At 71.3% G+C, this 54,388-nt stretch carries 61 protein-coding genes (2 of these 61 cut by a window edge); 35 read left to right on the top strand and 26 right to left on the bottom strand.

Annotation, left to right across the window (positions count from 1 at the left end; translation table 11 throughout):
* The 3 genes in view from EDF27_RS01405 to EDF27_RS01395 are tightly spaced (each overlapping or abutting the next) and all read left to right on the top strand, a layout consistent with a single transcriptional unit that may run on beyond the window.
* Window positions 1-317, top strand: partial view of an RNA polymerase sigma factor gene (locus EDF27_RS01405; protein ID WP_243698169.1) — the 3' end only. The gene continues 334 nt to the left of window position 1, outside the view; only the last 317 of its 651 coding nucleotides appear in the window; the start codon falls outside the window, past its left edge; it ends in the stop codon at window positions 315-317.
* Window positions 314-895 (top strand): hypothetical protein, encoded by a 582-nt coding sequence (locus EDF27_RS01400; RefSeq protein WP_132046866.1) that lies wholly within the window; start codon window positions 314-316, stop codon window positions 893-895. Before EDF27_RS01405 ends, EDF27_RS01400 begins: the two co-directional genes overlap by 4 nt.
* The gene (locus EDF27_RS01395; protein WP_123655405.1) at window positions 892-1,221 is read left to right on the top strand and encodes a hypothetical protein; all 330 of its coding nucleotides are present in this window, start codon (window positions 892-894) and stop codon (window positions 1,219-1,221) included. The genes EDF27_RS01400 and EDF27_RS01395 overlap by 4 nt, the downstream gene beginning before the upstream one ends.
* Here the strand turns inward: EDF27_RS01395 and EDF27_RS01390 are convergent, their stop codons facing one another.
* The 6 genes from EDF27_RS01390 to EDF27_RS01365 form a co-directional block, all read right to left on the bottom strand.
* Window positions 1,222-1,401, bottom strand: a complete 180-nt coding sequence (locus EDF27_RS01390; RefSeq protein WP_123655406.1) for a hypothetical protein — start codon at window positions 1,399-1,401, stop codon at window positions 1,222-1,224.
* 10 nt (window positions 1,402-1,411) lie between these two features.
* Complete coding sequence (locus tag EDF27_RS01385) at window positions 1,412-2,353, bottom strand: TIM barrel protein (protein ID WP_165931304.1); 942 nt, start codon at window positions 2,351-2,353, stop codon at window positions 1,412-1,414.
* 173 nt (window positions 2,354-2,526) lie between these two features.
* Window positions 2,527-3,210, bottom strand: coding sequence for a fumarylacetoacetate hydrolase family protein (locus EDF27_RS01380; RefSeq protein ID WP_207909546.1), 684 nt, complete (start codon window positions 3,208-3,210; stop codon window positions 2,527-2,529).
* A gap of 26 nt (window positions 3,211-3,236) precedes the next feature.
* Window positions 3,237-3,452, bottom strand: coding sequence for a hypothetical protein (locus EDF27_RS01375; protein WP_132046862.1), 216 nt, complete (start codon window positions 3,450-3,452; stop codon window positions 3,237-3,239).
* Window positions 3,439-3,789 (bottom strand): hypothetical protein, encoded by a 351-nt coding sequence (locus EDF27_RS01370; protein ID WP_132046860.1) that lies wholly within the window; start codon window positions 3,787-3,789, stop codon window positions 3,439-3,441. Before EDF27_RS01370 ends, EDF27_RS01375 begins: the two co-directional genes overlap by 14 nt.
* Window positions 3,790-3,891: 102 nt before the next feature.
* The gene (locus EDF27_RS01365; RefSeq protein WP_132046857.1) at window positions 3,892-6,354 is read right to left on the bottom strand and encodes a phosphoketolase family protein; all 2,463 of its coding nucleotides are present in this window, start codon (window positions 6,352-6,354) and stop codon (window positions 3,892-3,894) included.
* Window positions 6,355-6,540: 186 nt separating this feature from the next.
* On the opposite strand from EDF27_RS01365, the gene EDF27_RS01360 reads away from it, so the two are divergent.
* Window positions 6,541-7,221 (top strand): hypothetical protein, encoded by a 681-nt coding sequence (locus EDF27_RS01360; RefSeq protein WP_132046855.1) that lies wholly within the window; start codon window positions 6,541-6,543, stop codon window positions 7,219-7,221.
* 110 nt (window positions 7,222-7,331) lie between these two features.
* On the opposite strand, the gene EDF27_RS01355 is transcribed toward EDF27_RS01360, so the two are convergent.
* On the bottom strand, window positions 7,332-7,928 hold the full coding sequence (locus EDF27_RS01355; RefSeq protein WP_123701243.1) for a DUF1992 domain-containing protein: 597 nt from the start codon (window positions 7,926-7,928) through the stop codon (window positions 7,332-7,334).
* A gap of 53 nt (window positions 7,929-7,981) precedes the next feature.
* Window positions 7,982-9,799, bottom strand: coding sequence for a glycoside hydrolase family 15 protein (locus EDF27_RS01350; RefSeq protein WP_185021553.1), 1,818 nt, complete (start codon window positions 9,797-9,799; stop codon window positions 7,982-7,984).
* A gap of 100 nt (window positions 9,800-9,899) precedes the next feature.
* On the opposite strand from EDF27_RS01350, the gene EDF27_RS01345 reads away from it, so the two are divergent.
* The 3 genes from EDF27_RS01345 (at window position 9,900) to EDF27_RS01335 (ending at window position 12,848) form a co-directional block, all read left to right on the top strand.
* Complete coding sequence (locus EDF27_RS01345; protein ID WP_165931303.1) at window positions 9,900-10,757, top strand: DUF1206 domain-containing protein; 858 nt, start codon at window positions 9,900-9,902, stop codon at window positions 10,755-10,757.
* Between the two features lie 45 nt (window positions 10,758-10,802).
* A complete protein-coding gene (locus EDF27_RS01340; protein WP_132046851.1) occupies window positions 10,803-11,678 on the top strand; it encodes an SMP-30/gluconolactonase/LRE family protein in 876 nt (291 codons plus the stop codon).
* A gap of 72 nt (window positions 11,679-11,750) precedes the next feature.
* Complete coding sequence (locus EDF27_RS01335) at window positions 11,751-12,848, top strand: alpha/beta fold hydrolase (RefSeq protein ID WP_132046849.1); 1,098 nt, start codon at window positions 11,751-11,753, stop codon at window positions 12,846-12,848.
* Window positions 12,849-12,958: 110 nt separating this feature from the next.
* Here EDF27_RS01335 and EDF27_RS01330 read toward each other — a convergent pair whose 3' ends face one another.
* From EDF27_RS01330 to EDF27_RS01310, 5 genes are all read right to left on the bottom strand, one after another.
* A complete protein-coding gene (locus EDF27_RS01330) occupies window positions 12,959-14,152 on the bottom strand; it encodes an FAD-dependent oxidoreductase (RefSeq protein ID WP_123701247.1) in 1,194 nt (397 codons plus the stop codon).
* A gap of 11 nt (window positions 14,153-14,163) precedes the next feature.
* Window positions 14,164-14,964 carry an SDR family oxidoreductase gene (locus EDF27_RS01325; protein ID WP_123654669.1) on the bottom strand — a complete coding sequence of 267 codons (801 nt, stop codon included), beginning with the start codon at window positions 14,962-14,964 and terminating at the stop codon, window positions 14,164-14,166.
* Between the two features lie 12 nt (window positions 14,965-14,976).
* Window positions 14,977-15,483: a DNA starvation/stationary phase protection protein gene (locus EDF27_RS01320; RefSeq protein ID WP_123654668.1), complete on the bottom strand. Its 507-nt coding sequence runs from the start codon at window positions 15,481-15,483 to the stop codon at window positions 14,977-14,979.
* A 105-nt stretch (window positions 15,484-15,588) separates the two neighbouring features.
* Window positions 15,589-16,092: a MarR family transcriptional regulator gene (locus EDF27_RS01315; RefSeq protein WP_123654667.1), complete on the bottom strand. Its 504-nt coding sequence runs from the start codon at window positions 16,090-16,092 to the stop codon at window positions 15,589-15,591.
* A gap of 153 nt (window positions 16,093-16,245) precedes the next feature.
* Window positions 16,246-16,803, bottom strand: coding sequence for an NAD(P)H-dependent oxidoreductase (locus EDF27_RS01310; protein ID WP_123654666.1), 558 nt, complete (start codon window positions 16,801-16,803; stop codon window positions 16,246-16,248).
* A 128-nt stretch (window positions 16,804-16,931) separates the two neighbouring features.
* Here EDF27_RS01310 and EDF27_RS01305 point away from each other — a divergent pair, with 128 nt between their 5' ends.
* From EDF27_RS01305 to EDF27_RS01285, 5 genes are all read left to right on the top strand, one after another.
* Window positions 16,932-18,566 (top strand): alpha-amylase family glycosyl hydrolase, encoded by a 1,635-nt coding sequence (locus tag EDF27_RS01305; protein ID WP_243698168.1) that lies wholly within the window; start codon window positions 16,932-16,934, stop codon window positions 18,564-18,566.
* Window positions 18,567-18,780: 214 nt separating this feature from the next.
* Window positions 18,781-20,637, top strand: coding sequence for a DUF11 domain-containing protein (locus EDF27_RS01300; RefSeq protein WP_132046845.1), 1,857 nt, complete (start codon window positions 18,781-18,783; stop codon window positions 20,635-20,637).
* 193 nt (window positions 20,638-20,830) lie between these two features.
* Window positions 20,831-21,472: a DUF308 domain-containing protein gene (locus tag EDF27_RS01295; protein ID WP_165931302.1), complete on the top strand. Its 642-nt coding sequence runs from the start codon at window positions 20,831-20,833 to the stop codon at window positions 21,470-21,472.
* A complete protein-coding gene (locus EDF27_RS01290) occupies window positions 21,469-21,732 on the top strand; it encodes a hypothetical protein (protein ID WP_123701252.1) in 264 nt (87 codons plus the stop codon). Before EDF27_RS01295 ends, EDF27_RS01290 begins: the two co-directional genes overlap by 4 nt.
* Before the next feature lie 58 nt (window positions 21,733-21,790).
* Entirely contained in the window at window positions 21,791-23,176 is a 1,386-nt protein-coding gene (locus tag EDF27_RS01285; protein ID WP_347812794.1) for a DHA2 family efflux MFS transporter permease subunit, read from the top strand.
* Window positions 23,177-23,197: 21 nt separating this feature from the next.
* Here the strand turns inward: EDF27_RS01285 and EDF27_RS01280 are convergent, their stop codons facing one another.
* A complete protein-coding gene (locus EDF27_RS01280; RefSeq protein ID WP_123701254.1) occupies window positions 23,198-24,106 on the bottom strand; it encodes a LysR family transcriptional regulator in 909 nt (302 codons plus the stop codon).
* A gap of 48 nt (window positions 24,107-24,154) precedes the next feature.
* Between EDF27_RS01280 and EDF27_RS01275 the strand changes: the two genes are divergently transcribed.
* Both EDF27_RS01275 and EDF27_RS01270 read left to right on the top strand, forming a co-directional pair.
* The gene (locus EDF27_RS01275) at window positions 24,155-25,438 is read left to right on the top strand and encodes an MFS transporter (RefSeq protein WP_123654659.1); all 1,284 of its coding nucleotides are present in this window, start codon (window positions 24,155-24,157) and stop codon (window positions 25,436-25,438) included.
* 31 nt (window positions 25,439-25,469) lie between these two features.
* Window positions 25,470-26,069 (top strand): hypothetical protein, encoded by a 600-nt coding sequence (locus EDF27_RS01270; RefSeq protein ID WP_123654658.1) that lies wholly within the window; start codon window positions 25,470-25,472, stop codon window positions 26,067-26,069.
* 233 nt (window positions 26,070-26,302) lie between these two features.
* Here EDF27_RS01270 and EDF27_RS01265 read toward each other — a convergent pair whose 3' ends face one another.
* Together EDF27_RS01265 and EDF27_RS19510 are read right to left on the bottom strand one after the other, a co-directional pair.
* Window positions 26,303-27,217 carry a cation diffusion facilitator family transporter gene (locus EDF27_RS01265; protein ID WP_123654657.1) on the bottom strand — a complete coding sequence of 305 codons (915 nt, stop codon included), beginning with the start codon at window positions 27,215-27,217 and terminating at the stop codon, window positions 26,303-26,305.
* A gap of 106 nt (window positions 27,218-27,323) precedes the next feature.
* Complete coding sequence (locus EDF27_RS19510; protein ID WP_165931301.1) at window positions 27,324-27,494, bottom strand: hypothetical protein; 171 nt, start codon at window positions 27,492-27,494, stop codon at window positions 27,324-27,326.
* 194 nt (window positions 27,495-27,688) lie between these two features.
* On the opposite strand from EDF27_RS19510, the gene EDF27_RS19505 reads away from it, so the two are divergent.
* On the top strand, window positions 27,689-27,826 hold the full coding sequence (locus EDF27_RS19505; RefSeq protein WP_165931300.1) for a hypothetical protein: 138 nt from the start codon (window positions 27,689-27,691) through the stop codon (window positions 27,824-27,826).
* Complete coding sequence (locus tag EDF27_RS01260) at window positions 27,823-28,803, top strand: DUF1731 domain-containing protein (protein ID WP_132046841.1); 981 nt, start codon at window positions 27,823-27,825, stop codon at window positions 28,801-28,803. Before EDF27_RS19505 ends, EDF27_RS01260 begins: the two co-directional genes overlap by 4 nt.
* On the opposite strand, the gene EDF27_RS01255 is transcribed toward EDF27_RS01260, so the two are convergent.
* Entirely contained in the window at window positions 28,772-29,836 is a 1,065-nt protein-coding gene (locus EDF27_RS01255) for an EamA family transporter (RefSeq protein ID WP_243698167.1), read from the bottom strand. The two genes, EDF27_RS01260 and EDF27_RS01255, sit on opposite strands and share 32 nt — an antisense overlap.
* Before the next feature lie 71 nt (window positions 29,837-29,907).
* Between EDF27_RS01255 and EDF27_RS01250 the strand changes: the two genes are divergently transcribed.
* Complete coding sequence (locus tag EDF27_RS01250) at window positions 29,908-30,822, top strand: LysR family transcriptional regulator (RefSeq protein ID WP_132046839.1); 915 nt, start codon at window positions 29,908-29,910, stop codon at window positions 30,820-30,822.
* Window positions 30,823-30,895: 73 nt separating this feature from the next.
* Here EDF27_RS01250 and purB read toward each other — a convergent pair whose 3' ends face one another.
* From purB to EDF27_RS01235, 3 genes are all read right to left on the bottom strand, one after another.
* Complete coding sequence (gene purB, locus EDF27_RS01245) at window positions 30,896-32,281, bottom strand: adenylosuccinate lyase (protein ID WP_123654652.1); 1,386 nt, start codon at window positions 32,279-32,281, stop codon at window positions 30,896-30,898.
* Complete coding sequence (locus EDF27_RS01240) at window positions 32,278-32,796, bottom strand: low molecular weight protein-tyrosine-phosphatase (protein ID WP_123654651.1); 519 nt, start codon at window positions 32,794-32,796, stop codon at window positions 32,278-32,280. Before EDF27_RS01240 ends, purB begins: the two co-directional genes overlap by 4 nt.
* Before the next feature lie 120 nt (window positions 32,797-32,916).
* Window positions 32,917-33,315: a phage holin family protein gene (locus EDF27_RS01235; protein WP_123654650.1), complete on the bottom strand. Its 399-nt coding sequence runs from the start codon at window positions 33,313-33,315 to the stop codon at window positions 32,917-32,919.
* A gap of 87 nt (window positions 33,316-33,402) precedes the next feature.
* Between EDF27_RS01235 and EDF27_RS01230 the strand changes: the two genes are divergently transcribed.
* The 4 genes from EDF27_RS01230 to EDF27_RS01215 all read left to right on the top strand — a co-directional run bounded on the left by EDF27_RS01230 (window position 33,403) and on the right by EDF27_RS01215 (window position 38,327).
* A complete protein-coding gene (locus EDF27_RS01230) occupies window positions 33,403-34,500 on the top strand; it encodes a histidinol-phosphate transaminase (protein WP_123701261.1) in 1,098 nt (365 codons plus the stop codon).
* A gap of 5 nt (window positions 34,501-34,505) precedes the next feature.
* On the top strand, window positions 34,506-35,639 hold the full coding sequence (locus EDF27_RS01225; protein WP_123701262.1) for a thiamine pyrophosphate-dependent enzyme: 1,134 nt from the start codon (window positions 34,506-34,508) through the stop codon (window positions 35,637-35,639).
* 86 nt (window positions 35,640-35,725) lie between these two features.
* Entirely contained in the window at window positions 35,726-36,685 is a 960-nt protein-coding gene (locus EDF27_RS01220) for an alpha-ketoacid dehydrogenase subunit beta (protein WP_123654750.1), read from the top strand.
* A gap of 58 nt (window positions 36,686-36,743) precedes the next feature.
* Window positions 36,744-38,327, top strand: a complete 1,584-nt coding sequence (locus tag EDF27_RS01215) for a dihydrolipoamide acetyltransferase family protein (RefSeq protein WP_123701263.1) — start codon at window positions 36,744-36,746, stop codon at window positions 38,325-38,327.
* Here EDF27_RS01215 and EDF27_RS01210 read toward each other — a convergent pair.
* Genes EDF27_RS01210 through EDF27_RS01200 form a run of 3 tightly spaced genes read right to left on the bottom strand, consistent with a single transcriptional unit; the run spans window position 38,324 to window position 40,735 of the window.
* Entirely contained in the window at window positions 38,324-39,040 is a 717-nt protein-coding gene (locus EDF27_RS01210; protein ID WP_123654646.1) for a hypothetical protein, read from the bottom strand. The genes EDF27_RS01215 and EDF27_RS01210 overlap by 4 nt on opposite strands.
* Window positions 39,037-40,092: a hypothetical protein gene (locus EDF27_RS01205; protein WP_132046836.1), complete on the bottom strand. Its 1,056-nt coding sequence runs from the start codon at window positions 40,090-40,092 to the stop codon at window positions 39,037-39,039. The genes EDF27_RS01210 and EDF27_RS01205 overlap by 4 nt, the downstream gene beginning before the upstream one ends.
* Window positions 40,093-40,132: 40 nt before the next feature.
* Complete coding sequence (locus EDF27_RS01200) at window positions 40,133-40,735, bottom strand: LppP/LprE family lipoprotein (RefSeq protein WP_165931299.1); 603 nt, start codon at window positions 40,733-40,735, stop codon at window positions 40,133-40,135.
* A gap of 122 nt (window positions 40,736-40,857) precedes the next feature.
* Here EDF27_RS01200 and EDF27_RS01195 point away from each other — a divergent pair, with 122 nt between their 5' ends.
* Window positions 40,858-41,433: a GNAT family N-acetyltransferase gene (locus EDF27_RS01195; RefSeq protein WP_165931298.1), complete on the top strand. Its 576-nt coding sequence runs from the start codon at window positions 40,858-40,860 to the stop codon at window positions 41,431-41,433.
* A 59-nt stretch (window positions 41,434-41,492) separates the two neighbouring features.
* Here the strand turns inward: EDF27_RS01195 and EDF27_RS19500 are convergent, their stop codons facing one another.
* Window positions 41,493-41,657 (bottom strand): hypothetical protein, encoded by a 165-nt coding sequence (locus EDF27_RS19500; protein WP_165931297.1) that lies wholly within the window; start codon window positions 41,655-41,657, stop codon window positions 41,493-41,495.
* 105 nt (window positions 41,658-41,762) lie between these two features.
* On the opposite strand from EDF27_RS19500, the gene EDF27_RS01190 reads away from it, so the two are divergent.
* Window positions 41,763-42,548 carry a GntR family transcriptional regulator gene (locus tag EDF27_RS01190; protein ID WP_243698166.1) on the top strand — a complete coding sequence of 262 codons (786 nt, stop codon included), beginning with the start codon at window positions 41,763-41,765 and terminating at the stop codon, window positions 42,546-42,548.
* A gap of 217 nt (window positions 42,549-42,765) precedes the next feature.
* On the opposite strand, the gene EDF27_RS01185 is transcribed toward EDF27_RS01190, so the two are convergent.
* Complete coding sequence (locus tag EDF27_RS01185) at window positions 42,766-43,218, bottom strand: glucose PTS transporter subunit IIA (RefSeq protein WP_123701266.1); 453 nt, start codon at window positions 43,216-43,218, stop codon at window positions 42,766-42,768.
* Window positions 43,215-43,451, bottom strand: coding sequence for a PTS glucose/sucrose transporter subunit IIB (locus tag EDF27_RS01180; protein WP_123654641.1), 237 nt, complete (start codon window positions 43,449-43,451; stop codon window positions 43,215-43,217). The genes EDF27_RS01185 and EDF27_RS01180 overlap by 4 nt, the downstream gene beginning before the upstream one ends.
* A gap of 177 nt (window positions 43,452-43,628) precedes the next feature.
* Here EDF27_RS01180 and EDF27_RS01175 point away from each other — a divergent pair, with 177 nt between their 5' ends.
* From EDF27_RS01175 to EDF27_RS01120, 12 genes are all read left to right on the top strand, one after another.
* The gene (locus EDF27_RS01175) at window positions 43,629-44,897 is read left to right on the top strand and encodes a PTS transporter subunit EIIC (RefSeq protein WP_123654640.1); all 1,269 of its coding nucleotides are present in this window, start codon (window positions 43,629-43,631) and stop codon (window positions 44,895-44,897) included.
* A 120-nt stretch (window positions 44,898-45,017) separates the two neighbouring features.
* Window positions 45,018-45,929, top strand: coding sequence for a zinc ABC transporter substrate-binding protein (locus EDF27_RS01170; protein WP_123654639.1), 912 nt, complete (start codon window positions 45,018-45,020; stop codon window positions 45,927-45,929).
* A 71-nt stretch (window positions 45,930-46,000) separates the two neighbouring features.
* Window positions 46,001-46,834 (top strand): ATP-binding cassette domain-containing protein, encoded by an 834-nt coding sequence (locus EDF27_RS01165; RefSeq protein ID WP_123654638.1) that lies wholly within the window; start codon window positions 46,001-46,003, stop codon window positions 46,832-46,834.
* Entirely contained in the window at window positions 46,834-47,748 is a 915-nt protein-coding gene (locus tag EDF27_RS01160) for a metal ABC transporter permease (RefSeq protein WP_123654637.1), read from the top strand. Before EDF27_RS01165 ends, EDF27_RS01160 begins: the two co-directional genes overlap by 1 nt.
* Complete coding sequence (locus EDF27_RS01155) at window positions 47,745-48,176, top strand: transcriptional repressor (RefSeq protein WP_132046834.1); 432 nt, start codon at window positions 47,745-47,747, stop codon at window positions 48,174-48,176. The genes EDF27_RS01160 and EDF27_RS01155 overlap by 4 nt, the downstream gene beginning before the upstream one ends.
* A gap of 10 nt (window positions 48,177-48,186) precedes the next feature.
* Window positions 48,187-48,882: an alpha/beta hydrolase gene (locus EDF27_RS01150; protein ID WP_123654635.1), complete on the top strand. Its 696-nt coding sequence runs from the start codon at window positions 48,187-48,189 to the stop codon at window positions 48,880-48,882.
* Window positions 48,883-49,033: 151 nt separating this feature from the next.
* Complete coding sequence (locus tag EDF27_RS01145; protein ID WP_132046831.1) at window positions 49,034-50,476, top strand: lipase maturation factor family protein; 1,443 nt, start codon at window positions 49,034-49,036, stop codon at window positions 50,474-50,476.
* Between the two features lie 278 nt (window positions 50,477-50,754).
* Window positions 50,755-50,991, top strand: a complete 237-nt coding sequence (gene rpmB / locus EDF27_RS01140) for a 50S ribosomal protein L28 (RefSeq protein WP_056123559.1) — start codon at window positions 50,755-50,757, stop codon at window positions 50,989-50,991.
* Window positions 50,991-51,161, top strand: a complete 171-nt coding sequence (gene rpmG, locus EDF27_RS01135; RefSeq protein ID WP_056123557.1) for a 50S ribosomal protein L33 — start codon at window positions 50,991-50,993, stop codon at window positions 51,159-51,161. The genes rpmB and rpmG overlap by 1 nt, the downstream gene beginning before the upstream one ends.
* A 2-nt stretch (window positions 51,162-51,163) precedes the next feature.
* Window positions 51,164-51,469 carry a 30S ribosomal protein S14 gene (rpsN, locus tag EDF27_RS01130; protein ID WP_056123554.1) on the top strand — a complete coding sequence of 102 codons (306 nt, stop codon included), beginning with the start codon at window positions 51,164-51,166 and terminating at the stop codon, window positions 51,467-51,469.
* Between the two features lie 306 nt (window positions 51,470-51,775).
* Window positions 51,776-52,063 carry an HU family DNA-binding protein gene (locus EDF27_RS01125; protein WP_111114318.1) on the top strand — a complete coding sequence of 96 codons (288 nt, stop codon included), beginning with the start codon at window positions 51,776-51,778 and terminating at the stop codon, window positions 52,061-52,063.
* A 204-nt stretch (window positions 52,064-52,267) separates the two neighbouring features.
* Window positions 52,268-54,388, top strand: partial view of a cytochrome c oxidase assembly protein gene (locus EDF27_RS01120; protein ID WP_132046829.1) — the 5' portion only. It continues 300 nt past the right edge of the window; 2,121 of the gene's 2,421 nt are visible here — the first part of the coding sequence; it begins with the start codon at window positions 52,268-52,270; the stop codon falls past the right edge of the window.

The following is a 54,388-nucleotide window of genomic DNA, read 5'->3' as shown; positions in this document are numbered from 1 at the left end:
TGTTCCGGATCGCTGCGAACAAGGCGCTCGACCGGCTCCGTCGGCGGCACCCGCACCTCGACCTCGAAGCCGTCCCGGAGGCGAGTGACGAGCGACCGGTGGACGAGGTCGTGATCGCGCGGCTCCAGGTGGACGAACTCGCCCGGATCGCGCAGAACCTGCCCGATGCGCAGCGTGCAGTCTGGGTGATGCGCGAGGTCGGCGGCGCGTCCTACGCCGAGATCGCGGAGGAGACCGGGATGTCGACGGCGGCCGTGCGTGGTGCACTCGCGCGGGCGAGGCGGACGGTGCTGACGCAGATGGAGGGGTGGCGATGAACGACGACGACGTCGACGACCGCTACGGTGCCTTCACGCTGGACGAGCTCTCCGACTACCTCGACTCCGGCCAGGACCCGGTGCGCGACGACATCGAGCGCGACCCCGATGCGGCCCGGGCGCTCGGCCGGCTCCGAGCGCTGCGCGAGGCGTCGAGCGACCTCCTCGCGGCGGACGTCCGCGCGGCCCGGGGTGCTGACGAGGCCTGGATCTCGGGGGTCCTCGCGACCATCCGGACGACCGCGCACGCGGGGCGGGACATCCCGGTGCCCGACGACGACCCCGACTCCACGCTCGTCGTGACCGAGGGGGCCCTCCGCGGGCTCGTCCGGGCGCTCGGCGACACGGTGCCGGGTGTGCTCGTGCGACGCACCCGGTTCACCGGCGACGTCGGGACCGCTGGTGCGCCGATCGACGTCGAGGTCACGATCGCGGTGACGGCTGACGCGCCGCTCCGCGCACGCGCCGACACGCTCCGGACGATGGTCGCGGCGGCGCTGGCCGACCACGCGCCGTTCCCGGTGCGTTCCCTGACGGTCCGCGTGGCGGACGTCCTGACCCCGAGGAGACCGTCGTGAGACCCGACACGCGGGCACTGTCACGGATGGCCACCGAAGCGGCCCTCGCCGTCCCGGGCGTCCGGTCGGTGATCCCGCCGGGCCCGAGTCTCGCCGTGCTGGTGCGCGATGTCCGCTCGGTGCTGGACCTGCCGCGGGACGGCGGCGCCGTGCTCGTCGAGGACCGGGCCGACCAGGTGCGTGTCCGCGCCGTGGTGACGGTGGATGCCGGCCGTCCGGCGATCGCGAGCGTCCGCGCGGTCCGCGACGCGATCGTGTCGAGCCTCGCCGACGAGGTCGGTCAGCGGCGGACGGACGTCACGGTCCGGGTCGTCGAGATCACCTGATCAGGCGGCGGGTGCTGGTCCGTCCGCGGGTTCGGCGTCGTCCGCGACGGGGAGGTCCTCGTCGATGAGTTCGTCCTCGGACGGCTCGACGACCTCGGCCGCAGCCGCCTTCGCCTCGTCGATCGTGTCCTGCGACTCCCGCAGCAGTCGGTCGTCTCCGGTGGGTGCCTGCTCACTCATGGCGACGACGTTACGCGGGCGCGCCTGAGCCGGTTTCCCGCCGTGGGCGGTGCAGCGGTTCGAAGTCGACCGCCGAGGTCGGGGCCGGCGACGTCGGCATCGCGGGTGCCGCCGGAGCGCCGAACGCGTCGGCGGCGTCGAGCACCGCACGGGTGGCGGCAGCGGCGGTGCGGAGTGCGTCCGCGATGGGGAGTGCACGGTGCGCCGGGGTCCGGACCTCCACGCCCCATGGTTCGTCGTAGCCCAGCTCACGGACGATGCGGATGAAGCCGGGGATGTCCCACGCGCCGGCGCCCGGCAGGTACCGGCCGTCCCGGGACTCGTCGGCGAGCGTCATCCCGCTCGGTGTGGACAGCAGGCCGTCACTGAGTTCGACGGCCGCGAGGGTCGAGGGCATCACACCCTGACGGATCGAGGCGAGCGTGGAGCCGCCGCGAAGCGCGTGCATGGCGTCGAGGAGCAGCCCGCCGGCCCCGGCTGCGGTGATGAACCGCGATGCCCGTTCGACGGTGGGCAGGTTCGACCACGGTTCGGGTTCGAGCACGAGCTGCGCGCCGACGCCGTCGGCCTGGCGGGCGAGCACGCCCCAGTCGTCGAGCATCGCGGTGGGGGAGACGCCGGGCAGCGTGACGTCCGCCCGTGCGACGACCTGCCAGGCGCGCAGTGAGGCGGCGGCTTCGAGCAGCACACCGCGGTCGGCGTCCTCACCGGTGGTGCGGCTCGTGCAGGTCCACCAGTTGCCGAGGGTCCCGAGCTGCACCCACACGATGCCGGCGTCGTCGAGCATCCGGCGGAGTCGGGCGAAGCCGATCGTGGCGCGGACCTCGTGCAGGTCGTCGAGTGCGAGGGAGATCCCCGCGAACCCGGCGTCACCGACGGCGCGGACGCGCTCGTCGATGGGTTCGTCGCCGTCCCATGTCCAGGACGTGGCGAGCAAGTCGTGTTCCAGCACGTCGCACCTCGAATCCGGCGGCGCTGCGGCGGTCGTCCCCGACCCGTCGTCCCCGCCCAGTGATCACGACGCCGGGTTCCCGCGCGGCGTCAGGCTCAGTGGTACTCTCCGCGGCTCGGAGTTGTCCCAGCGGTTCGAAACACCCGCGTCATCTGGCCACCTGACTCGCCGGGTCAGGCGACGCGCGTGACGACCCGTCCGACGCCCACGATCTCGCCCTCGAGCAGTGCGCCGCGCTCGATGCGGCCGACTCCCTCCGGCGTCCCGGTCATCACGAGGTCCCCTGGTTCGAGCCGGACGAACCGCGAGAGGGTCGCGATGACCTCGGCAACGGACCAGATCTGCTCGGCGAGGTCGCCCGTCTGAGCGATCTCCCCGTCGATGCGGAGCTCGACCGTGCCGGCCGTGAGGTCGACGCCGGCAGCGGGCACCAGCGTGCCGATCGGGGCGGAGGCGTCGAAGCCCTTCGCCATGTCCCACGGGCGACCGAGCCGCTTGGCCTCGGCCTGCAGGTCACGTCGGGTGAGGTCGAGCCCGACGGCGTAGCCCCACACGTGCTCGAGGGCGTGTGCGGGGTCGATGTCCGATCCGGCCGTGCCGATCGCCACGACCAGCTCGACTTCGTGCTCCAGACGCTCGGTCTCCGTCGGGTACGGGGTGTCCGCGTCGTCCGCGACGATCGCGTCGGCCGGCTTCGTGAAGAAGAACGGCGGCTCGCGGTCCGGGTCGTGGCCCATCTCACGCGCGTGCGCCGCGTAGTTCCGTCCGACGCAGAACACGCGGCGGACGGGGAACCGCCCGCCGGTGGACGTCGGGAGCGTCGGGACGGACGGGGCCGGGATCACGAGGTCGGACACTGCTCCAGCGTGCCACGCCGTGCCGGTCAGTCGGCGAACGACGCTTCGTACCGGAGCTTCCGCGCCCGTGCGCGCTCCTGCCGCTCCCGCCATTCCATGCGGGCTTGGCGCAGCTCTTCCTCGGCGTTCTGCGCACGCATCATCGGTCCGTAGTGATGGTGTGCCAGCAGCTTCGGGGTCGTGAGCTCGAGGACGTCGAGGTGTCGTTTGAAGTCCTTGTCGCTCTCCTCAGAGATCATCATCGTCTTCCTCTCCTGGACGTGGCTCGCGTGTGCGCTCGCGCTGCTCGAGTTCACGGAGGACCCACCAGTCGTCCTCGGTGACCCACTCGCGCGTGACCAGCGCGTGGACCATCAGCGCCGCCGACTCGCGGCCGGACGGTTCCGACGAGCAAGCGCGTTCGGCAACCCAGGACCAACGCTGCCACCACAGGTCGCGATGGGCCAAGGAACCGGTATTTCGCCGTGCGGCACGCCCTTCGAGCACCGTCACCACCGTCGCTGCGACCGCACCGCAGGCACTCACCACCGAGACGAGCGCTCCCGTCCACCCGATCCATGCACCGTCCATGTGGGCCATCGTGGGGCCCTGGACCGGGCCGTGGGTGGACCGTGCGCCGATCTGTGGACGGCGAGCCGAGCCTCCAGGCTGTGGAGCGACCGTCGATGACGGAAGCGGGCCTCAGCGACCCGGCGCCGCGCCCTCCGTCTCGCCCTCGCCCGGGTCTCCGCCGGTCCCGCCCGAGGCGGGCTCGTCCTGCGGCCACCCGGAGAACTCCCATCCGTCGACGGAGGGGTGGTCCTCTCCGTTCGTGTAGGCGTAGGCACGGGCGGCGTCACGCGCCTCGGAGAGCTTCGCGAGCAGCGAGGCGAACCGGTCGGACCCGTCGGCCACCCGGGTCAGGGCGTCGTGTGCGAGTGCGAAGCGGTCCATCTCGTTGCGGATGAGCATGTCGAACGGCGACGTGGTGGTGCCCTGCTCGAGGAACCCGTGCACGTGCAGGTCGTCGTGTCCGTGGCGACGGTAGGTGAGCTGGTGCACGAGCGACGGGTACCCGTGGAACGCGAAGACGGCAGGGGTACCGGGCAGGAAGAGCTCGTCGTAGCGCTCGTCGGACACCGGGTGCGAGTGCTTCCGGGTGTCGCCGAGCGCCAGCAGGTCGACGACGTTCACGACCCGCACGCCGACGTCGGGGGCGTGCTTCCGGATGATGTCCGCTGCGGCGACGGTCTCGACGGTCGGGACGTCACCGGCGCTGACGAGCACCACGTCGGCACGGCCGACCGACTCCTCGGTGCCCGCCCAGTCCCACACGCCGAGACCCGCGGACGCGTGCGCGACGGCGTCCTCCAGCGAGAGGAAGACCGGCTCCGGGTGCTTGCCGGCGACGATCACCTCGATGCGGTTCGTGGTCTCGAGGGCGTGCTCGGCGACGGCGAGCAGGGTGTTCGCGTCGGCGGGCAGCTTGATGCGGACGAAGTCCTGCTGCTTCGACGCGACGACGTCCAGGAACCCGGGGTCCTGGTGGGAGAAACCGTTGTGGTCCTGCCGCCACACGTGCGAGGAGAGCAGGATCGTCAGGTTCGAGACGGGGGCGCGCCAGTCGATGTCCGCGGACGACTCCAGCCACTTGGCGTACTGGCCGACCATCGAGTCGATGATGTGCGCGAACGCCTCGTACGTGTTGAGGACGCCGTGTCGGCCGGAGAGCACGTAGCCCTCGAGCATCCCTTCGAGCAGGTGCTCGGACAGGATCTCGATCACGCGTCCGGTCGGGGCGATGTGCTCGTCGTCGGCACTGTTCGCCGCCCGCCAGACCCGGTTCGTCACGTCGAAGACCGCGTCGAGCTTGTTCGACACGGTCTCGTCCGGCCCGAACAGGCGGAAGGACGAGGGGTTCTGCGCGGTGAGTGCCGCCATCCACGGGCCGAGCGTGCCGGTGGCCGACGCGGGCGTCCCGGCCTCGACCGCGTACGACGACAGCCCCGGCCGGTCGAGCGCCGTCCGGATCCGGCCGCCGTTGGCGTGCGGGGTGGCGCTCATCCGCTTGTCGCCGACCGGCCGGATGCTCTCGAGGAGGCCGACGCCCTCGCCGTCCTCGTCGAACAGCTCCGCCGGACGGTAGGACTCCATCCACGCCTGCAGCTGCGCGCGGTGCTCGTCGTTCTCGCGGACCGCCGGCAGCGGGACCTGGTGCGCGCGGAAGGTGCCCTCGACGCGCTCGCCGTCGACCTCCTTCGGGCCGGTCCAGCCCTTCGGGGTCCGCAGGATGATCATCGGCCAGCGCGGACGCAGGTCCGACGCGCCGGCCATCTCACCGGCCGCTGCGCGCGCCGCCTGGCCGCGCGCGGCCGCCTGGATGTCGTCGATCGTCGCCAGCGCCCGGCGGAGTGCGCCGTCGAAGAGCGCGTGCACGGCGAAGGGGTCGTCGTCGACGCGTGCGGAGTCCACGACGATCGGTTCGTACCCGAGACCGCGGAAGTACGCGGTCAGGTCCTCGCCGGGGATGCGCGCGAGCACGGTCGGGTTGGCGATCTTCCACCCGTTGAGGTTGAGGATCGGCAGCACGGCGCCGTCGGCGACGGGGTCGATGAAGGTGTGCGCCTGCCAGGAGCCGGACAGCGGGCCGGTCTCCGCTTCGCCGTCGCCCACCACACATGTGACGACGAGATCGGGGTTGTCGAGCGCCGCTCCGTACGCGTGCGCGAGGGAGTAGCCGAGTTCGCCGCCCTCGTTGATCGAGCCGGGGGTCTCGGGTGCCGCGTGCGACGGGATGCCGCCGGGGAAGGAGAACTGCCGGAAGAACCGCTGCAGCGTCGTGCCGGGGTAGAGCTCCTGCCAGGTGCCGTCGAGCCACGCGTTCGCGTTCATCGCCGGGCCGCCGTGGCCAGGCCCGCAGACGTAGAGCATGTCGCGGTCGGAGGAACTGATCAGCGCGTTGCAGTGCGCGTAGATCAAGTTGAGTGCGGGGGAGGTGCCCCAGTGTCCGAGCAGCCGGGGCTTGACGTCCTCCGGCTCGATCGGGCGGGACAGCAGCGGGTTCTCCATCAGGTAGATCTGCCCGACGGTCAGGTAGTTCGCCGCGCGCCACCAAGCGTCGATCGCGCGGATCCGGTCGGTCGTCGCCAGGTGCTCAGGAGCCATGACCCCACGCTACGGATCCGGGCACCGGAAGGAATCCAGAAACTCGTCCAATCCGTTCCGGGAGGGGTGCCGAATCATCTGCACAGGGCAAATGCCCAGGGCGCTCTCCGGTCGAACACGGCCGGTGCTCGGTGTACGCACAGGTGCGTGCCGGAGAAGCCTCACCACAGCAAAGGATCAGTTCCCATGCGCAAGTTCACCAAGACCACGGTCTCCCTCGCCGCTGCCGGCGCGATCATCCTCGGCGGCGCCGGGTTCGGCGTCTCGGCCGCGCAGGCCTCGACCCCGACCATCCACACGGTCGCGTCGTCGTCCTCGAAGATCCCGGCCCCGGTCGCATCGGTGCCCGAGGTCCTCGGCGGCAACACCTCCGTCGCCCTCGACTCCGGCTTCACCGACGCGCTCACCGCGCTGAAGCTCACCCCCGGCGTGTCCGGCTCCGCCAAGCTCGCCGACGGCGCCGTGTCCTTCCCGATCACCTCCGGCTCGGTCACGTACTGGAACCCGAAGGGTGACTACCGTCCCTACGTGCAGGGCCTGCTGGACCACAACGGTTCGGGTCTGACCCTCAAGGCCGGTGACACCACCGTCACGCTGGAGAACTTCGTCGTCAACCCGGGCTCCTCCAAGCTCTCCGGCGACGTCCTGGTCAACGGCAAGATCGCCGCGCAGGACGCCTACCTGTTCTCCCTCCACGGCGGCACCCTGAAGCCCCTCCAGCTCGAGGGCGACAACGCGATCCTGACCGGCACCACCGTGCACGTCTCCGCCGACGCCGCGAAGCTGCTCAACAGCACCTTCAAGACCGACGCCGTCAAGGCCGGCCTCCTCGTCGGAACCGCCACGATCACCGCCCAGATCAAGTAACACCCAGCACCACCACCACCACCACACACGAGAACGCCGCCCCCACCAGGGGACGGCGTTCTCGTCGTTGCGGTACCGGTCAGGCGTCGTGCCGGGAGGCTCGGGTCGGCTCAACCCCGCCGGCGCCACCAGCGTCGTGGTCGGGACTCGAGCCGCAGCTCCTCCGCAGCGCGCGCTGCGGACGCGAGCCGAGCCTCCCGTCGCGCGCTCCAAGCCACGAGCTCGGCGTCCACGTCCCGGAGCGGCGTGACCACCGGCGGCCCACCGAGGAGCTGCCGTCGCGCCTCCTTCACCCGGCCGTTGAAGTCCACCAGGACATCGCGGACGTCGTCCTCGCGGGAGAGCGCGTCGAGGGCGCCGTCGAGTTCCGCGTCCTCGGTGCGCAGGGCCAGGGCGGGCGGCGCGATGCCGCGGATGTCCTCACGCTCGATCTTCGACTTGATCCACCAGTCCGGATCGTGCTGCCCGTCGATCCCCGGGAGCGGCTTGCCGTGGTACGGGTTGCCCTCGAAGACACCCCGGCGTTCGGCTTCCTCGATCTGGGCCCGGGCATGCGCTGCGACGTCGGCGGCCTTGAGCAGCCGACGTTCTTCCCGCACCTCGTCGGGGTCGAGCGAACCGCGCTCGATCTCGCTGTCGACGAGCTGCTGGTAGCGGTAGCGGGCGGCCCTCCTGAGCCGGTCCATGCGTGCATCGATGTCGTTCATCGTCGTTCCATTGTGCACACGGGCGGGCTCGACGTGCGCTCAGGCCCGTCCGCTCACCGCTCGGAGAGCTCCTGGATGGTGAGGGCGGCCTGGATGAGGGCGAGGTGCGACAGCCCCTGCGGGATGTTGCCCATGAAGTCGCCGTCCTCGGCGCTGAGCATCTCGCTGAACAGCCCCACGTCGTTCGCCTGCGCGACCATGGCGTCCATCAGGCTCGTCGCGTCGTCGATGCGCCCGGTGCACGCCATCGCGGCCGCCAGCCAGAACGAGCAGGCGACGAAGGGCGACTCCTCGTCCTGGATCCCCGAGTAGCGGTACACGAGCGGCCCGTGCTGGAGCTGGTCCTGGATCGCCGCGATCGTCGACGCCATGCGCGGTCCCCGGTCGAACGCCGACATGGCGTGCAACAGGATCGACGTGTCGAGGGCGTCGGTGTCCGGGTGCATGACGTAGTGGCCGAGCTCCTCGTTCCACCCGTGCTCGGCGACCCAGTCCTCGATGAGCTCGCGGTTCTCCACCCACTTGTCCCGGGGACCGTCGATCATCCCGGCGTCGTGCAGCTCGACCGCGGCGTCGAGGGCCTGCCAGCAGCCGATCTTGCTCGTCGTGTAGTGGTGCGCCTCCTCGAGCTCCCACATGCCGGAGTCGGGTTCCTCCCACCGGTGACAGGCGTCGTCGGCGAGTTCCTGGAGCACCGATGCCGTCTTCCGGTCGAGCACGTTGCCGGCCCGGACGTACTGCCGCATGATCTCGAAGACGTCGCCCCAGACGCCGAGCTGGAGTTGGCCGCTGGCACGGTTGCCGATGGTGACGGGGCCGATGCCGTTCCACCCGGGGACGTCCCGCTCCTCGACGTCGCCGGCCTTGCTGCCGTCGAGCCGGTAGAAGATCGGCATCGTCTCGTCGTGCTCGGCGATGGTGCGCATCACCCAGGAGACCGCGGCGTGGGTCTCCTCGCGCAGGCCGAAGCTCGTCAGGGAGTGCACGGTGTACGCCAGGTCGCGGACCCAGGCGAACCGGTAGTCCCAGTTCTTGCCGCCGGTCCGGTCCTCCGGCAGGCTCGTCGTCGGTGCGGCCGCGATCGCCCCGGTGGGGGAGAAGATCAGCAGCTTCAGGGCAAGGGCGCTCCGCTGGACGGCGTCCGACCACGGTCCGTCGTACGAGAACTCCTTCGACCAGGTCGACCAGTTCTCGATGGTGCGGTCGATGCCCTCGAGGGTCCGCTCCGGCTCGGGCAGGAAGATCGGCTCGTCGTGGGTGCCGACGATCGTCAGGATCGACTTCGAGCCCTCCGTCGCCGTGAACCGTCCGGAGAACCGGGGGCCGTCGTCGTGGACGGGTTCGAAGCCCTGCTCGACGATCGCGATGGTCACGCCGTCGATGCCGATGACGGTGCCGTTCTCGGTGTCGAGCCGACGCGGTTCGGCGGTGTTCAGGAGCGTCCCCGGCACGACGGCCCACTCCATCTCGACCGAGCCCTCGACCCCCTCGACGCAGCGCCCGATCTCGGCCCAGGGCAGACGCCCGGCGACACCGGTGACCATCGCGTCCGTGACGGTGACCTGCCCGGATCCGGTCGTCCAGGTCGTCACGAGGACGTTCGTCCCCGGCAGGTACTCCCGGGACACCGTGGCGCCGTCGTCGACCGGACGCAGGGCGAGGTGCCCGCCGTGCTCCGCGTCGACGATGCTCGCGAAGACCGGCGGCGAGTCCATCGAGGGGATCGGCAGCCAGTCGATGCGCCCGTCGCGGGCGATGAGCGCCACCGTCCTGCCGTCACCGATCGCGGCGTAGGAGCGGAGCGGGACGTACCCGTCGGTGCGCTCCTCGTTGTCGGAGGCGTCGGGGGTGTCTCGCGTGCGTTCGGGCATGCAGCCCATCGTGCCCGAGCCGCCTCGGGGAGCACCCCGACGGCCGTACCCCGTGCGCGCACCCCGGACATGCGCAGGGGCTTCGGGCACGCTCGTGTGCATGAGTGACACCGCCGAACAGGCTGCCCGCGAGACCGGACGACAGGCGCGCCGTGCGGCGGACAGCCGGTGGTTCGAGGTCACCGCCCGCGCCGGGTTCGTCGGCAGCGGTGTCGTGCACCTGCTCATCGGGTACCTGGCGATCCTGCTCGGCATCGGGAACGCGACGGCCGGCAGCGGTTCGCAGGGGTCGCAGTCCGGCGAGACCGACCAGTCCGGGGCGCTCGCGCAGCTCGCGGCGGTCCCCGGCGGTGTCGTCCTGCTCTGGGTCGTTGCGGTCGGCACGGCGGCGCTCTGCATCCGGCTCGTCGTCGAGGCGATCGTCGGCGGCCGGACGGACAGCGCGCGCGCATGGCTGAACCGGGCGAAGAACGCCGGCAAGGCGATCGTCTACGGCGTGATCGCGTACTCGGCGGGCTCGTACGCGCTCGGCGCCGGGAAGAGCTCGAGCGGGTCGACCCGGAGCCTCGCGGCGAAGGCCCTCGCGACGCCGGGCGGGGTGTTCGTCCTCCTGCTCGCCGCAGGCATCGCGATCGCGATCGGGGTCGGCCTGGTGGTCATCGGCCTCCGTCGGTCGTACCGGAAGCAGCTCGTCACCCCGCCGAAGGCCGTCGAGCGGCCCCTGACGGTCCTCGCCGTCGTCGGGTACGTCGCGAAGGGCGTGGCCGTGACGATCGTCGGTGTCCTCATCGCCGTCGCCGCCGTCCGGAGCGACCCCGACCAGGCGACCGGACTCGACGGCGCCTTCGACGCGCTGCGCTCGATGCCCGGTGGGGCGTTCGTCCTCGTCGCCATCGGCATCGGGTTCCTGGCCTTCGGCGTCTTCAGCTTCGTCCGGGCGAAGTACGCCCGCATCTGACCCGCGCTGAGTGGTGCGGGAGCGGCACCCCGGTAGACCTGGGGCATGACGACGAGCGCCACCACCGGTCCGGTCCGCGTGTTCTCCGACGCCGGGGCCGTCCTGGCCGAGAGCATCGTGTGGGACCCCGAGCAGTACGTGCTCCGCTGGGCCGACATCACCCTCGGCACCCTGAACACCGCCGATGCCGACGGCCGGCCGGTCAGCACCGTCCCGCTGCCCCCGCCCCTCGCGAGCTTCCAGCCCCGGGCACAGGGCGGCTTCGTCGCGGCCCTCGGCGACCGGGTCGTCGTCACCGGTCCCGACGGCGAGGACCCGAGGACCATCGCGACGGTCGAGCACGCGACGGCGGGCCACCGGTTCAACGAGGGCAAGTGCGACCCGTTCGGACGCTTCCTGGTCGGCAGCATGAACGTGACGACGGGGGAGCCGGACGCGGCGTTGTACTCGGTCGAGCCGGACGGCACGACGCGCCTGCTCCGAGGCGGGTTCGGCGTGACGAACGGCATCGAGTGGTCGCCGGACGGGGACGTGGTGTACGTCACGGACACGAGCGCGTCGACGATCTTCCGGGCGTCCTACGGCCCGGACGGGGAGCTCGGCGAACTCGAGCCCTTCGTCGTCGGGGCCGCGCACGACGGGCTCGTCCGCGACGACGAGGGTTGCTTCTGGGGTGCGATCTACGGCTCCGGACGGGTCGAGCGCTACGACGCGGCGGGGCAGCACCTGGAGACGGTCGAGCTCCCTGCACCGAACACCACCTCGGTCGCGTTCGGCGGCGAGGACATGGGCACGCTGTTCATCGGGACCGCCCGGGAGAACCTCACCGAGGAGCAGCTCGAGGAACACCCGCACTCGGGCGCGTTGTTCGCCGTCCCGACGCGCGTGCACGGCTTCCCTGCGAACACGTTCGGGGGCTGAGACCGCCGCGTCCCACGATCGGGGGACACGCACGGTACGCTGGGCGATCCCCCGAGACCCGAGGAGACACCCGTGAACGAGGAGACCCCGCGCCACGCCGATGCGCTGGAACACGCGGAGAGCGCCGACGTCGTGGTCAAGGTCGACCGGATCCCCGTCGACGGCACGAACGTCCGTGTGAGCTCCATCGGGGACGTCGGCGAGCGGCCGTTCCTGCTGGTCGCCGGCCTCGGCATCGCGTCGACGTACTACGAGCGACTGGCGCCGAACCTCAACGAGTTCGGTCCCGTGCGGGCACTCGACCTCCCCGGGTTCGCGGGCGTGCCCAAGTTCCGAGGACCGGTGTCGATCGAGCGCTACGCCGATGCCGTCGAGCGCGTGATCGAGGAACTCGGCCTGACGAACCCGGTGCTGGTCGGCCACTCGATGGGGACGCAGGTCGTCACCGAGGTCGCGGCGCGGCACCCGGAGTACACCGACCTCGTCCTGATCAGCCCGGTCATCGACTCGAAGGCGCGCACCATGAGCGAGTCCGCGGTCCGCTTCGTGCGGTCAGCGGTCCACGAACCCTCGGCGGTGCGCTGGCACGCCGTCACCGCGTACGCCCTCTGCGGCTGGCACTGGTTCCGCAAGGTGCTCCCGAAGATGGTCGCGTTCCCGATCGAGCAGCGCGCACCGCACGTGCAGGCCCGGGTCCTCATCGTCCGAGGCGAGCACGACGCACTCGTGCCGCGCGACTGGATCCGTCGTCTGGCCCGGGTGTTCCCCTACGCCGTCCTGCGTGAGGTGGTGGGCGGAGCGCACTCCGTCATGCACGCGCAGGCGGATGCGGTCGCGAAGCTCGCGGTGGCGCACGTCCGCGGCGACCTCGCCGACCGCGGGGTGTCGTCCCTGCAGCGGGTCCGGGACGACTCGACCGCGTCGGACCTCTCCCGGCTGAGCGCCGGGGACGCCTGGCTCGTGGTCCGCGCCCGGTTCAAGGAGCTGTTCGGGATGGCGAAGGGCGACGACGAGGTGCTCGAGGCGGGCAAGTCCGCGCACGCGCTCGCGATGGCGGACGACGCCGTCGCGCCCGTCGCACCGCAGGTCCGTGCGGAGATCGTCGAGGCGGTCGCGCCGGAGCTCAACCGGGACCGTCCGCACGCGCACGACGAGCGCAAGGCCGGCTAGCGACGTGAACCGCCGGGAGGCCCTGTGCCGGTCCGTGAGACCGGCACCGGGCCTCCCGGCGGTTGCGTCCAGAGCGTGACCGACGCTCGTCAGGGCGTCGGCGCGGCTCGTCAGGCCGTGATGCGGCCCGGCAGCATGTCGCGGGTCAGCGCGTGCGCCTCGGCGAGGACCTTGCGGGCCTCGTCGGTCTTGTCCCAGACGTTCCAGAGCAGCACGCCGCGGACCAGGTCGTCGTCGTCCAGGTAGTAGACGACGCCGGTGACGGTCGGCTCCTGCCAGTCCTCCACCGTGCGGAGCGACGTGGAGACGCGACCGACGGCCTCGTACCCCATGTCGAAGACGTCCGAGTAGAACATCGGCGTGTGGTCGTAGGTCTCGTCGGCGTCCGCCAGGTTCCGTCCGGCCTGCCGTCCCTGCTGCTGCGCGTTGTCGACGTGCTCGACCCGGCGGGTCCCGAGGATCCGGTCCGGGTACTCGGCGACGTCCCCGGCGGCGAACACGGACGGGTCGTCGGTCACGAGCGTCGAGGAGACCACGATGCCGTCGTGCACGGCGAGCCCGGCGGCTGCGGCGAGTTCCGTCGCGGGTTCGATGCCGAGTCCGGCGACGACCGCGTCGGCCTCGATGACGGAGCCGTCGTCGAGGGTGAGCGTGACGCCGTCGGCGGTCTGCGACCCGCTGGACACGCGACGACCGAGGCGGAGCTCGACGCCGTGGTCGACGAAGCGCTGCTGGAACGCCGCGGCGAGGTCCGCGGGGAACATGCGTCCGCCGACGACCTCGTCCGGGTCGACGAGCGTGACTCGAGCCCCGTTCTGCACGACCCCGGACGCGATCTCCGTGCCGATGTAGCTGCCGCCGACGACGACGATGTGCGCCCCCGCGTCGGCGAGTTCCCGGAGCCGTCGGTAGTCGGCGGCGCTGCGGTAGTCGAGGACGCGGTCCGACGGGTCGAGGCCGGGGAGGCCGCGCGGGTGGCCACCGGTGGCGATGAGCAGCCGCTCGTAGCCGTAGGTGCCGCCGTCGGAGGTCGTCACGGTCTTGCCGTCGCGGTCGATCGAGACGACCTGGGTGCCGAGCACGAACTCCGCGCCGGTCTCCTCGGTGTGCAGGTCGACCTTGTCGTCCCAGCTGAAGTCCGGGTCCGTCCAGAGCTTCTTCGACAGGGCGGGACGAGCGTACGGACGGTCGACGTCCTCGCTGACGACGCCGATCGAGCCGTCCGGGTCGATCTCCCGGATGCCCCGCGCGGCGGCGTCGGCGACCATCCCCCCGCCGATGACGAGGTAGCGGTAGTCGGTCATGGGACGCCCTCCTAGATCGTGGCGACCGAGCCGGAGTCGACCCGGTAGTTGGAGCCGTTGACGAAGCTGGCGAGGTCGGAGCAGAGGAACGCGATGACGTTCGCGACCTCTTCCGGCTCACCGCGTCGCTTGAGTTCCATGTACGGCCGTTCCTCGTCGAGGAAGCTCGAGATCGCCTCGTCGAAGGACGTCCCGGTCTCCTTGGCCCGCTTCTTCATCATCGTGTCGGTCATCGGGGTGTGGATGAACGCCGGGCTGACGGTGTTCACGAGCAGCCCCTCCTTCGCGTAGGTGCGCGAGAGGCCCTTCGCGAACGAGAGCACCCCGGCCTTGGCGGCGCAGTAGGGGAGCTCGTCGTCGTACGGCTGGGAGGCGTCCTCGGAGACGAGGTAGACGATCCGGCCCCAGCCGCCGCTCCGGAGGTCCGCGATGAACTCGCGGGTGATCCGGACCGGCCCCATGAGGTCGATGTCGATCGTCGTCGCCCAGCCGTCCTCGTCGATCTCGTGGAACAGCCCCTGGGCGCCGGTGACGCCGGAGGACTGCACCAGGATGTCGATCTCGCCGACGGCGTCCCGCACCTGCTCGTGCAGCGATGCCAGGCTCTCGGCACTCGTGACGTCCGCGGCGAAGGCGTGGAGCTTGCCGCTCGGCGCCTCCAGCTGGTCCGCCGCGTTGTCGAGCTGCGCCTGGTCGATGTCGGTCACGACGACCGTCGCACCCTCCGCCAGGAGGATGCGAGCGGTGTTCCAGCCGATGCCGGAGTCCGCGCCGAAGACCAGCGCGGTCTTGTCCTGGATCCCGAGGTCCACGGGGCCCCTTCCCTACGCGTGCGCCGAGGCTTCGGCCGTCGACGGGGTGATCGCTGCGGCGAGCGGCGTGGACGGGGCGCGGTTCTCGGCGCTGACCATCCAGGCGAGCTGCTCGAGGCGCTCGATGAAGCCGTGGAGCAGGTCCGCGGTCGTCGGGTCTTCCTCGTCGACCTCGTCGTGCACGTCACGCATGGTGCCGGTCGCCTGGTAGAGGCGCAGCGTGACCTGGTCGATCGCGTCGTGCGTGGTGATCTCGCCCTCGGGGAACTGGTCGAGGTGGCTCTGCGCGGCGACGGTCGAGGAGCGGCCGTCGGGCACGAGGTACAGGGCACGCATGCGCTCTGCGGTGTCGTCGGCGAACTCGCGTGCGGCGTCGACGATCTCGTCGAGCTGCAGGTGCAGGTCGCGGAAGTTGGTGCCGAGGATGTTCCAGTGGGCCTGCTTGCCCTGGACGTGCAGGTCGATGAGGTCCACGAGGACCGCCTGGAGGTTCTTGGCCATCTTGTCCGATGCGTGCATGAGAGGCTCCTTTCGCTTCGGTGACCCTTCCGGTCTACGCGCTGCGACAGGGCGTCTTCTCAGAGCACGCTGCACGGGGTGTCCCCCGCGGCGTCGGCCCTGGTGTCAGTGCTGGTCGATCTCGTCGACGGCCTCGCGCATGTTCTCGAGGAAGAACGCGACCGTGCGGGCGTCGTCGGTGGACAGACCCTCGGCGATGTTCATCATCCGTCGGTGCATGATCCCGAGCGTGGCGCGGACCTCGTCGTCGGTCGCGGTGGTCGGCGTGATGACGAGCGCGCGGCGGTCGGTGGGGTGCGGGTCGCGCCGGACGTGGTTGCTCTTCACGAGGCGGTCGATGAGGATCGTGGTCGACGCCGAGGAGATCCCGAGGTGCGCGGAGAGGTCCTTCGGGCTGATCTTCCGCCCGGAGCGCTGCGCCTGGAGCAGGTACCGGACGGCCAGCAGGTCGGTCTCGCCCATCCCCATCGAGTCGCGGGTCCGGCGGCGCATCGCCGTCTCGGCAGCGCGGTAGCGGCGCAGGGCGTTCAGCACGGCGACGCCGCGTTGGGTCGCGTCGTCGTCCGGGAACCAGTACCCGGACGCCTCCGTGACCTCTTGCGCTGACATGGGGTTCAGGGTAACCCGTCTCGTTGCTAGACCGTCTAGGGAACGCACGGGATGCGGTCTTCCGCACCGTCGGACGGACGGGAGGCTCGGTGCCGGTCCGGCACCGAGCCTCCCGTCCGGTGGGTGGTCGCGTCGCGACCGGGTGCCGCTGCGTTACGCGGCGGCGGGCTCCGAAGCGGCAGCGGCGAGCGCGTCCAGCGCGCCCTGGACCAGCTGGGTGACCTCGGCGTCCTCACGCGGGTGGGTCTCGGCGAAGCGGACGACCGACTGCGGGATCGCGACCTTGACGTCCTCGAGGACCTTCGCACCGGCGATGCCGGCAGCCTTGCGGGCGTCGTCGTGTGCCCAGACGCCGCCGTACTGGCCGAACGCCGAACCGATGACCGCCAGCGGCTTGCCGGAGATGGGGGAGGCGCCGAACGGACGCGAGGCCCAGTCGAGCGCGTTCTTCAGCACGGCCGGGATGGTGCCGTTGTACTCGGGGGTGATGAGCAGCACGCCGTCGGCGTCGGCGAGCGCCTGACGGAAGGCGACCGCTGCGGCGGGCGGGGTGTCACCGTCGATGTCCTCGTTGTAGAACGGCAGGTCGACGATGCCCTCGTAGACGGAGAGCTCGAAGCCCTCTGGGGCGTGGTGGATCGCGGCTTCGGCGAGCTTGCGGTTGATGGAGCCGGCGCGGAGGCTGCCGACGAGGACGAGGACGTTCGTCATGGATGGACCTTTCAGTACGGAACTCGTTGCCGAGTGGAATGGTTTCATCGACAACCAATGCCCTGCGAGCGGGAGGTATTCCCGGTTGCTCCGTGAACGGCGTGTCCGGCGTGGGTACGCTCGGCCGCGTGAGCCCACGGACCCCCGCCAGCACCCCGCGCACCCCGGACCCGGACTGGTGGCGCCAGGCCGTCGTCTACCAGGTCTACCCGCGGAGCTTCGCCGACTCCGACGCCGACGGCCTCGGCGACGTCGCCGGCATCACGAGTCGCGTGCCGTACCTGGCCGGCCTGGGCGTCGACGCGATCTGGCTCTCGCCGTTCTTCCCGTCGCCCCTGGCGGACGGCGGCTACGACGTCGCGGACTACCGGGACGTCGACCCGCGGCTCGGCACGCTCGCCGACTTCGACGCCCTGGTCCGCTCGGCGCACGAGCACGACATCCGGGTGATCGTGGACGTCGTCCCGAACCACACCTCCGACGAGCACGCGTGGTTCCGCGCCGCGCTCGCCGCTGCCCCCGGGTCCGTGGAACGCGCGCGGTACGTGTTCCGCGACGGCTCCGGCCCCGACGGGTCGCTCCCGCCGAGCGACTGGGTGTCGAACTTCGGGGGCAGCGCCTGGACCCGCGTCCCCGACGGCCAGTGGTACCTGCACCTGTTCGCCCCGGAACAGCCGGACCTGGACTGGTCGAACCCGTCGGTCCGGAGCGACTTCGAGGACACCCTGCGCTTCTGGTCGGACCGCGGTGTGGACGGGTTCCGCGTGGACGTCGCGCACGGGCTCGCGAAGGACCTGTCGGTGCCGTACCGGCCCTCGAACGAGCACGACCTGCCGCTCGACGGCTCCGACCCGCTGTACGACCGCGACGAGGTCCACGAGGTGTTCGCGTCCTGGCGCTCCGTCCTCGACGAGTACGACCCGCCCCGCGCGGCGATCGCCGAGGCCTGGGCACCGGCACCCCGTCGCGTGCTCTACGCCCGGCCCACCGAGCTGGGGCAGGCGTTCAACTTCGACCTGCTCGAGGCGCCGTTCGAGGCCGACGCCTTCCGGGGCGTCATCGAGCGGAACCTGGCGATGTCGGAGCAGTCCGGGGCGTCGAGCACGTGGGTGCTCTCGAACCACGACGTCGTCCGGCACGCCACCCGCTACGGACTGCCCGACGACGCGGACACCGACGCCTGGCTGATGACCGACGGGGTCTCGCCGGCCCTGGACCGCGACCGGGGGCTCCGGCGAGCCCGTGCCGCGTCGCTGCTGCAGTTCGCACTGCCCGGGTCGTCGTACACGTACCAGGGCGAGGAGCTCGGCCTGCACGAGGCGGCGGCGATCCCGCGCGACCTGCTGCAGGACCCGAAGTGGCTCCGGTCGGGGCACACCGTGAAGGGGCGCGACGGCTGCCGGGTGCCCATCCCGTGGACCCGGTCCGGGCCCTCGTTCGGCTTCGGGGACGTGGCGCCGCAGCTGCCGCAGCCCGTGGACTTCGGCGTGTCCTCGGTCGAGGCGGAGGACGGCGAACCCGACTCGACGCTCTCGCTCTACCGCTCGGCGTTCGCCCTCCGGCGGGAGCTGCAGCACGGCGAGACCCTGGCGTGGGTGGACGCCCCGGACGGCGTCGTCGGCTTCGCTCGGCACGACGGGTGGCGGTCGTACACGAACTTCGGCGCGGACCCCGTGCCGATGCCCGCCGGCACGGTGTTGCTGGCATCGGGGCCGCTCGGCGACGGCGTGCTGCCGGGGGAGACGACGGTCTGGGTCGCCTGACCGGCCCGGTGAGTGGCTGAGTCCTCCACAGCCGGGAGGCTCGGGGTGACGATCCACAGATCGTCCCGGGTCCGCCTCGTGGTGGCGTCCCGATCGCGACCATCGGGGCATGACAGATCCACTCACCCCTGTTTCCCTGGCCCCGGTTCACCCGTCCGCTGTTCCCCCGGCCCCTGTTCCCCTGGGCCCTGTTCCCCTGGCACCGCGTCGTCGGGTGCTCCGGCGGTGCGTCGCGGTCACGACGTCGCTCGGTGCGCTCGCCCTGCTCGCCGCGCCCGCCTTCGTGGCGCCACCCCCGTCGGCGTCCGCAGCCGACCTGGCCTTCCCGTACGACCAGTCCTTCGCCACCGCTGACGGCGGTGTCCTGAGCGGTGACGCCCGGATCCTCGACGGGCGACTCCGCCTCACCGACGACGCCACGAGCAAGGCGGGCTCCTGGGCGACGACGGACACCTTCCCCTCCACCGCCGGACTCGAGATCGAGTTCGACTACGCGATGTACTCCACCGGGCCCCTCGCCGGCGCCGACGGCCTGCTGCTGTACCTGGCAGACGGCGCCGCTCCGGCAGGCGTCGGCGCGACCGGAGCGGGCCTCGGGTACACCTGCGTCAAGCAGGCGACCCAGGGGCAGGGCAAGTGCGACGTCGCGGGGATCCCCGGCGGGTTCGCCGCGTTCGCGCTCGACCACTACGGCAACTTCTCCCTGCCGATCAACGACAGCGGACCCGGCGCCACGCCGGACTCGGTCGTGATCCGCGGCTCCGGCAACGGGGTCGATGGCTACCGCTTCGTGCGGGGCATCCCGGCACCCGGCGGCGTGGTGTCCTCCGGCACGACACCACGGAAGGTCGCCGTCACACTGCTCCCCGGCGCCGACGGTGAGCTCTCCGCGACCGTCCGGGTCGAAGCCGGTGGCGGCATGCGCACGGTGCTCGACCGGGTCCCCCTGCACGGCGACGGTCAGGCGCCGCTCCCGCCGACGCTCCGGCTCGGCTTCGCCGGTGCCACCGGGTCCTTCGCCGAGGTGCACGAGGTCGACTCCCTCCGCGTCCGGCAACCGGCCGACCTCCGGGTGGAGCACGACATGCCGCCCGTCGTCGCCGGCGAACGCGTCAGCTACACCGTGACCGCGTCGAACGTCGGCGCGAACGCATCGACGCCGAGCCCGCTCACCGTCGACGTCCCGGACCAGCTCTCGGACGTCCGGTGGACCTCCGGCGACGTGACCGGCACCGGCGACGTGGCGACCGATCTCGCGCTGGACCGTGGGGCCTCGGCCACCGTGACGCTCGAGGGCACGCTGGAAGCCGGGGCCACCGGCGAGCTGTCGAGCACCGCCACCATCGCCACCGCTCCGCACCTCGCCGACTCCGACGAGTCGGACAACACCTCGACCGCCACGGCGCCGGTCGCCGCGTCCGCCGAGCTCGAGACGGACAAGACCGTCACGCCGGGGGTCGACGTGCACCCGGGCGACCGTCTCGAGTACACCGTGACCGCGCGGAACCGTGGTCCTTCCCTCGCCCGGGCGGTCTCCGTCGTGGACGACCTGCCCGAGGCGCTGACGTTCGTCGACTCGCCGGACGGGTGCACGGCCGAGGGGCAGCGGGTGACCTGCGGCGGCGACCTGGACACGGACCTCGCGCCGGACGAGGAACGCTCCTTCCGGTTCCACGCGGACCTCGACGCGGAGTACCGCGGCGACGGCTCCGATGTGGTGAACGTGGCGACGGCGGAATCCCCGACCGATGCCGACGGCGGTGACCCCTCGCCCGGCGTCGGGATCGAGGTCGTCGAGCCCGACGCCCCGGGCGACGGCGGGGACGGCGGCGACGGAGATGACGACGGCGGTCTGCTCCCGGGGCCGACGCACTCCGGCGGACCCACCGTCGCGCCGGTCGGGAACGGCGGCGGCGCACCGGGGCAGGGTGGAGCACTCGCCTACACGGGTGCCTCCGACCTCGGGATCGTGGCGGCGGTGGGCGGGGCGCTCGCCGCAGCAGGAGGCGTCTGCTGGTGGGTCGCACGACGGCGCGTCCGGGCTTCCGCGCACGACGTGCCGGTGGACTGAACCGTCCTGTTCCGACCTGCTCCTGTTCCGACCTGCTCCTGTTCCGACCTGCGCCTGTTCCGACCTGCGCTGACGGCCCCGGTCGTCGGTGCAGGTCGGAGCATCCTCAGTTCCGAGGCCACGTGCACGGACGGGGCACATCCCGGGCGGCGGTAGGATCGATCGTACGATCCGCATGCCCGAAAGAGGTCTCGTGTCCGACTCCGTCGCCGACGCACACCAGCGCGCGCGGTACTGGCCGATCCCCATCCTCCGGGCAGTCCCCGCCGCGGTCGTCGCGCTCGTCATCACCTTCTCGTCGAACCACGCCGCCGGGTACGGCCTGCTGCTGTTCGGTGCGTTCGCCGTCGTCGAGGGCGCGGTCCTCGGCATCGGCAGCGCCACCCGGCTGCGTGACGACGGCCGCTCGCGCCGCACCGCGCTCGTCCAGGCGGTCATCAGCGTCCTCGCCGGTGTCGCAGCCGTGGCGTGCAACGGTCTCGGGCTGCCGGCGTTCATCTCCGTGGTCGTCGCGTTCGCCGTCCTCACCGGGGCGCTCGAGCTGACGCAGGGCATCCGCGCCCGGCGTCGGTCGCCGTTCGCCCGCGACTGGATGACCGTCGGCGGTCTGACGCTGCTCCTGGCGATCGCGTTCCTCGTGACGCCGCCGGACTACTCGCAGCAGCTCGGCGGCATCGAACAGGTGCCTGGCACCCTCGACGCCTCGGTCGTCCTCGTCGGCCTGCTCGGCGCCTACCTCGCCATCACGGCGGTCTTCCACGTGATCGCCGGCCTCTCGCACAAGTGGGGGACGGCTGCTCCGGCGGCCTCCCCGGACGGAGCACCACACGCATGACCACCCCCAGCCGTCGTGACCGCCTGCGCCCGGTCGAACTCCTCGGGATCTCCGCGATCATCGCGGTGTTCACCGGACTCGTCGTGCTGCTGTCCACGCGTGAGGTCACGCTCGCGCTGATCTTCCTCGGCATCGCGTTCATCGTGGTCGTCGTGGTGCTCGCGATGCTCCAGCTCGCATCGACGAGCGACCAGGACGACAACGACATGCTCGGCGGGCACAAGACCCCGGGCGAAGGAGACGGCGACGGCTTCCACTGACGTCCGGCGCCCGGTCCAGGGCGACCAGGAGCTCCCGACGCGGTACCGCCACCGGTACCTGATCCTCGCGGTCTGCTGCATGAGCCTGTTCATCGTCTCGATGGACGCGACCGTGGTGAACGTGGCACTGCCGTCCATCGGCCGGGAACTCCACTCGACGATCTCCGGCCTGCAGTGGACGATCGACGCCTACACGCTGGTGCTCGCCAGCCTGCTGATGCTCTCGGGCTCGACCGCTGACCGGATCGGCCGCCGTCGGACGTTCCAGATCGGCCTCGCGCTGTTCTCGGTCGGGTCGCTGCTCTGCTCGGTCGCACCGAGTGTCGGCTGGCTCGTGGTGTTCCGGATGGTGCAGGCCGTCGGCGGCTCGATGATGAACCCCGTCGCGATGTCGATCATCACGGCCACGTTCGACGACGCCAAGGAGCGGGCACGTGCCGTGGGCGTCTGGGGTGCGGTCGTCGGCGTCTCGATGGGCGTCGGCCCCCTCGTCGGTGGTGCCCTCACCGACACCGTCGGCTGGCGAGCCATCTTCTGGATCAACGTGCCGATCGGCATCGCCGCGATCGTCCTCACGTTCCTGTTCGTCCCCGAGTCCCGCGCCCCGAAGCCCCGTCGGCTCGACCCGCTCGGGCAGGGCATCGTCATCGTGCTGCTCGCGACCCTGGTCGGCGGGCTGATCGAGGGACCACGGCTCGGCTGGACCTCCGTCGGGACCCTCGGGCTGTTCGTCGTCGCCGCAGCCGCACTCGTGCTGCTCGTCGTCGTCGAACGCCGACGCGACGAACCACTCATCGACGTCCGGTTCTTCCGCAGCATCCCGTTCTCGTCCTCCGTCCTCACCGCGATCGTGGCGTTCGGCGCGAACGGGGCGTTCCTGTTCCTCAACGCGCTCTACCTGCAGGAGGTCCGGGGCATGTCCCCGTTCGAGGCCGGGCTCTGGACACTGCCCGCCGCCCTCGCGACGATGCTCGTGTCGCCGCTGTCCGGGCGGCTCGTCGGGTCCTTCGGCACCAGGGGCCCGCTCGTCCTGGCCGGGATCGGCATCCTCGGCGCCGGGCTCGTCCTCACCACCATCGACGCGCACACGCCGATGGGGGTCCTGGTGGCAGCCTTCGTCCTGTTCGGCTTCGGGTTCGGCATGGTGAACGCCCCGATCACGAACACCGCGGTGTCCGGGATGCCCCGCGCACAGGCCGGCTCGGCCGCTGCCGTGGCCTCGACGAGCCGTCAGACCGGGGTCTCGCTCGGCGTCGCACTCGCGGGAACGGTGACCGGAGCGAGCGCCGTGGCCAGCGTCGGCGCGGACTTCGCGGTGGCCACCCACGCGATGTGGTGGATCGTCGTCGGCATCGGCGCCTTCATCGTGGCGATCGGCTTCGTGTCGTCCTCCGCCGCTGCGCACCGCTCGGTCGAGCGCGTCGCACCCCTCCTCGACGCCTGAGCCGTCGCGCCGCTGAGCCCGTCAGCGGCGCGCGGCCACGATGTCCCGCGCGAGCGCCCGGACCGCCCGGTTCGGCTCGACGTCGGCGCGCATGGCCAGTCCCACGCGGAGCGGGGTGACCTCGTCGACGAGGTCGATCGCGACCCCGTCGTGCTCGACACCGGAGTCCGGCACCACACCGACCCCGAGGCCGGCGGTGGCGAACCGGATCACCGCGGGCATGTCGTTCATCTCCGCGACGATCCGCCGACGGATCCCGAGCCGCTCGAGCGCCTGGTCGAGGATGATCCGGTTGCCGAACCCGTGGGCGGTGTCGATGAACGACTCGTCCGCGAGCTCCGACAGGGACAGCGACGCCCGTCCGGCCAGGGGGTGGTCGGCGGCGAGGAACACCCGGAACGGCATCTCCCGCAGGGGTTCCACGACGATCCCCGCGGGGAGCGACGGCAGCCCGGAGTAGGCGAGGTCGAGTCGGCCGGCGGCCAGGTCCTGCACGAGTCCGGTGGTGCCGGACGGGCTGGTCCGGAGCTCCACGGTCACCAGGGGGTGACGGTCGCTGAACGTCCGCAGGACCCCGGTCAGGTCGACGATGTCCATGCTCGTGAAGATCCCCAGCCGGACCCGCCCGCGCAGGTCCGCGTCGTCGGTCGTCGCGAGGTCCTGCATCCGGTCGATGGTCGCGAGCACGGCGCGGGCGTGCGGGAGCAGGTCCTCGCCGACGGCGGTCAGCACGAGGTGCCGGCCGGTGCGGTCGAACAGGCGGACGCCGAACGTGCGCTCGAGGCTGGCGATCCCCGCGGACACCGTCGACTGCGCCGCCCAGAGCCGTTCAGCGGCACGGGTGACGCTGCCCTCGGTGGCCACGGTGACGAACTGTTCGAGCAGGCGGGTCTCCATGAAGCCATCATCGACCCGATCGATGATCTCCATCAAGAGGATCCGTTGGACTCGATGGACGCGACGCGCGATCCTCGGAGCATGTCATCCGTCATCGAGACCGCCGGAACACCCACCGCAGCGACGTCCCTCACTGCCTCCGGTTCCACGCCCGCCGCACCCCGCGGCCGCCGAGCACACTCCCGTCGCCGGCACGGGATCGGCTTCTGGTCCGTCGCGTTCGCGTTCGCCGCGGTGATGGCGTTCGGGACCGTCCCGGCACCGCTCTACGTCCTGTACCAGGCGCGGGACGGCTTCCCGACGTTCACGACCACCGTGGTCTTCGCCGCGTACGGGGTCGGGGTCGTCGGTTCGCTGTGGCTCGCCGGACACCTCAGCGACGTGCACGGACGGAAGCCGCTCATCCTGGTCTCCATCGCGCTCGAGATCGTCGCGGCGATCCTGTTCCTGGTGTGGAACGACGTCAGCGGCCTCATCGTCGCCCGGCTCGTCACCGGCCTCGGCATCGGCATGCTCACCGCGACGGCCACCGCGCACCTCGGCGAGCTCCGTGTCCGGGCGACCGGGGACGAGGCCTCCGCGAAGGGCGCCAGCGTCGCAGCGGGCGTCGTGAACCTCGGCGGTCTGTCGCTCGGCGCCCTCGTCGGCGGTGCCCTCGCCGAGTTCGTCGGCAAGCCGCTCATGGTGCCGTACGAGGTCTTCGTGGTCGCCCTGGTCGTCGCCTTCGTACTGGTCCTCGCCGTCCCGGAGACGGTCGACCGTCCCGCCGAGCGCGTCGCCTACCGTCCCCAGCGCGTCCAGGCGCCGGCCGGCAAGTCCGCCGCGTTCTGGGCCGCAGGCACGGGAGCGTTCGCCGCCTTCGCGGTGCAGGGGCTCTTCACCTCGGTCGCGCCGACGTTCCTCGGGACGACCTTCCACGTCACCGACCGACTGGCAGCCGGGGCGACGACCTTCGGGGTCTTCGCCGCGAGTGCCGTCTCGCAGCTCGTCTTCGCCCGGCTGGCGCAGCGCACGCAGATCCGCCTCGGCGTCGTGCTCCTGGTCGGCGGCCTCGCGGTCCTCGCCGCCGCGGCCGTGGTCCTGCAGGTCGCGGGGTTCATCGCCGGTGGCGTCGTCGCCGGTGCCGGGGTCGGCCTGCTCTTCCGAGCCAGCATCGGCAGCGCCGGGGCCCTCGCCGCGCCCGCGCAGCGCGGTGGGGTCCTCGCCGCGGTGTTCCTCATCGCCTACGCGGGCCTGACGGTCCCGGTCGTGGCGGTCGGCGCCGCCCTCCTGGTGCTCCCGACGCTCGCCGTCCTCATCGGGTACGTGGTGCTCGTCTCGGCGCTGGCGATCGTCGCCGGAGCCCGACTGGCCGCGCGCGCCTGATGCGCGCCGGGCCTCCCGGCATACTGGGCGCATGCCGTCTCGACGCAACCGATCCGTCGTCACGGGGGTCGCCGCGGTCATCGCGGCGGCCCTCGTGGTCGGCGGGTTCGCGCTGACCGCACAACAGGGCAGCGACGACCCGGTCATCGCCGGGCCGTCGGCGTCGACGGCCCCGACGGCGGAGGCGACCTCCGACGGGGTGGTCGTGATCGCCCGTCAGGGTGCGGACCTGCCGGGTGCCGCCGTGCTGCAGCGCTGCGACACGAGCAGCCGCGCGGACGTCGCCAGCTACGACACCGCGGCCCTCGGGGACGTGGTCATGCAGTGCGGGAACTCGAGCCAGGGGTACGAGCACATCCGGGTGCGGCACACCGCGGACTGGCAGGACGTGCTCGCCGGGAGCGGCTCGCGGGACTGGGACGACGCGATGCTCACGGCCGTGCAGGCGGTGCTCACAGCGCCGCGCGACGGATTCCCGAAGGACGCCGGCGACGGCAAGGTCTGCTACGCGGCGGCACTGCGGTTCGACGACGGGTCGACGCCCTCGCCGGACGGCTTCGTGAAGGTCATCGTGTCCGAGACCACCGACCGCGTGATCACCGCGTACCCCACCCGCTCCGACGACTGCTGACGCGGGCCGCGCCCCGGCCGCCCCACGCCCGCCCCGGGCTGACCCCGAACGACAGGACCGTCGTCGTACGACAGCGTGGGCGTCGTTCCTTGCGCGCGCCGGATGTTGCGGACGCGGGGATGCGACAGCGCGGTCGTCGTACGACAGCGACGTTGTCGTTCCGCGTCAGTCCCGCGGGCACCACGGCGCCGCGACCGACCGCCGACCCGACCCCCGACCCCGACCGCCGACCGCTACGCGTGCACGTCGTGCTCGTGCCGGCGGTGCGACGCCGGCTCGAGCTGGAACGTGGAGTGCTCGACCGGTACGTCGAAGTGCTCCGCGACGCACTGCTGCAGCTCGTCGAGGATCGCCGGGGCGTGCGCCGTCGTGAAGCAGTGGTCGTCCACCACCACGTGCGCCGTGAGGTTCGGCACCCCGGTGGCGACGAGCGTGGCGTGCAGGTCGTGCACGGCGATCACGTGGTCGAGCTCGAGGATGTGGCCGCGGACGTCCTCGAGGTCGAGACCGGGGGGAGTCGCCTCGAGCAGGACGTTCGCGGTCTCGCGGAGCAGCCGGATCGCCCGCGGCAGGATCAGCCCGCCGATGATGAGCGCCGCGACCGAGTCGGCCCGCTCCCACCCGGTGAACGCGAGCACGATCGCCGCGCCGATGACCGCGACCGAGCCGAGCGTGTCGTTGAGGACCTCGAGCCGGGCGGCCCGGGACGTGAAGTTCTCGCCGGAGGCCCGGAGCAGCACCGCGTAGGCGACGAGGTTGCCGACGAGCCCGATGACCCCGAAGACCAGCAGCGGACCGGAGTGGATCTCCGCCGGCACGAACAGCCGCTGGATCGCGGAGATGATGACGTAGACGCCGACGGCCAGCAGGATCGCCGCCTGCGCGGTGGCCCCCAGGACCTCGGCGCGCTGGAAGCCCCAGGTGCGCTGCGACGTGGGGGACCGGCGGGCGAGCCGGGTGGCGACGAGGCCGATCCCGATCCCACCGGTGTCGACGACCATGTGCCCGGCGTCGACGAGGAGGGCGAGGGACCCGGTGACCACGGCGCCGACGACCTCGGCGAGCAGGATCGTCGCGGAGATGCAGAACGCCACGAGGAGCGCGCGCTCGTTGGCGCTCCCGTGTGCATGCCCGTGGTCGTGTCCCATGCCCCAATCGTAGGGAGCACAGCCGTGGACATGCCAGGGACCAGCGGCTGGCCGACGCGGCGGTGCCCTGCGCCGATCGGGCGCAGGGCAGCGTGTGAGGGCGTCGTCAGTGTTGGTCCGCGCTGCGGCGGATCGCCGCGCCCGCGTAGACGATCGCTGTGAAGAGGGCCAGCGCGGCGATCACGATGCTCCCCCAGCGCCCGGCGGTACCGGGTGCCGTGGTGAGCACCGCGCTGCCGGCCACGAGCGCGAGGCTGACGGCGATGGCAAACGGCACGCTGATCAACAGACGGCGCAGGGCTCCCGACCCTCTCTGCGTCAAGCGCATCGCGGTTTCACCTTGCCTCCGGCGAATGGGTACACCATTGTCATTCCCCTTCGAGATGGGCGGAAGCAACAGCGCGACCGCTCCCGAACCGTAGCGACATTGGACGCTGATATGCAACGTGTCAAATTGCTTCCATGACGCTCGTGGAACGATTCGATGACGAAGCCGACCTGCAGCGCGTGTCCCTGGTGCTGGCGGCGCCGATCCTCGGCACGCTGTACCGGTACGAGGGGGCGTTCCGGGACGAGATCGCGCCGGACACCGACGGGGGAGCACGATGACCGAGACGACCAGGGGCCGAGCCGTGATCGCGGGGGCGAGCGGCTTCGTGGGGCAGTACCTGCGGGACGCCTTCCGCGACGAGGGCTACGACGTCGTCACGATCGGCCGCACGGGCGACGCGGTGTGGGGCAACACGCTCCGCATCCGCGAGCTGGTGGACGGCGCCGCGATCGTCGTGAACATGGCGGGGAAGAGCGTGAACTGCCGGTACGGCCGTCGGAACCGCGCGGAGATCATCCGATCGCGGGTGGACACCACGCTGGAGCTCGCCGAGGCGATCCGCACGTCGGAGCACCCGCCGCCGCTGTGGCTGAACGCGTCCACCGCGACGATCTACCGGCACGCCGACGACCGCCCGCAGGACGAAGTCACCGGCGAGCTCGGCGAGGGCTTCTCGGTCGGGGTCGCGCGTGCGTGGGAAGACGCCTTCTTCGGCGCGGACCTGCCCGGTACCCGTCGTGTCGCACTCCGGATGGCGATCGTGTTCGGCGATGGCAGTGCCCTGGTGCCGCTGCTCCGCCTCGCGCAGGCGGGCCTCGGCGGGGCGCAGATCGACGGGCCGTGGTTCCCGACTCCCGGGCGCCTCGCGGCGGGCACCTACCACCACGACCGACACACCCGCGGGCGCCAGAAGTTCAGCTGGGTGCACATCGCGGACGTCCTCGGCGCGATCCGGTTCGTCCGGGACCACGAGGAGATCGACGGGCCGGTGAACGTCTCGAGCCCCAACCCGTCGGACAACCGCACGGTGATGGCGACCATCCGGGACTCCGTCGGGCGGCGCTTCGGGATGCCGACCCCGCGGTGGGTGCTCGAGGTGGGGACGTTCGCGATCCGGTCGGAGACGGAGCTCGTGCTGAAGAGCCGGTGGGTCGTCCCGGCCCGGCTGGTCGAGGCCGGCTACGAGTTCCGGTACCCGCTGCTCCGTGGGGCGCTCGCGAGCATCATCGCGGAGCGTCGCCAGCACCGGGGCTGAGCGCCGGCACGACCGGGCCGGTCTCCGTCTGCTGATCGAGTGCGCGGTCGTGGTGATCGAACCCGGCATCAGACCGCATCGTCTGCGCACTCGACGCAGCCGCCACCGCAGCCGCCGCCACCCCCGCCGCCACCCCTGCCATCACCGCAGCCGGAGCAGCCGGCAGGCCCGGCGCTGTCCGCGACGCCCACAGCACCCCGCCCACGACGACGGCGCCTGCGAGCACCTCGACCAGGTCCGGCACCTCCCCGAACGCCACCCACGACGCCAGGACCCCGACCACGGGGACGAGCATCGAGAACGGCGCGACGGTGCTCGACGGGTACGTGCCGAGCAGCCGCGACCAGATCCCGTAGCCGACGAGCGACGCCACGAGCACGATGTAGAGCAGCCCGAGGTCGGCGGGCAGCGCCGACGGCGTGAACGCGGTCCCGAGCGCGTGTCCCATCCGCGCCGGCCCCTCGACGACGAACGACAGCACCGCCATCGGGATCGGCGGGACGACGGACCACCACAGCGTCAGGTGCAGTGGGTTCACCGGCCCCGCACGCCGGGTGGCGACGTTGCCGATCGCCCACCCGAGGGCGCCGCAGAGTGCGAGCACGACGGGCAGCAGCGCGGCGGTCTGCGAGCGGTGCACGGCGATCGCGGCGAGTGCGCACACGGCGATCGTGACCCCGACGACCTGCCGCCCGGTCAGGCGCTCGCGGAGGAACACCCCGGCGAGCACGACGGTGAACGGCGCCGACGCCTGCAGCACCAGCGAGGCCAGCCCGGACGGCATCCCGGACGCCATGCTGAGGTAGAGGAACGCGAACTGCAGCACGCCGAGTCCGAAGCCGATCAGCAGGAGCCGCCCGAACGGCATCTTCGGCCGCGGCACGAACAGCAGTGTCGGGATCGCGAGCAGGGTGAACCGCAGGGCGGCGAGCAGGAACGGCGGGAAGTGCTCGAGGGCGAGCGCCGTCGCGGGGAAGTTCAGTCCCCAGACGACGGCGACGACCACGGCGAGGAGACGATCACGGAGGAGCACCCTCCGATCGTCGCGCAGGAGAAGTGGTAGGACCAGCGAACGTTGCGACACCGACGATGTAGGTTTCCTGCATGGTCGCCTTCGACATCGCACTGCTGCCGGTCCTCCGGGAACTCGACGAGCGCGGATCGGTCACCGCCGTCGCGGCAGCCACCCACCGCACGCCGAGTGCGGTGTCGCAGCAGTTGCAGACCCTGCAGCGCCAGGTCGGCGTCGCACTGGTCGAGCGGGTCGGCCGCGGCGTGCGGCTGACCGAGGACGGCCGGGTCCTCGCGGGCCTCGCCACCGGCGTCGCGACGGCGATCGCGACCGTCGGCGCGGCCTGGCAGGAGCACCTCGGCGGTGCATCCGGGACGGTGGACCTGGCGATCTTCCCGTCCGCCGCGGAACTGCTGCTCCCCGGTCTCCTCACCAGGATGCGTGAGCACCCCGGCGTCGAACTGGTGCTCTCCGACGTGGACGTCAGCGAGGACGAGTTCGCCCCGCTCGCCGCCGACCACGACGTCGTCGTCGGCCACCGCCCGGACGGCGCCCCGGCTCCGGACCGCGCATCGCTGACGACGGTGCCGCTCCTCCGGGAACCGCTCGACGTCGCCCTCCCCGAGGGCCACCGGCTCGCCGGCCACGAGCGCGTCCGGATCGACGAGGTCGTCGACGAGACGTGGATCGGTGTGCCGGAGGGGTACCCGATCGACCGCGTGCTCACCGCGATGGCAGCCGCGACGGACGCACCGCCGCAGGTCGCGTTCCGCACGATCCACCTGCCGGTGATCGAGAACCTGGTCGCCGCTGGACACGGTGTCGCGCTGGTCCCGCGCTACACCTCGGGCACGCGGGCACCCGGCCGGTTCCGCCTCGCGGAGCTGGCCGACGTCCGCGCCGGTCGCCGGATCGAAGCGCTGGTCCGCCCGGACCGCATGGTCCGTCCCGTGGTCCGCACCGTCCTGGAGGCCCTGGTCGCCACCGCCCTGGACGTCACCACCTGAGGTGGTGCGGCCCGCGGCGGGGCCGCACCGAGCCTCCCGTCAGGTGCACTGCCGCACCGGGACGGACGTGACCTCAGACGTCGAGGTGGTCGACCAGCTCGTCCGCCAGGCCGGTGTACGTGGCCGGCGTGAGGTTCGTCAGCCGCGCCTTCGCACCGTCCGAGATGTCCAGGCCGTTCACGAACGCGACGAGGTCCTGCTGTCCGATCCGCTTGCCGCGGGTGAGTTCCTTGAGCATCGCGTAGGGGTCCTCGATGTCGGACTGGCCGGCGGTGACCTCGGCGCGGATGACCGTCTGGATCGCCTCGCCGAGCACCTCCCAGTTGCCGTCGAGGTCCTCGGCGAGGCGCTCGACGTTCACCGAGATCTCGCCGAGCCCGCGACGGAGGTTGTCGAGCGCGAGCAGCGAGTGCCCGAACGCGACGCCGACGTTGCGCTGCGTGGTGGAGTCGGTCAGGTCGCGCTGCAGGCGGCTCGTGACGAGGGTCTCCGACAGGGTGGAGAACAGGGCCGTCGAGATCTCGAGGTTCGCCTCGGCGTTCTCGAACCGGATCGGGTTGATCTTGTGCGGCATCGTCGACGACCCCGTGGCACCGGCCACCGGGATCTGCGTGAAGTACCCCATCGAGATGTAGGTCCACACGTCCGTGGCCAGGTTGTGCAGGATCCGGTTCGCGTGCCGGACCCGGTCGTACAGCTCGGCCTGCCAGTCGTGCGACTCGATCTGCGTGGTCAGCGGGTTCCACGTCAGGCCGAGCCCCTCGACGAACTCCCGCGACAGCGTGGGCCAGTCGGCCTCGGGGTCCGCGGCGAGGTGCGCCGAGAACGTGCCGGTCGCGCCGGAGAACTTGCCGAGGTACTCGCTGCCCTCGATCTGGGCGAGCACGCGCTCGAGCCGGTACACGACGACCGCGAGCTCCTTGCCGAGCGTCGTCGGCGTCGCGGGCTGGCCGTGGGTGTGGGAGAGCATCGGGACTGCGCGGAGCTCGAGCGCGACCTCGCGAAGGCGAGCGACGACGGCCGTGAACGCGGGCAGCCAGACGTGCTCCGTCGCGTCCTTGATGGTGAGCGCGTAGGAGAGGTTGTTGATGTCCTCGCTGGTGCAGGCGAAGTGCGTCAGCTCGGCGATGGCGTCGAGGCCGAGCTCGGACAGCCGGCGGCGGACGAAGTACTCGACGGCCTTGACGTCGTGGCGGGTCGTCGCCTCGATCTCCGCGAGCTCGGCGATCTGCGCCTGGCCGAAGTCCGTGACGATGGCGCGGAGGGCGGCCTTGTCGTCGACGCTGAGCGGCGACGTGGTGAACATCGCGTGGTCGGTCAGGAAGATCAGCCACTCCACCTCGACGGTGATGCGGGCGCGGTTCAGGCCGGCCTCGGAGAGGTGCTCGCCCACCGTGTGCACGACCGGGTAGTACCGCCCGTCGAGTGGGCTGATCGGCTGCGGGGGAAGGGGGGTCATGGTGCTCCCTGGCGGACGGCCGGTTCGATCTGGTGGAAGAGTGCTCGGCAGGCCCGTTCGACCGTGCTGAGGACCCGGTCGAACTCGTGCCGGTCCGCGTAGTACGGGTCCGGAACGTCGGCCTGCTCTGGCCAGGCGTCGTCGTACCGCAGCAGGAGCGTCACCTTCGCGGCGTCGTCCATCGTGGGTGCCCACGAGCGCAGGATGCGTTCGTGGGAGCGGTCGAGTGCGACCACCAGGTCGAGGTCCGGGAACCGGTCCGGGTCGAACTGACGGGCGCGATGCCTGCTTCCATCGTATCCGCGCGCCGCGAGTGCTGCGATCGTCCGCTCGTCCGCGGGCTCGCCGACGTGCCAGTCGCCGGTGCCGGCGGAGTGCACCTGGAAGCGGTCGGTCATCCCGGCGTCGTCGACGAAGCGCTGGAAGACGATCTCGGCCATCGGGGAGCGGCAGATGTTGCCGCTGCAGACGAACGACACGCGGAAGGGCGACGGGGCGCCGACGTCCGTGGTCATCCCCACATCATGACGCATCGACGCGACGCACCGCTGCCCGGTGCGCGCACGCCCGGTGTCACGGGCGCTGGCTCACGCGCGCGGGCGGGCGCTGGCTCATGCGCGCGGGCGGGCGCTGGCTCACGCGCGCGGGCGGTTCAGCACCGGCCGGGCGAACAGGCCGATCAGCCACGCGAAGACGGCGAGCACGAGTGCGCCCACGATGCCCCAGCCGAAGGACTCGACGTCGAGGCCGAACCCGATGGCGGAGGAGATCCCGGCCACGATCAGCAGCAGGATCCCGTTCACCACGAGCGAGATGAGCCCGAGGGTCAGGATGTAGATCGGGAACGCCACGATCCGGATGAGCGTGCCGATGACGGCGTTCACGAGCCCGAAGACGAAGGCGACGAGCAGGTACGTGAGGACGGTCGCGACGGGGCCGCCGTCCCCGAAGGCCGTGACGGAGACGCCGCTGACGATGAGCGTGGTGAGCCACAGCGCGACGGCGTTGATGACGAGGCGGACGAGGAATCGCATGCCCCCATGATGCCCGCTGGACGGCCTCGTCGCCCGGCCCGGCTGTGGGCGCTGCATCGCGATCCTCCCCGCCGGTAATCTGGGGCCGTGACTGACCAGCCCGTGCACATCCGGCCCGAGATCGCGATCCTCCCCGCCTACAAGCAGGGACGCCAGGCCGCGGCCGACGCGTTCAAGCTGTCGAGCAACGAGAACCCGTTCCCGCCCCTGCCCGGTGTGATCGAGGCCGTCCAGGCGCAGACCGCGTACAACCGCTACCCGGACGCCACCGCCCTGGCCGTGCGCGCCGTGCTCGCGAACCGGTTCGGGCTCACCGTGGACGAGGTCCACGTCGCCCCCGGCAGCGTCGCGATCCTGCACGAGCTCGCGAAGGCCACCTCGGGCCCCGGTGACGAGATCGTCTACGCCTGGCGCTCCTTCGAGGCGTACCCCGGCGTCGTCACGGTCGCCGGCGCGACGAGCGTCCAGGTCCCGAACCGCGCCGACGGCGGCCACGACCTCGACGCGATGGCCGCCGCCGTCACCGAGCGCACCCGCATGGTGATCGTCTGCACCCCGAACAACCCGACCGGGCCGATCGTCACCGGCACCGAGTTCGACGACTTCATGGCGGGGGTGCCGAGCACGGTCCTCGTGGTCCTCGACGAGGCGTACGCGGAGTTCGTCACCGATCCCGACGCGGTCCGCGGGGCGTCGCTCCTGGAGCGGTACCCGAACCTCGTCGTGCTCCGGACGTTCTCGAAGGCGTACGGACTGGCGGGTCTCCGCGTCGGGTACGCGCTCGGACCGGCATACGTCCTGGACGCCGTCCGCGCCTGCGCCATCCCGCTCAGCGTCACGGCGCAGGGGCAGGCCGCGGCGCTCGCCAGCCTCGAACGCGAGACCGAACTGCTCGCCCGCGTCGCCGAGCTCGCCGCGCTGCGCGACCGCATCGTGGCGGAGCTCCGCGGCCAGGGCTGGGACGTCCCGGACGCGCAGGGCAACTTCGTGTGGCTGCCGACCGGTGAGCGCACCGCCGCGGCGGCCGAGGCCTTCGAGCACGCCGGCATCATCGTCCGGGCCTTCGCCCCCGAGGGGATCCGTATCTCGATCGGTGAGCACGAGGCTGTCGAGAAGCTCCTCGAAACCGCGCGTTCGCTTGTCGGGGGACTCACAACGACCGCTGACGCCCGGCCGATACGCTGACCCGCATGTCCTTCCACGCCGCGGCTCCCGCGACGACCATGATCCGGCTCCTCGACTCCGAGGGCCGGTTCGTGGAGACCGACGAGAACGCCGAGTTCGCCGCCGCAGCGCGGGCGATCCCCGACGAGACCCTGCTCGCCATGCACCGCAGGATGGTGATCACGCGTCGGTTCGACCACGCGGCGCACAACCTGCAGCGCACCGGCCAGCTCGGGCTCTGGGTGCCGAGCCACGGGCAGGAAGCCGCGCAGGTCGGCTCCGTGTTCGCGCTCCGCCCGCAGGACCACGTGTTCCCGTCGTACCGCGAGCACGCCGTCACCATGACCCGCGGCGTCGAGCCGATGGAGATCATCAGCCTGTACCGCGGGCTGACGCACGGCGGCTGGAACCCGGACGAGCGCGGCAACACCCACATCTCCACGCTGGTGATCGGTTCGCAGACCCTGCACGCCACCGGGTACGCGATGGGCATGCGCCTCGACGGCGACGTCGGCACGGGCGACCCCGAGCGCGACGCCTGCTCGATCGTGTACTTCGGCGACGGTGCGACCAGCCAGGGCGACGTGAACGAGGCGTACGTCTTCGCCGCTTCGTACAAGGCGCCGGTCGTCTTCTTCCTGCAGAACAACCACTGGGCGATCTCGGTCCCGGTGTCGGTGCAGTCGCCGACCCCGCTCGTGGACCGCCCGCGCGGTTTCGGCATCCCGAGCATCCGCATCGACGGCAACGACATCCTGGCGTCCTACACGGCCAGCGTCGTGGCGACCGACCACGCCCGCTCCGGGCAGGGTCCCGCGTTCGTGGAAGCCGAGACGTACCGCATCGGCGCGCACACCTCCTCCGACGACCCCACCCGCTACCGCGGCGACGACGAGCTCGCCAGCTGGGTGGAGCGCGACCCGATCGCCCGGTCCGAGGGGTACCTGCGCAGCCGCGGTGTCACCGACGCCCAGCTCGCCGAGTTCGAGGAAGAGGGCGAGGCGGTGGCCGCGGACATCCGCACCCGGACCCCGCAGCTCGTCGCCCCGCCGATGGAGACGATGTTCGACAACGTCTACCGCGAACCGCACCCCCGGATCGACGAGCAGAAGCAGTGGCTCGCGAACTACGAGGCCGACCAGGACGGAGCTGACGCATGAGCACCACCGAGCAGCTCTTCGACTACACCCTGCGCTCCCACCCGGGCGCCGGGCAGGTCCCGACCGACCCCACCCCGACCCTGCCGATGGCGAAGGCCCTGAACGCCGGCCTCGCCGCCGCGATGGAGTCGGACGACAAGGTCCTGCTGATGGGTGAGGACATCGGCCGTCTCGGCGGCGTGTTCCGCATCACCGAGGGCCTGCAGGAACGCTTCGGCGACACCCGCGTGATGGACACCCCGCTCGCCGAGTCCGGCATCATCGGCACCGCGATCGGCCTGGCCCTCCGCGGCTACCGTCCGGTCGTGGAGATCCAGTTCGACGGGTTCGTCTGGCCGGGCTTCGACCAGATCACCTCGCAGCTCGCGAAGATGGCGAACCGTCTCCCCGAGCACATGTCGCTGCCGATCGTCATCCGCATCCCCTACGGCGGACACATCGGCGCCGTCGAGCACCACCAGGAGAGCCCGGAGACGTACTTCGCGCACACCCCCGGCCTCCGCGTGGTCAGCCCGAGCACCCCGAACGACGCCTACTGGATGATCCAAGAGGCGATCGCGTCGAAGGACCCCGTGATCTTCATGGAGCCCAAGTCGCGGTACTGGCCGAAGGGGCAGGTCGACCTGGTCGACGGGCACGTCCCGATGCACACCACCCGCGTCGCGCGCACCGGCACCGAGGTCACCCTCGTCGGGCACGGCGCGATGGTCGCCACGCTGATGCAGGCTGCCGAGCTCGCCGAGTCCGAAGGGACGTCGTGCGAGGTCGTGGACCTCCGCTCGATCTCGCCGATCGACTGGGAGCCGCTGCTCGCGTCGGTCCGGAAGACCGGCCGTCTGGTCATCGCGCAAGAGGCATCCGGCTTCGTCAGCGTCGGCAGCGAGATCGCCGCGACCGTCGCCGAGAAGTCCTTCTACACGCTGCAGGCACCGCCCCTGCGGGTGTCCGGCTTCGACATCCCGTTCCCGGTCTCGAAGCTCGAACACCTGCACCTGCCGGACGCCGACCGCGTCCTCGAGGCCGTCGACCGCGCTCTCGCCTACTGACCAGGGTCCGCCAGGACCACCCCCACCGCAGACAGACCGAACCGCCGAAGGAGCCGACGTGGCCGTCGCCGAATTCCCCCTCCCCGACGTGGGTGAGGGCCTCACCGAGGCCGAGATCGTCCAGTGGCGCGTCGCGATCGGTGACGACATCACCGTCGACCAGGTCCTCGTCGAGATCGAGACCGCCAAGTCGCTGGTGGAACTCCCCTCGCCGTTCGCCGGCAAGGTGACCGGCTTGCTGGTGTCCGAAGGCGACACGGTCGAGGTCGGCAAGCCGATCATCCGGGTCGAGTCCGAATCGCACGGCACGTCGACACCGTCGGGAGGCGCGGCACCGGTCGCCGACGCCGCTCCGGTCTCCCCGGACGTCACCGCCACCGCCCCTGCCGCGCCGGTCGCGTCAGCGCCGGTCGGGTCCGCGCCGGTCCCGCCCGCGGTCGCACCGAAGCACGCGGCCCCGGCCGCAGTGGCGCCCGCTCCGGCACCCGCCCCCGCCGAGGTCCCCGCGTCGCTGCCCGCGGCCGAGGGCGCCTCCGTGATCGGGACCGACGAGTCGTCCGGCGCCGTCCTCGTGGGCTACGGCTCCGCGACGTCCGCACCCTCGCGCCGGAAGCCGGGCGCCCGCCGGGCCGCAGCCGCCGCGGCGGAGGCGAGCCGAGCCTCCAGTCGGGAAGCCGACCTCGACCTGGTCACCGACGACGGCGAGGCGAGCACCGCCGACGCCGTGGCCGAACAGGGGAAGCGCCCCGCGCGCCCCTCGACCGTCCCCGCCTCGCTGGCACTGCCGGTGATCGCGAAGCCGCCGATCCGGAAGCTCGCGAAGGACCTCGGGGTCGACCTGACCACCGTCGTCGCGACCGGCCTCGCCGGTGAGGTCACGCGCGACGACGTCATCCGGCACGCCACCCAGGCCACCGTGTTCCGCAACATCGAGACGCCGGAGTGGGGTGACGTCCGCCAGGAGACGATCCCGGTCAAGGGCGTCCGCAAGGCGATCGCGACCGCGATGACCACGTCCGCGTTCACCGCGCCGCACGTCTCGCTGTTCGTCGACGTCGACGCGACCCGCACGATGGAGTTCGTGAAGCGGCTCAAGGCCTCACCGACGTTCGCGGGCGTGAAGGTCTCGCCGCTCCTCATCATGGCGAAGGCCGTGATCTGGGCCGTCCGCCGGAACCGCTCGGTGAACTCGTCGTGGACCGACCGCGAGATCATCGTCCACCACTTCGTGAACCTCGGGATCGCCGCGGCCACCCCGCGGGGCCTCATCGTCCCGAACATCAAGGACGCGCAGGACATGTCCCTGTTCGAGCTGGCGAAGGCCCTCGAGCAGATGACGCTGACGGCGCGCGACGGCAAGACGAGCCCGGCGGAGATGGCCGACGGCACCATCACCGTGACGAACATCGGCGTGTTCGGGATGGACACCGGGACACCGATCCTCAACCCGGGGCAGGTCGCCATCGTCGCCATGGGCACGATCAAGCCGAAGCCGTGGGTCGTCGACGGTGAGGTCCGTTCCCGCATGGTGACCACGATCGGTGCCTCGTTCGACCACCGTGTGGTGGACGGCGACGTGGCGTCCCGGTTCGTGCACGACGTGGCATCGGTGCTCGAGGAGCCCGCGCTCCTGCTCGACTAGGACTGCGCTCCTGCTCGACCAGGCCCCGCGGGCGTGGTCGCCGCGTGGCGCCGCGCTTGCAGTCCGGCTCGGAAGAGCCGGACGGCGAGGACAGCGTCGAGTGCCAGGTCCTCGGGTGCCTGCTCGCTCCCGGCAGCGAGCGATGTGTCGACGAACGTGGTCGTTCCGGTGCCCTCCTCGTCCTCGAAGAGGCCGCACACACCGAGCACCGCGCCCCAGCGGTCGCGGTCGACCTCCGGATCGAGGACGGCGGCGACGGCACGCTGGGCACGATCGGGATCCGTCCTCGCAGCGTGCACGAGTACCCACGCGAAGTCGTAGAGGTCCTTCTCCGCCCGACGCCAGAACGCCGCAGCACCCTTGGCCGCCAGGTACCCGCCGATCTCGACCATCCGGACGCGCTCGCCGAGCACGCTCGCGACGTGCGCGTCCCGGAGCGCGGGCCCGGGGCCGCGGAGGTTCTTCACGCTGACCGCTCGGGTTCCGGGAAGCGCGATCTCCTGGTCGAGGTTGTCGGCGACGTCGGTGAGGAACTCGACCACGTCGTTCGTGCCCTGGTGCGGATCGTCCGCGTCCACCAGGTACTCCGGGACGAGTCCGCCGATGAGCACGAGCTCCGTGGAGTGTCGATCGGCCGCGTGGAGCAACGATGCAAGTGCTGCCTCCGCCAGGGCTCGGGCCTCGCGGTCACGCGGCCGCTCACCGCGGCTCATGCGAACATCGCGAGTTCGGCATCCCGGTACAGCTCTGCTGCCTCCCGCTCCCGCTCCGAGCCGCCGAGCAGGTCGGCATAGACCCGGACCGCGGACGCGACGCGTCGGTCGTCGACGACTCGGCTCGTGTGGGAGACCTGTGCCGGGGCGACGCTGAGCCGGACGCGGCCGGTCGCTGCCGGAAGCATCCGCACCTCGTCCGCGCTTGCAGCGATCGTGTCCCAATCGGCGTCCACGTACGCTGCGATCGTCCGAGCACCGGTCAAGGTCGGTCGGACGCGTTCGGAGACGGCGGCCCCGGTGAGGATCAACGTCCGTCCGAACACATCGCGGAGGTGCTGCTCGATGCGGACCGGATCACGGTCCAGGACATGGAACGAATCCCATCGTCGTCGGCGGTTGGCCTCCCAGCCCGCCCACGAGTCCAGCAGCCCCGCGGGGTCGGCGACCGCGCGGCTTCGCGGTTCCGGCCCGGGAACGGTCCAGCCGGACGAGTCGAAGCCGGCCAGCGCGTTGGCGACGGATCCGAGGGACCGCCCGGCCAGGCGCGCGATCGTCTCGACGTCGGCGACGCGCGGTCGTTCGTCGTCCCACGCGATCCCGTTCGCGACGCTCTCCAGGAGGACCTCTGCGATCTCCGCGCGCGCGGGGGACCAGCCGGGTTCGCGAGGTGGCTCGGGCGCTGGATGCGACGCCGATCGTTCGATCCACACTGTGCCGAGGTGAATCGACGCCGAACCGTCGAGCGCGAACCACGATGCGCCCACGCGGTCGAGGAGCTGGCGCGAGCCGTCGGAGATCGCGTGCGCGCCGACGATCAGGTGCGTCTCAGTCGGCTCATCGTCGACCTGGGGCCTGCGGTCGAGTGCAGCCGCGACATCGCGCGGGAAGCCGCGGCCCGCCCACCGGAGATCGATCGGGATGTGGGACCCGTCGGGAAGCCTCGCCGTCGGCCGCTCGTCCCCGACGTTCGTGGGTTCTCTGAACTCGATCGATCCCGGGGGGACGACTCGGCGGAGCTCAGCGACGAGCTCCCGTTCAGTCATGGGCATGTTTTCACTGTACAGTGAAAATAGAGCAGAGGTGAAAGTGTCACGACTGCGCAGGCGGGACGGCACCCGTCATCTGCACGCGCTGCGTGTCCTCGTCCCAGGCGAAGGTCGCCTGCGCGGTGCCCGTCGGGTCGGCCAGGGGGTCGCTGGCCTTCGGGTAGCGGTAGGTGACGGCGATCGTGTCGGCGTCGGTCCGGGTGATCTGCGGCTCGAAGGCGTACTGCTCCTTCGTCGCCGTGCCGAGGTACGTGCCGTCGTGGAAGAGCAGGATCGCGTACGGGGAGCTGCCGGTGGCGTCCACCGGGAAGACGACCGACCACGACAGCGCGGCGCACGCGTCGTAGCCGGAGTGGTCAGCCCGGGCCGCGTCCCAGGTCGCGCCCTCGATGCCCGCCGGAGCTGGCAGTGCGCGGATCGCCGCGGCGGCGGCGTCCGCGGCGCTCTCCGGACCACAGGTGCTGGTCGGGGCTGGCGTCGGGGTCTGCGTCGGTGCTGGTGTCGTCGTCGGGCTCGCGGTGACCGTCCGGGTCACGGTGGGGCTGCTCGTCGGGTCCGCTGCCGACGACCCGCCGGTGCAGCCCGCGACGGTGACGGCGAACGCCGCGGTGATGAGTGCCAGAGCGGTGCGGTGCGTCGTCTTCACCGATCCATCCTGCCGGGAGACCGGTGCGCGGGTGTCGGGAGACGTGGAGGTTCGTGGACGGATCCGCCGGGATGTCGCGTGGTGTTCACGCGGATGTCGGTGGTCGGCGGCATGATCGGTGCATGGTCCACCAGCTCCTGATGCCTCCGCAGGAGATCCGAACGGATCGCCTGGTGCTCGCACCCATCACCCCCGCCGACATCGACGCCGCACACGCGGTCTTCTCCGACGCGCACACGTGGACGCACCTGCCCACCGGTCGGCACGCGAACCGGTCGGAGACGCAGGACCTCGTGCAGCGGAAGATCGGCGGCCGGGTCCGGCACGGCCTCGGGTCGTGGGCGATCCGCGTGGCCGGTGCGCCGGAGCTCATCGGCGTCGGCGGCGTCGACATGACCGCGGGCGGGGTGTGGAACCTCGGGTACCGTCTCGCGCCGAGTGCATGGGGGAACGGCTACGCGACGGAAGTCGCACGCGCTGCCGTGACCGCGGCGCACGACGTCGCCCCGGCGGTGCCGGTCACGGGCCGCGTCCTCACGAACAACCCGGCGTCCGCCGCCGTGCTCGTGCGGGTCGGCCTCGCGCTCGTCTGGCAGGGCACGACCGCGGCGGCGACGCCCGACGGCGTGGAGCGTCAGGTCTGGGCCGACCGTGCGCTCACCACCGAGCAGCACGACTGGCTCGTCGCCAACGCCTGAGGCACGGCTCGTCGGGCGATCCGGTGGCGGCGGTCAGTGTCGTCGGTCGGTGGCGGCGGTCAGTGTCGTCGGTCCCTGACCATCGCGGCGAGGACGCCGGCGACGGGGACACTGAGCAGGAGCGGAACCGCAGCCACCCAGCACACGTCGGCCGTCGCGAACGTCAGCAGCAGGGTGGCCACGAGCACGACGACACCCATCGTCGCGAGCCGGATCGAGGTCATGCACCCATCTCAGCGGCGCGCTCCGCGGGGCACATCGGCCGCAGGGATGAAGCGTCACAGACATCGACGTCACGAGGACGACTCGCTAGTGTGAAGGGACTGGTCATGTCCGCCCATGACCACCGGCCGAACCACGCGACGGAGCACGAGGAACCGATGACGACCCGCATCACCGAGGGGGCCGAGCCCAAGCACCAGCAGCTCCGCCGCATCCTCCTCGAGCTCGCCACCGTCCGCCTGGCTCCCGGTTCCGCGATCCCGTCCGAACGGCAGCTCATCGCCGAGTACGGCGTCTCCCGGATCACCGTGCGCGAAGCGCTGGGGCAGCTCGTCAACGAGGGCTACCTCGAACGGGTCCGCGGCAAGGGCACGTTCGTCGCGCACCGTCCCGTGCAGTCGACGCTGCACCTCGCCTCGTTCACCGAGGAGATGCGGGCCATGGGGCACGTCCCGACGACGGTCGTCCTCGTCCGTGAAGAGCGGGTGCCACCGTCGGACACGGCCGCGGCGCTGCGGCTCGACCCGGACGTGACGGCCTTCCACGTCAAGCGCCTCCGGATGGCCGACGGCGCGCCGGTGTCCATCGACGATGCGTGGCTCGTCGCGGACGCGTTCCCCGGGCTCCTCGAGCACGACCTGTCCGGGTCGGTGTACTCGATCATCGCGTCGGAGTACGGCACCCCGATCGACCGCGCGCAGCAGACCGTCGCGGCGAACCCCGCGGCCGACGACGTCGCGACCCTGCTCGGCACGAAGACAGGGGCTCCCGTGCTGGAGTTCGACCGGGTGTCCTACGCGGGCGACCGCCCCGTGGAGCACACGCGGAGCTGGTACCGGTCCGACCGCTACCGCGTGCAGATGGAGGTCACCGCGACGAAGGCCGTCGCGTAGGCGCTGCTCCGACGCTGCGGGTCCGGTCGGCGGAAGCGACACCGGGTACACCTCTGCGCCGCGCTTCCGGCCGGGCGTTGTCGCCTCCGGTGGCTGCGTGCGCATCGAGCGACACCCCGCGGCCGAATGCGTTGCGCAAACGGCAGCGGGGTGTCGCTTTCGTCGATCGACCGCGACCGCGACCGCGACCGCGACCGCGACCGGCAGCCGACCGCGCTCAGACCTCGAAGAGGGTGTCGCCGGCGGCCACCGTGGTGCCGACGGCGTCCTGCGCGATCGAGTCCGGCGTGGAGCCGAGCACGACGACCGGGCACACGGGGGAGTAGCCGGCGGCGAGGATCGTCGCCGGGGTGAACCGGACGACGGGGTCCCCGGCGGCGACGGTGTCACCCTCGGCCGCGAGGAGCTCGAAGCCCTCGCCCGCCATCTTCACGGTGTCGATCCCGACGTGCACGAGGACGTCGGTCCCCGCCGCGCCCTGCAGCGCGAACGCGTGCGGGTGCAGCTTCACGATGGTGCCGTCGACCGGCGCCACCGCGGTGATCGACTCCGTCGACGCGGTGGGGTCGACCGCGACGCCCGCGCCCACGAGCTGCCCGGCGAACACCGGGTCCGGGACGTCGGCGAGGGAGACGACCGGACCCGCGAACGGGGTGAGGACCGTCGTCACAGTTCGTCCTGGATGTCCTGCGCGAGGTTGTCCGCGATCGGTCCGACGATGACCTGCCAGCCGGTGCCGCCACCGACGACGGCCTGGGCGCCGGCCGACTTGAGCGCGTCCTTGTCGACGAGGTCACCGTCCTCCACCTCGACGCGGAGCCGCGTGATGCAGCCCTCGACCTCTTCGATGTTCTCGGCGCCGCCGAGCGCGGCGATGATGTCGGCAGCCTTGATGTCGGCCATCTGTTTCCTCCTCGTTGCGGGTGCGCGTCCAGGTTGACATGCCGTGCCGGGTCATCGACACTACGTACTGGTCATGACCGGACAGGACCGGACCTGGCGACACCGCTGAGGTTACCTGCGCCGGCTGCGTGACTCAACTCACCCCGACAGCTCCACCCAATGACGAGAGGAACTCCGATGAGCACGACTGCTGCCACGGATGTGCCGGAGAAGAAGACGCCGAAGAAGCAGAGCCGGCTCTTCGCGAACGCCCAGCGGCTCGGTCGGAGCCTGCTGCTGCCGATCGCGGTCATGCCGGCCGCGGGCATCCTGAACCGCATCGGCCAGCCCGACCTGCTCGGCGCCATCCCCGGGTTCGAGACCGGTGCGGGCGTCATCTCCGCTGCCGGTCAGGCCATCTTCACCTGGTTGCCGCTGCTCTTCGCCGTCGGCATCGCGATCGGGTGGGCCAAGAAGTCCGACGGCACGACGGCCCTCGCCGCGGTCGTCGGCTACATGGTCATGTACGAGGTGTTCGCGGTCATGTCCCCGATCGTCCTCGCCGGGGTGAAGGACGCCAACGGAGACCAGGCGACGATCAACTTCGGCGTCCTCGGCGGCATCGTGATGGGTCTCGTCGCGGCGAACCTGTGGCAGCGCTTCCACCGTACGAAGATGCCCGACTTCCTCGGGTTCTTCTCGGGCCGACGTCTCGTCCCGATCCTGACTGCCGCTGCCGGGCTCGTCATCGCCGTGCTCATGTCGTTCGTGTACCGCTACTTCGACATCGCGCTGACCGCGGCAGGCCAGGCCGTCGCGGACAACGCCGTCATCGGTGGCGGGATCTTCGGGTTCGCGAACCGCATGCTCATCCCGATCGGTCTGCACCAGCTGCTCAACTTCTTCCCGTGGTTCCAGCTCGGCAGCTTCACGAACGCGGCCGGTGACATCGTCCACGGCGACATCCCGCGCTTCCTCGCGGGTGACCCGACCGCCGGCATCTTCCAGACCGGCTTCTTCCCGATCATGATGTTCGCGCTGCCCGCCGGTGCGCTCGCGATCTGGCGCAACGCCAAGCCGCAGAACCGCAAGCTCGTCGGTGGCATCATGCTCTCCGCCGCACTGACCTCGTTCGTGACGGGCATCACCGAGCCGCTCGAGTACTCGTTCATGTTCGTTGCGTTCCCGCTCTACATCATCCACGCGGTGCTCACCGGGACCTCGCTCGCCCTCGTGAACGCGTTGGGCATCCACGACGGGTTCTCCTTCTCGGCGGGTGCGATCGACTTCGTGCTGAACTTCGGCAAGGCCGACGGGGCGATCTGGCTCATCCCGATCGGCCTCGGGTACGCGGCGATCTACTACTTCCTGTTCGGCTGGGTCATCCGGAAGTGGAACCTCCGGACGCCTGGTCGCGAGGAGGACTCGATCGCGGAGAACACGATCGAAGCGGCCACCAAGGACTGACGCGACTTCGCGACGGACGAGAGGCACGGTGCCAGCTGGCACCGTGCCTCCCGTCCGTTCCCAGACCAGCCATGAGACTGGTTTTGACAATCGTTATCATCTAGCCCTACGGTTGTGACCATGCACAACCGCCTCCTCGCCCTCCCGCTCATCGCGGGTGCCGCCGCGCTCGCCCTGTCCGGCTGCGCGACCTCCTCGGCCTCGACGAACGACGACAGCGACGGCACGATCAAGGTCGTGGCCTCGACGAACGTCTACGGATCCCTCGTCGAGACGATCGGCGGCGACCACGTCGACGTCACGAGCATCCTGGACGACCCCTCGCAGGACCCGCACTCGTTCGAGTCCAGCGCGACGACGCAGCTCGCGGTGTCGAAGGCCGACCTGCTCATCGAGAACGGCGGCGGCTACGACGACTTCATGACGACCCTCGCGGACTCGTCGTCGACGAAGGCCGACACCATCAACGTGGTGAAGCTCTCCGGCCTGGACAAGGGCGGCGACGCCGAGTTCAACGAGCACGTCTTCTACAGCTACCCGACGATGGTGAAGCTCGTCGCCGACGTGTCGAAGCGCCTCGGCGCACTCGACAGCGCGGACGAGGCCACCTTCGCGAAGAACGCCGACGCGCTCACCACGAAGCTCGAGGACCTCGAGTCCCAGACCGCAGCCCTGAAGCAGCAGCACGACGGCGAGAAGGTGGCGTACACCGAGCCGGTGCCCGGGTACCTGTTCGACGCGATGGGCCTCGACAACGTCACCCCCGAGGACTTCTCCGAGGCGATCGAAGAAGGCGACGACGTCCCGCCAGCGGCCCTCAACGACACGCTCAAGCTGTTCACGAGCGGCACCGCGAAGCTCCTGGCGTACAACGACCAGACCTCGAGTCCGGAGACCGAACAGGTCAAGAAGGCCGCCGAGGACAACGACGTCCCCGTGGTCGGTGTCACCGAGACCCTCCCGAAGGGGAAGAATTACGTCTCGTGGCAGCAGGCGAACATCGACGCGGTGAAGGCGGCACTGGCGAAGTGACCACCACCCGAGACCAGACGCGACAGCAACCGACGCGAACCGCCACTGCTCCGAGCAGTGGCGGTTCCGCCGTGCTCGCACTCCGGGACGCCGGCCTGTCGTACGGCGAGCGGAAGCTCTGGGACGGCCTCGACCTCGACGTCCGGCCGGGGGAGTTCCTCGCGGTGCTCGGGCCGAACGGTGCGGGCAAGACCAGCCTGTTGAAGACGGTGCTCGGGCAGCAGCGCCTGACCAGCGGGACGATGTCGTTCCTCGGCCAGCCCATCCGCCGCGGCCACCGGAAGATCGGCTACATCCCGCAGCAGCGCCTGATGGAGTCCGGCACGCCGCTCCGCGCCCGCGACATGATCGCGCAGGGTGTCACCGGCTCGCGCTGGGGCATCCGGCCGGAGCGGAAGGCCGAGCGGGAGCGCATCGACCGCATCATCGACGAGGTCGGCGCCACCGCGTTCGCGAACGCCCCCGTCGCCGAGCTCTCCGGCGGCGAGCAGCAGCGCACCCGCGTCGGGCAGGCCATCGCCGCGGACCCGTCCCTGCTCCTCTGCGACGAGCCGCTCATCTCGCTCGACCTCCGCCACCAGCGGGGCGTCACCGAGCTCATCGACCGCCAGCGCCGGCAGCAGAACGCCGCGGTGCTGTTCGTCACCCACGACGTGAACCCGATCCTCGACGTCGTCGACCGGGTCCTCTACATCGCGGGCGGCCGGTTCCGGATCGGTTCCCCGGACGAGGTGCTCCGCGCCGACGTCCTCTCCGACCTGTACGGCACGCCCGTCGACGTCGTCCGGACGATGGGGCGGATCGTGATCGTCGGCGCGAACGAGACGCACGACCACACCGGTGAGCACCACCACCCCGGCGAGGTCGACCCGCACCTGCCCACCACGGACGAAGGGCGGATCTGATGGACGTCTGGTCGACGATCTTCTCGTTCCAGGACTACGGCGAGCTCGTCGCGCTCGTGCAGAACTCGATCTTCGCGGGCGCGGTGCTCGGCATCGTCGGCGGGCTGATCGGCCCGTTCGTCGTCGCGCGGAACATGCCGTTCGCGGTGCACGGCATCAGTGAGCTGTCCTTCGCCGGCGCGAGTGCCTCCCTGCTCCTCGGGGTGAACGTCGTCACGGGTTCGCTCGTCGGGTCGGTGATCGCCGCGCTCCTCATCGGCCTGCTCGGTTCCCGCGCGCGGGACCGCAACTCGATCATCGCCGTGCTGATGCCGTTCGGACTCGGCCTCGGGATCCTCTGCCTCGCGCTCTACAAGGGCCGCGCGGCGAACAAGTTCGGGCTGCTCACGGGGCAGATCGTCTCCGTGGACAACCCGCAGCTGGCGTTCCTCATCGTGATCAGCGCGATCGTCGTGGTCACGCTCATCGTGATCTGGCGTCCGCTGATGTTCGCGTCGGTGGACCCGGACGTGGCCGCGGCGGCCGGGGTCCCGGTGCGGACCCTCGCGCTCGTCTTCATGCTCGTGCTCGGGCTTGCGACCGCCGTCTCCGTGCAGATCGTCGGTGCCCTGCTGGTGCTGTCGCTGCTCGTCACCCCGGCCGCCGCAGCACTCCGCCTGACGGTGCACCCCGTTCTCGTCCCGGTGCTGTCGATGGTCTTCGCCGTGGTGTCGGTCGTCGGTGGCATCCTCCTCGCGCTCGGCGGCGGCCTGCCGATCAGCCCGTACGTGACGACGATCTCCTTCGCGATCTGGGTGGTCTGCCGGATCGTCGGGGCGCGGAAGGAACGCCGCGGGCGCGATCGCGTCGCGGTGCGCGACCAGCACGACACGACCGGCACCCCCGAACGGCAGCAGGCAGGAGCAGCAGCATGAACGCACCGGACAGGCCCGCCGCGGTCCAGAAGCCCAAGCGCAACACCTGGCAGCGCGAAGCGGTCCGTGGCGCGCTCGACGGCACCGAGGGGTTCGTCAGCGCCCAGGCCCTGCACGCCCACCTCCGTGAGGGCGGCTCGACCATCGGTCTCGCGACGGTCTACCGCGCCCTGGCGGACCTCGCGACCGAAGGGGACGCCGACTCCCTCCAGCAGGACGGTGAGGCCCTGTACCGGGCCTGCACGACCGACAAGCACCACCACCACCTGATCTGCCGGAACTGCGGGCGCGCCGTCGAGATCCAGGCGGACCCGGTGGAACGCTGGGCGCAGCAGGTCGCCGCGGAGCACGGGTTCACCAACGCCAGCCACGTCGTCGACATCTTCGGCGAGTGCGCCGAGTGCACGGCCGCGCGTACTGACGCGTAGAGTCCCGGCCATGCACGTGATCCTGGTGCCGGGCTTCTGGCTCGAAGCGGATGCGTGGGACCAGGTCGTCCCGGTCCTCCGCGATGCCGGGCACTCCGTCGAGGCACTGACCCGCGACGGAGACACGCTCGACGAGCAGGTCGCCGCGGTCGTCGAACGCCTCGACGACGTCGCCACCCCGGAGGACCCGGTCGTCCTCGCCGGGCACTCCGGCGCCGGCCCGATCGTGTACATGGCAGCCGACCAGCGCCCGTCGCTCGTGGCGCACCTGCTCTACGTCGACACCTTCCCCGGCCCGACCGGCGGATGCGTCAACGACGAGCTCCCGATCGTGGACGGCGTCGTCCCGCTGCCCGACTGGGACTTCTGGGAGCCGGCGACGCTCCGCGGCCTGTCGGACGCCGACAAGCGCGACTTCGAGCACCGGGCGATCCCCGAACCGTCCGCCCTGCCGAGCGACCGGTTCCACTACGAGGACGCGGCCCGGCACACGATCCCGGCCACGATCATCTCCTGCGAGATCCCCGCTCCCGAGCTCGCGACGATGGTCGCGGACCACCAGGCGTGGGCGACCGAGCTCGTCGAGACCGAAGACCTGGCGATCGTCGGCCTCGACACCGGCCACTGGCCGATGTTCACCGCACCGCGGGAGCTGGGTGCGCTGATGGTGCAGGCACTCGCACCGCGTCCGTCCGTCGGTCACTAGCGACCCACCCGGACGGGAGGCCCGACCCGCGTCGCCGACGCGGGTGCGGCTCCACGTGTGGCCACCCTCGGGGCCGCAGGCGCGTTGCGGGGGCGAGTCCGGCCTCCAGACCGGGTGTGGGCTGCGCCCACCGCGCGTACGGTGACCAACCGTGGGACCGGAGGCGTGGACGAGCTGGGCCGGAGCGACGGACTACGACGTCGCGCGCTTCGTGGTGCAGCGCGGGGTCGCGGCGATCGCGTGCATCGCGTTCGTGTCGGCGCTCCTGCAGTTCCCGGCGCTCGTCGGTGAACGCGGTCTGCTGCCCGTTCCGCGGTTCATGGAGCGGCCGTACGCGCGCTCGCTGCCAGTCATCTGGCGGTGGTGGCGGTACACGGACGCACGGCTCCGGGCGCTCGCCACCGGGGGCGCGATCGTGTCGTTCGCCATCGTCGTCGGCGTTCCACAACTCGGGCCCGCGTGGGTCCCGGCGGTGTGCTTCCTGCTGCTCTGGCTCGGCTACCTGTCCATCGCGGACGTCGGACAGACGTTCACCGCCTTCGGCTGGGAGTCGCTCCTGGTCGAGTCCCTGTTCACCGTCGCGTTCCTCGGGTCCGACTCGGTCGCGCCACCGGTCGTCGTGCTGTTCGCGCTGCGGTGGCTGGTGTTCCGGCTCGAGTTTGGGGCCGGGATGATCAAGATGCGCGGCGACCGGTCCTGGCGCGACCTGACCGCGCTGTACTACCACCACGAGACGCAGCCGATGCCGAACCCGGTCTCGCGGACGGCGCACCTGCTGCCCCGTCCGGTGCACCGGTTCGAGACCCTGGCGTCGCACGTGGTGCAGTTGGTCGTGCCGTTCCTGCTGTTCGCGCCGCAGCCGGTGGCCTCGATCGCGGCGGGACTCGTGCTCCTGACACAGCTGTGGCTCGTGGTCTCCGGGAACTTCGCCTGGTTGAACTGGATCACGCTCGTCCTGACGTTCGCGGCCGTCGACGACCACTCCGTGGTGGCGGTGCTGCCGTTCCTCCGGCCGTTCGTCTCCTCCGGTCCAGCGGCGACCCCGGTCTGGTTCGTCGTGCTCACGGTGCTCGTCGGGCTGCTCCTGGTCTGGCTGTCCATCCCGTCCGCGCGGAACCTGGTGTCCCGGCGGCAGCTCATGAACGCGTCCTTCAACCGGTGGCACCTGGCCAACGCGTACGGCGCGTTCGGATCGGTGACGCAGCAGCGGGACGAGGTCATCGTCGAAGGGCTGGCCGCGGACGGATCGTGGCTGCCGTACGAGTTCAAGGGCAAGCCCGGCGATCCCCGGCGTCGACCGGGGCAGTTCGCGCCGTACCATCTCCGGCTCGACTGGCTGATGTGGTTCCTGGCGCTCGGGGCGGACGACCGGTGGTTCCGGGTCTTCGTCGTCCGGTTGCTCGAGGCCGACCCGGCGACGCTCCGGCTGCTGCGCCACGACCCGTTCGGCGGCACCGCGCCGGAGGCCGTGCGGGCACGGGTGTTCCGCTACCGGTTCGCCACCAGGGCCGAGCGGCGGGAGAGCGGGCTGTACTGGATCCGGACGGAGCTGTCCACGATGCTGCCGGCGACATCGCTCCGGGCCGGTCGGTGATCCGGGCCGGTTCGCTGGTTTGCGACACGCCCGGCGGTCTTGTATCGTGGGTGGCTGGTCCGCGTCCGCGCGGGCCCGTTGTTCAGCCCTCCGACCGTCGCGAACGCCGCGGTCGCGCGGTGCTCGGGTTCCCTTCGACAGGGTCCACGGGCTTGGGCGGTGCGTACAACCCCCTCGCAGCCACCTCCGGTGCTCGTCACCCGGTGTCCTGCGCGTGCGCACCAGGCAAGTGAACTTGGGTGCGGCCGTCCGGTCGCACGGTACCTCAGGAGGAAACCATGGCAGCAGTGTGCCAGGTGACCGGAGCCACCCCCGGCTTCGGACACAACATCTCGCACTCGCACCGCCGGACGAAGCGTCGCTTCGACCCGAACGTGCAGAAGAAGACGTACTACGTGCCGTCGCTTCGCCGGAACGTCACGCTCACGCTCAGCGCTAAGGGCATCAAGGTCATCGACGCACGCGGCATCGAGTCCGTCGTCAAGGACGTCCTCGCCCGTGGGGAGAAGATCTGATGGCCAAGAAGGGTCAGGACGTTCGTCCGATCATCAAGCTCCGTTCGACGGCGGGCACCGGGTTCACCTACGTGACCAAGAAGAACCGTCGCAACAACCCGGACCGTCTCGTGCTCAAGAAGTACGACCCGGTGGTCCGCAAGCACGTCGACTTCCGTGAGGAGCGCTAAGCATGGCGAAGAAGAGCAAGATCGCGAAGAACAACCAGCGTGCGGTCATCATCGCGCGCTACGCCGACCGTCGTCTCGAGCTGAAGAAGGCCCTCGTGGACCCGAACGGCACCGACGAGTCGCGTGAGGCCGCTCGCGTGGGGCTGCAGAAGCTCCCCCGCGACGCCTCGCCGATCCGCTACCGCAACCGCGACGCCATCGACGGCCGCCCCCGTGGCCACCTCGGTGAGTTCGGCATCAGCCGTGTCCGCTTCCGCGACATGGCGCACCGTGGCGAGCTGCCGGGCATCACGAAGAGCTCCTGGTAAGCATCCGCTTCCCGAACGCCCCGTCACCCTCATCGGGTGGCGGGGCGTTCGTCGTTCGTGTCGTTCGTGTCGTTCGGCGTCCATTTGGGGGACAGCTTTGTCACACTGGTCACATCTGTCTCTCCAGCACCTCAACAACCCCGGAAATCCGGGCGAGTCGGCAGGTTTCGTCCGACCCGGCTGATAGGTTCAACTCCGGTTCCACGGGCCCTCGGCCTGCTGGTCCGAAGCCCCGGGGCAACCGCTCAGGGCACCGGGCGCCACGTGCGTCCGACCGATACGCAAGAAGTCCGAGGAGGACATCCAATGGCTGACAAGTCACTGAACCGCACCGAGCTCGTCGCTGCCGTCGCCGCCGAGTCCGGCCAGAGCCAGGCCACCGTCAACGGCGTCGTCGACGCCCTCTTCAGCGTCGTCTCGGGCTCCGTTGCCGACGGCACGAAGGTCACGATCCCGGGCTGGATCGCGTTCGAGAAGACGCACCGCGCCGCCCGCACCGGCCGCAACCCGCAGACGGGTGAGGCCATCGAGATCGCCGCGAGCGACTCGGTCAAGGTCAGCGCCGGCTCGAAGCTCAAGGCTTCGGTCAAGTAAGACTGCTCCACTGCACGGAGGGGACGGCTGCGGCCGTCCCCTTCGTCGTTCCCGGGGCCGGCGGGGCGGCCCGGGCGGCCTGGGCGGCTCGGTCGGCTCGCCGGTCGGCGCGCCGGGCTGCGCTCCGGACGGTGCTCCGGTCGGCTGTCCACAGGTTGGGTCGGCGGATTCTGCCGCCGCGTGGCCAGCGCCTAGGCTTGACGGGTGAACCGGATCGCGCGCATCGCCGGGCCAGCAGTCCTGGTCCTCGCCGCGTTCGTGTCCCTCCTGATCGCCCTGGTGATCGGCGGTGGGGCGAACGCCGCGCTGATCGCCGACCCCGGCGCCGCGGTGCGCTTCGGCCTGCCGATCGCCCGCGTCGTGGTGGACCTCTCGGCAGCCGCCACGATCGGCGGCCTCGCCCTCGCCACGATCGGCCTGTCCCGGACGGCTCCGGAGTGGAACCGCGCCATCGACGTCGCTGCCGCTGCCGCCGGCGTCTGGACGGTGGCGTCCGCCGTCACCACGTTCTTCACGTTCCTCAGCGTCGCGGGGTCGAAGGTCTCCCTCGACGAGCAGTTCGGCCAGTCGATGGGGGTGTTCCTCACCGGCACCGACCTCGGACTCGCGTGGCTGGTCACCGTGCTCGTCGCGGCAGCGGTCACCGTGCTCTGCTTCGCGGTGCGCTCGCGGGGCATGGTCGCCCTGACTGCCGGTGTCTCGATGATCGGCCTGATCCCGCTCGCGCAGCAGGGCCACGCGGCAGGGACCGCCAGCCACGACGCTGCGGTCACCGCGCTCGGCCTGCACCTCGTCGGCGCCGCGCTCTGGGTCGGCGGACTCGTGATGCTCGTGCTCGTCCGCCCCGTGGTGCCCGGCGACCGTCTCGCGGTCGTGGTCGGCCGGTACTCGAGCATCGCGCTCGGCTGCTTCGTGCTCGTCGCCGTCTCGGGCATCGCCTCCGCTCAGATCCGCGTGGGGGCCCTGTCGAACCTGTTCACGCCCTACGGTGTCCTGATCCTCGTGAAGATCGGCGCGATCGTCGCGATGGGCGTCCTCGGCGCCGTGCAGCGCCGCCGGGCGATCGTCGCGCTGTCCACGGCTCCCGCGCGGCACCGGCCGTTCTGGACCCTCATCGTGCTCGAGCTCGCCGTGATGGGCGTCGCATCCGGCTTCGCGGCGGCGCTCGGCCGGACGGCCACCCCGGTCGACCAGATCGCGCTGAGCAAGACCACGAACCCCTCGCCCGCCGAACTGCTCACCGACGACTCCCTGCCGCACGCACCGGGCGCATGGGGATGGCTCACGCACTGGAACATCGACCTCTTCTGGCTGATGGCCGCGGTGCTGCTCGCCGCCACGTACGTCGCGGGGGTCGTCCGGCTCCGACGGCGCGGCTGGTCCTGGCCCGTGCGCCGCTCCGTCGCCGCCGCGCTCGCGATCGTCTGCCTCGTCGTGGCGACCTCCGGTTCGCTCCACGACTACGACCGCTTCCTGATCTCCGCCAACGTCGGGGCGCACGTGCTCCTCGGGGTCGTCGTGCCCGCGCTGGCCTGGGCCGCGGCACCCGTGCAGCTCATCCGCGCGGCGGTGCACCCGCGCGACGACGACAGCACCGGTGTCCGCGAGTGGACCGACGTCGTGGTCGAGAACCCCACCGTGCGGTACCTCGTGCAACCGTTCCCGTCGATCCTGCTGCTCGCGGCGGTGTGGTGGGCGTTCTACGGCACCCAGGCCGTCCGGTGGTCCGCCAGTGACTCCATCGGCCGGACGGTGATCGACGCCGTGTTCCTGCTCGTCGGACTGCTCGCGCTCCCGACCCTGTTCACCCCGATCGCTGCCGGAGCGCGCCGAGCCTCGCGGGCGGCGTTCCTCGTCCGGGCCGTCGGCGCCCTCGTCGTGGCTGCCGGCATGGTGTCGCTCGGCGTCGCGATGCGGGGGCCGCTCGGGCTGCTACAGGCCTCGTGGTTCGGCTCCATGGGGCGCACGTGGGGACCGGACCCGCTCGTCGACCAGGCTCGCGCGGGCGGCGTGCTCGTGGTGGCCGGCGTGCTGCTGCTCGTCGCCGTGCTCGTGGTCGGTGCCGTGCTCGTGGTCGGTGCCGTGCGGCTCCGGCGAGACGCCGGCGCGGCGGGGACGGCGCCGGCTGCTGGGCCGGGTGCCGCGCCTGCTGCCGCGCCTGCTGCCGCCTCCGACGTGCCCGAGCCCGCGGCCCCCGGTTCGGCCGCCCCCGACGCGCCTGCTGCCGCGTCCGACGTGCCCGAGCCCGCGGCCCCCGGTTCGGCCGCCCCCGACGCGCCTGCTGCCGCGTCCGACGTGCCCGAGCCCGCGGCCCCCGGTTCGGCC

The organism is Curtobacterium sp. PhB136 (assembly GCF_004346855.1).
Classification (GTDB): domain Bacteria; phylum Actinomycetota; class Actinomycetes; order Actinomycetales; family Microbacteriaceae; genus Curtobacterium.
This window is presented reverse-complemented; position numbering and strand designations above follow the sequence as displayed.

What these genes read in the sequence shown, in the direction of transcription:
- EDF27_RS01170 (WP_123654639.1), top strand. Translation starts at nt 45,018, where the DNA reads ATGCACAACCGCCTCCTCGCCCTCCCGCTCATCGCGGGTGCCGCCGCG.
- EDF27_RS01225 (WP_123701262.1), top strand. Translation starts at nt 34,506, where the DNA reads ATGTCCTTCCACGCCGCGGCTCCCGCGACGACCATGATCCGGCTCCTC.
- EDF27_RS19500 (WP_165931297.1), bottom strand. Translation starts at nt 41,657, where the DNA reads ATGACCTCGATCCGGCTCGCGACGATGGGTGTCGTCGTGCTCGTGGCC.
- EDF27_RS01155 (WP_132046834.1), top strand. Translation starts at nt 47,745, where the DNA reads ATGAACGCACCGGACAGGCCCGCCGCGGTCCAGAAGCCCAAGCGCAAC.
- EDF27_RS01240 (WP_123654651.1), bottom strand. Translation starts at nt 32,796, where the DNA reads ATGACCACGGACGTCGGCGCCCCGTCGCCCTTCCGCGTGTCGTTCGTC.
- EDF27_RS01275 (WP_123654659.1), top strand. Translation starts at nt 24,155, where the DNA reads ATGTCATCCGTCATCGAGACCGCCGGAACACCCACCGCAGCGACGTCC.
- EDF27_RS01330 (WP_123701247.1), bottom strand. Translation starts at nt 14,152, where the DNA reads ATGACCGACTACCGCTACCTCGTCATCGGCGGGGGGATGGTCGCCGAC.
- EDF27_RS01270 (WP_123654658.1), top strand. Translation starts at nt 25,470, where the DNA reads ATGCCGTCTCGACGCAACCGATCCGTCGTCACGGGGGTCGCCGCGGTC.
- EDF27_RS01355 (WP_123701243.1), bottom strand. Translation starts at nt 7,928, where the DNA reads ATGAACGACATCGATGCACGCATGGACCGGCTCAGGAGGGCCGCCCGC.
- EDF27_RS01210 (WP_123654646.1), bottom strand. Translation starts at nt 39,040, where the DNA reads ATGAGCCGCGGTGAGCGGCCGCGTGACCGCGAGGCCCGAGCCCTGGCG.
- rpsN (WP_056123554.1), top strand. Translation starts at nt 51,164, where the DNA reads ATGGCGAAGAAGAGCAAGATCGCGAAGAACAACCAGCGTGCGGTCATC.
- EDF27_RS01180 (WP_123654641.1), bottom strand. Translation starts at nt 43,451, where the DNA reads ATGGCCGACATCAAGGCTGCCGACATCATCGCCGCGCTCGGCGGCGCC.
- EDF27_RS01370 (WP_132046860.1), bottom strand. Translation starts at nt 3,789, where the DNA reads ATGGCCCACATGGACGGTGCATGGATCGGGTGGACGGGAGCGCTCGTC.
- rpmB (WP_056123559.1), top strand. Translation starts at nt 50,755, where the DNA reads ATGGCAGCAGTGTGCCAGGTGACCGGAGCCACCCCCGGCTTCGGACAC.
- EDF27_RS01260 (WP_132046841.1), top strand. Translation starts at nt 27,823, where the DNA reads ATGACCGAGACGACCAGGGGCCGAGCCGTGATCGCGGGGGCGAGCGGC.
- EDF27_RS01360 (WP_132046855.1), top strand. Translation starts at nt 6,541, where the DNA reads ATGCGCAAGTTCACCAAGACCACGGTCTCCCTCGCCGCTGCCGGCGCG.
- EDF27_RS01390 (WP_123655406.1), bottom strand. Translation starts at nt 1,401, where the DNA reads ATGAGTGAGCAGGCACCCACCGGAGACGACCGACTGCTGCGGGAGTCG.
- EDF27_RS01125 (WP_111114318.1), top strand. Translation starts at nt 51,776, where the DNA reads ATGGCTGACAAGTCACTGAACCGCACCGAGCTCGTCGCTGCCGTCGCC.
- EDF27_RS01315 (WP_123654667.1), bottom strand. Translation starts at nt 16,092, where the DNA reads ATGTCAGCGCAAGAGGTCACGGAGGCGTCCGGGTACTGGTTCCCGGAC.
- EDF27_RS01320 (WP_123654668.1), bottom strand. Translation starts at nt 15,483, where the DNA reads ATGCACGCATCGGACAAGATGGCCAAGAACCTCCAGGCGGTCCTCGTG.
- purB (WP_123654652.1), bottom strand. Translation starts at nt 32,281, where the DNA reads ATGACCCCCCTTCCCCCGCAGCCGATCAGCCCACTCGACGGGCGGTAC.
- EDF27_RS01175 (WP_123654640.1), top strand. Translation starts at nt 43,629, where the DNA reads ATGAGCACGACTGCTGCCACGGATGTGCCGGAGAAGAAGACGCCGAAG.
- EDF27_RS01235 (WP_123654650.1), bottom strand. Translation starts at nt 33,315, where the DNA reads ATGCGATTCCTCGTCCGCCTCGTCATCAACGCCGTCGCGCTGTGGCTC.
- EDF27_RS01195 (WP_165931298.1), top strand. Translation starts at nt 40,858, where the DNA reads ATGGTCCACCAGCTCCTGATGCCTCCGCAGGAGATCCGAACGGATCGC.
- rpmG (WP_056123557.1), top strand. Translation starts at nt 50,991, where the DNA reads ATGGCCAAGAAGGGTCAGGACGTTCGTCCGATCATCAAGCTCCGTTCG.
- EDF27_RS01400 (WP_132046866.1), top strand. Translation starts at nt 314, where the DNA reads ATGAACGACGACGACGTCGACGACCGCTACGGTGCCTTCACGCTGGAC.
- EDF27_RS01150 (WP_123654635.1), top strand. Translation starts at nt 48,187, where the DNA reads ATGCACGTGATCCTGGTGCCGGGCTTCTGGCTCGAAGCGGATGCGTGG.
- EDF27_RS01265 (WP_123654657.1), bottom strand. Translation starts at nt 27,217, where the DNA reads ATGGGACACGACCACGGGCATGCACACGGGAGCGCCAACGAGCGCGCG.
- EDF27_RS01290 (WP_123701252.1), top strand. Translation starts at nt 21,469, where the DNA reads ATGACCACCCCCAGCCGTCGTGACCGCCTGCGCCCGGTCGAACTCCTC.
- EDF27_RS01190 (WP_243698166.1), top strand. Translation starts at nt 41,763, where the DNA reads ATGTCCGCCCATGACCACCGGCCGAACCACGCGACGGAGCACGAGGAA.
- EDF27_RS01280 (WP_123701254.1), bottom strand. Translation starts at nt 24,106, where the DNA reads ATGGAGATCATCGATCGGGTCGATGATGGCTTCATGGAGACCCGCCTG.
- EDF27_RS01375 (WP_132046862.1), bottom strand. Translation starts at nt 3,452, where the DNA reads ATGATGATCTCTGAGGAGAGCGACAAGGACTTCAAACGACACCTCGAC.
- EDF27_RS01205 (WP_132046836.1), bottom strand. Translation starts at nt 40,092, where the DNA reads ATGCCCATGACTGAACGGGAGCTCGTCGCTGAGCTCCGCCGAGTCGTC.
- EDF27_RS01250 (WP_132046839.1), top strand. Translation starts at nt 29,908, where the DNA reads ATGGTCGCCTTCGACATCGCACTGCTGCCGGTCCTCCGGGAACTCGAC.
- EDF27_RS01345 (WP_165931303.1), top strand. Translation starts at nt 9,900, where the DNA reads ATGAGTGACACCGCCGAACAGGCTGCCCGCGAGACCGGACGACAGGCG.
- EDF27_RS01220 (WP_123654750.1), top strand. Translation starts at nt 35,726, where the DNA reads ATGGCGAAGGCCCTGAACGCCGGCCTCGCCGCCGCGATGGAGTCGGAC.
- EDF27_RS01365 (WP_132046857.1), bottom strand. Translation starts at nt 6,354, where the DNA reads ATGGCTCCTGAGCACCTGGCGACGACCGACCGGATCCGCGCGATCGAC.
- EDF27_RS01350 (WP_185021553.1), bottom strand. Translation starts at nt 9,799, where the DNA reads ATGCCCGAACGCACGCGAGACACCCCCGACGCCTCCGACAACGAGGAG.
- EDF27_RS01340 (WP_132046851.1), top strand. Translation starts at nt 10,803, where the DNA reads ATGACGACGAGCGCCACCACCGGTCCGGTCCGCGTGTTCTCCGACGCC.
- EDF27_RS01310 (WP_123654666.1), bottom strand. Translation starts at nt 16,803, where the DNA reads ATGACGAACGTCCTCGTCCTCGTCGGCAGCCTCCGCGCCGGCTCCATC.
- EDF27_RS01160 (WP_123654637.1), top strand. Translation starts at nt 46,834, where the DNA reads ATGGACGTCTGGTCGACGATCTTCTCGTTCCAGGACTACGGCGAGCTC.